The following is a 53,837-nucleotide window of genomic DNA, read 5'->3' on the forward strand; positions in this document are numbered from 1 at the left end:
CCTGCATCGACACCAAGGCTGATGTGAAGCTCGATTGCGCGCCGACCGGATCGCTTGAAAACGCCGATGCCGCGGCCCACAAGGCCGGCAGCAAGGGCCCGAGGCTCGGCATCGGCATCGACCCGTGGATCGTGCCAAGCAGCTTCTGAGCCGACGGGCGACAACACGCGGTGATGAACCGAAAGGGCGGCAGCAATTACCGGCCGCCCATCGTGCTGCCTCAGCCCTGCTTTTTGTCACCCCGCGCAGATCACTTCTTGCGCTTCTGTCCCACCACCCTTTTGGGCTTGCCGGGTCTTGCCGGTGCGCCGGGAATGGCCGTTCCGGTGATCGATACCGGATCGCTGGCCGGGAATGTATCCTCGAGGCCTTCCTCGAGTTCCTCTTCGATATCCGTCCCAGTGCGCTGCTCGTCTTCGAAAGAGCGCACGGCCGGCGTCTTGACCGGCGACTTCGGCGCGGAGTTCGGCGGCATTTGCGTTCTCCCTCGGCTCGCTGTCGCAGAACGGGCGGGCGCGGCGAACATGCCTATGCTGCTGCGTCGCGCGCCGCCTCCGACAGAAAAGTAAAGACATAATCGGAAAAGGAACGCCAGCATTCGACGCGGAACGCGTCGGCCGCCGTGCGCAACAGCACGATTTCGACCTTGCCGAGAATGGTACGCGACGCCGCCCCGACCGGAAAGACGTCGAGCGACAGATCCTGCGGGCAGCCGGCATTGATCGTCGCCGCGGCAGCCGGACCGGTAACCGATATGGCGACGTTGCGGTGCGAGATGCCGACCGCCGAATGCAGTACGGAAATGCTGGCGCAGTCGGCGAGCGGATCTTTTCCGCTCTCGTCGATGACCAGCCATTCGTCCGGCCCGAGCCACAAGGCCGTGCGTCCGGCCTTTGCCGCCGAGGTTTTCGGCCTTTGCGGCAGGACGACGCCGAGCGCTTTCGAAAGTGCCGCAATCGAGGCTTCCGGCGCGCGCAGCGATATGCGCTCGGCCGGCGGCAGCACGGCAAGTGTAACGCCGGCGGCGGAAAGCGACTGGCCGGCGAGAGCTGGACGGCGTTCGACTGAGGGTCCGGCGGCGTCGGTTTTCAAAGCGGCTTTAGCCATTGAGGCGCTCCCCCTTCTCGTCGAAGAACACCATGCCGGTGACCTCCACCTCGATCATCCCGTCCGGCATCGGCACATAGAGCGTCTCGCCCGTGCGATCGCGGCCGCCGGCGACCAGCCCCAGCGCGATCGAGCGGCCGCAATTTTGCGACCAATAGCTCGAGGTGACATGGCCAATCATCTTCATCGGGATTGCCTGCTTCGGGTCCGCGACGATCTGCGCGCCCTCCTCCAGCACCACCTTGGGATCCCTGGTCTTCAGGCCCACAAGCTGCTTGCGGCCCTTGGCGACCAGGTCCGGCCGCGCCATGCCGCGAATGCCGACGAAATCGGTCTTCTTCTTGCCGACGGCCCAGTCGAGCCCGGCATCGTTCGGCGTCACCGTCCCGTCGGTATCCTGGCCGACGATGATGTAGCCCTTTTCGGCGCGCAGCACATGCATCGACTCGGTGCCGTAGGCACAGGCTCCGTGCTTCTGGCCCTCGGCCCATAGCGCTTCCCAGACCGCCTCGCCATAATCGGCCGGCACGTTGACCTCGAAGCCGCGCTCACCGCTGAACGACATGCGAAACAGCCTTGTCGGCACGCCGCAGATCCTGCCTTCGCGCACCGACATATGCGGCAGCGCCTCATCCGACATGTCGATGCCCTCGACCAGCGGCGCAATGATGTCGCGAGACTTCGGTCCCTGCACGGCAATCACCGCCCACTGCTCGGTGATCGAGGTCAGCCAGACGTTGAGATGCGGGAACTCGGTCTGGAGATAGTCTTCCATATGGTTCATGACCCGCGGCGCGCCGCCCGTCGTCGTCGTCACATGGAAACGGTCGGGTGCAAGCCTGCCGACGACACCGTCGTCATAGATGAAGCCGTCCTCGCGCAGCATGATGCCGTACCGGCAGCGGCCGGGCTCGAGCTTCTCCCATGGATTGGTGTAGAGCAGTTCCATGAATTTGGCCGCATCCGGCCCGACCACCTCGATCTTGCCCAGCGTCGAGGCGTCAAACAGGCCGGCCGTCTTGCGCACCGTTATGCATTCGCGGTCGACGGCGGCATGTATGTCCTCGCCCGGCTTCGGGAAATACCAGGCGCGCTTCCACTGGCCGACATCCTCGAATACAGCGCCCTGGCGCTCGGCCCAGGGATGGATCGCCGTCTTGCGGGTCGGGTCGAACAGGGGACCCCGCGCGTGGCCGACGATCGAGCCGAATGTCACCGGCGTATAGGGCGCGCGGAACGTCGTCAGCCCGACCTGCGGGATCGGCTTGCCCAACGTCTCGGCGGCAATCGCCAGGCCGTGCATGTTGGAGGTCTTGCCCTGGTCGGTCGCCATGCCATTGGTGGTGAAGCGCTTGACGTGCTCGATCGAGCGCATGCCCTCGTGCACTGCCTGGCGGATGTCCTTGGCGGTGACGTCGTTCTGGAAGTCGACAAACGCCTTGACCGTCGTCTCCGATCCGGCACCGGGTGCTGCACCCAGCATGCCGCGCGACCAGCTCTCGCCGGCGTTGACCTTCGGCTTGGAGCCCTTGGCCGGCCTGCTGCCGGCGTCCTTGGCCGCCTTGGCGCCCGCTGCATAGGCCTCGTCGATCGTCGCCGACAGCCCGTCGGTACCGTTGCAGGCGCCGACCGAGACGCAGTCCTGCGCATAAATTCCGGGCACGAAGCGCTTGGTCTCGTCATTGAAGGCGACCTTGCCGCGCGATTGCGAGAACAGATGCACCGATGGCGTCCAGCCGGCCGACATCAGAATCGCGTCAACCGGGATGGTGCGCTCGCCGCCGCCATTCTTCGGCTGCACGGTCATCGACGACACCCGCAATTTGCCGCCGGCGCGGATCACCGCGCGGCCGAAATTGACCTCGATGCCGAGCGCCCTCGCCTCGTCGATCGCCGGCCCGGTCGGGTTGTCGCGCAGGTCGACGATCGCCGCCACGTTGATGCCGGCCTTTTTCAGGTCGATCGCCGCCGCATAGGCGGAATCGTTCGCCGTATAGACGCCGATATTCCTGCCGACGGCGACGCCGTAATGGTTGAGATAGGTGCGCGCCGCCGACGCCAGCATGATGCCCGGCCGGTCGTTGTCGGCAAACACCATGTGGCGCTCGATGGCGCCGGTCGCCAGTACCACGCGTTTAGCGCGAACCTGCCACAGCCGCTCGCGCGGCAGGTCGCGGCCGGGGTTCTGCAGATGGTCGCTGACGCGCTCGACCAGCCCGACGAAATTCTGCGCGTAATAGCCGAAGGCCGTGGTACGCGGCAGCACGCGGACATTGTCCATCGCGCTCAACTTGGCGAGAGCCGATTGCGCCCAGGAAAAACCGTCCTGGCCTTCGATCTTCGCGCCGCTCTCGAAGCGCAGGCTGCCGCCGAATTCCGCCTGCTCGTCGGCAAGGATGACGCGCGCGCCGGTCTCGGCCGCGGCCAATGCCGCGGCGATGCCCGCGGCACCGCCGCCAAGCACCAGCACCTCGCAATGGGCGAAGCGCGCCGAATAGTGGTCGGGATCCGGCTGGTCAGGAGCGACGCCAAGACCGGCGGCGGCGCGGATCTTGGGTTCGTAGAGGTTTTTCCACGCAGCCTTCGGCCACATGAAGGTCTTGTAGTAGAAGCCGGCCGAAAGCATCGGCGAGGCAATACTGCTGACGGCACCGACGTCGAAAGCGAGCGACGGCCAGCGGTTCTGCGACTGTGCGGTCAATCCGTCATAGAGCTCCTGCACCGTGGCACGCACGTTCGGCGTCTTGCGTGCCGCGTCGCGCTTGATCTCGACCAGCGCGTTCGGCTCTTCGGCGCCGGCCGACAGCAAGCCGCGCGGCCGGTGGTACTTGAACGAGCGGCCGACGAGATGGACGCCGTTTGCAAGCAGCGCCGAGGCCAACGTATCGCCCTCGATGCCGGTATAGGGGCGGCCGTCGAAGCTGAAGCCAGCTATCTTTGCCTGTTTGAGCCGCCCGGCGCCGGCAATGCGGAACGTGGCGCTCATTTGGCGGCTCCCGGCAGCTTTACGGGCTTCGGCTCGCCGGCCTTGTAGGTCATCAGGAACCTGTCGCTGACGGTGTCGCGCACGGCGTTGAAGAACCGCGCGCAGCCATGCATGTGCCGCCAGCGCTCATAGATGATCCCCTTGGGGTTTGAGCGGATGAAGAAGAACTTTTCAAAATCGTCGTCGCTCTCGCTGGCGATGTTTGGGGAACGCGCGATATGCGCCTCGCCGGCGTTGCGGAATTCGAGCTCCGGACGCTCTTCCTCGCAATAGGGGCAGCGGATGAGAAGCATGGTTGGTCCTACAGTTCGCCGTGGCCGACGCGAGCGCCGGCAGGTTGGTCGCAAAGCCTCTGGCCCATCGTCACGAAGGGCGCGACCAGCCGGATGCGCTCCTCGATGCTGGCTACCGGGCGGAAAAGGTCGCGATACGCCATATTGCCGACCGAAAGCGTCATCGGTTCGGTCGTCACGATGACGTAGCGCCGCTCGAATTTTTCGCCCTCCTCGAGATCGGCTGGCCGGTTCTCCATAAAGGTGACCACTCTCTGACCGGCGCTCCAGGTGCAGGCGAGTACACCCTCGTCGACGGAAAACGGCCAATCTGCTTCATTGCCGGCGCGGCTGATGGGCTGCAGGCGCACCTCCTCTGGCGTGGGGATATGGAACAGGCCTTGCTCGCCGGCGAGCATCAGCGGCATGGCGACGGCCATCTCGGTCATCATCAGTGCGCCACCGCTGCCGCCGCCGCCTCGTCGATGAGGCGGCCGGTGCGGAAGCGCTCGATGGTGAAGGGCGCGTTGATCGGGTGCGGATCGTCTCTGGCGATCGTATGGGCAAAGACATGGCCCGAACCCGGCGTCGCCTTGAAGCCGCCTGTGCCCCAGCCGCAATTGACATAGAGGCCGGGCACCGGCGTCTTGGCTAGGATCGGCGAACGGTCCGGCGTCACGTCGACGATGCCGCCCCATGAGCGCAGCATCTTCATGCGCGTGAAGATCGGGAACATCTCGCAGATGGCGTCCAGCGTATGCTGCAAAATGTGCAGCCCGCCGGTCTGCGAATAGGAGACATATTGGTCGGTGCCGGCGCCGATGACCAGTTCGCCCTTGTCGGACTGCGAGATATAGGCATGCACGGTGTTCGACATCACCACGCAAGGCACCACCGGCTTGACCGGCTCCGACACCAGCGCCTGCAGCGGATAGCTTTCCAGCGGCATGCGCACGCCAGCCATGTTCATGATCACCGATGAGTGCCCGGCGGCAACCACGCCGACCTTCCTGGCACCGATGAAGCCGCGCGTCGTCTCGACACCGGTGACCGCGCCGTTCGGCGCCCGTTTGACGCCGGTGACCTCGCAATTCTGGATGATGTGGACGCCGCGCGCCGAGGCGCCGCGCGCATAGCCCCAGGCGACGGCATCGTGCCGCGCCGTGCCGCCGCGGCGCTGCAGGGAGGCGCCCATCACCGGATAGCGCGCATTGCGCGAAATGTTGAGCGGCGGGCAGAATTCCTTGGCCTGCTCCGGCGTCAGCCATTCATTGTCGATGCCGTTCAGCCGGTTGGCATGGACGTGCCGCTTCAGGACCTGGATGTCATGGATGTTATGGGCGAGCATCATGACGCCGCGCGGCGAATACATGACGTTGTAGTTGAGCTCCTGGCTGAGCCCGTCCCACAGCTTCAGCGCATGGTCGTAGATGCCGGCGCTTTCGTCATAGAGATAATTGGAACGGATGATGGTGGTGTTGCGGCCGGTATTGCCGCCGCCGAGCCAGCCTTTTTCCAATACCGCGACGTTGGTGACGCCGTGCACGGTGGCGAGATAATAGGCGGTGGCCAGGCCGTGGCCACCGGCGCCGACGATGATGACGTCGTACTCCTTCTTCGGCTCCGGTGAGGACCATTGTTCCTCCCAGCCCTTGTGACCGCGCATGGCCTCGCGGGCGATGGCGAATACCGAGTATTTCTTCAACGTCGCAGGCCTCGCAAATGGCGGCCGGGCGGATCGGTCGACCCCGGCGCGCGAGCTGTATCACTAGCGAAACGGCGCTGCCAGCCTTGCACTGTTTGCGACGGCGCTTGCCGTTTTGCGCCGTGGTGAAAAAGCCGCATGCGGGCTGGTTGATGCAATTGCCATCCATCACTATCCGTCGCCTGGCGATCGGAGGATTATGGCGGTGGCTAACGTCTGGTGGAATCTGACATTGCGCTTCATGCTGGAACTCGCCGCTTTGCTCGGCCTCGGCATGGCGGGCTGGAGCCTCTCAGCGGGCATGTGGCGCTGGACCCTTGCCGCGGCATTGCCGTTCGTTGCCGCCGCGCTCTGGGGTACGTTCGCGGTGCCGAACGATCCGAGCCGGTCGGGGCGGGCGCCGGTTCCGGTGCCGGGCGGTTTGCGGCTGGTACTCGAGCTCGTCATCCTGTTCGGCGGCGCTGCGGGATTCCACCTGGCCGGTTACACGACAGCCGGCATTGCCGTCGCCCTGCTGATCGCCGTCAGCTACGCATTTTCGCTCGATCGGCTCGGCTGGCTGCTCAAGCAATAGTCGCCTTGCACCGTTTGCGACGGCGCTTGCCGTTTTGCGCCGTGCTTTCACTGATCGCTGTTCTGAGCTTCGCCTTTTGACGGGTCAGCCGGAGCACGCTTCAGGATGGACGGCCCGATTGCATAGATCGGCCGCAAATAACCCTCACGGCAATCGGCGGCGATTTTACGAATTTCCGCATCGTCTGACTGCTCCACCATGGCCACGAAGCGCTCGATGATCACCTGGCGCGGCCTGATAGCCACTGCCGCAGCAAAGCGCCTCAACACGGCATCCGGATGCGCGAGCAACCGTGGCAGGTCCTTGGTGCTCGGCATGTTATATTGACCATAAGCATTGACCAGTGTCTTGAAAGCCGAGTCCGGACGCAGGGTAGCGGCATTTTCCACCGCAAGCCTTAGCTGCCAGCGCTCCGCAAGGCAGATGAACTGGACGACCCCCCACCGCACACCGGCATGTTCGTCATCCAGCCGCAGCATGAGGCGACCGAGAACGGCTCCATCGGCCGGCGTCGTGCATCCCAGAAGCGCCTCGATCGCGTCGAACCGGATACCCGAAGATTCACTGTCGAGCAGATCGGCGATCTCCGCGACGACGCAATTCATCTTGTAACTCATTTTGGAATTGGCTTCGGCCACCAAGTACGCGGCAGCGGCCTGTGTATGAAGGTTGCCGGACGTCAGCAGCGGCCGGAGGTTTTCAAGGGGAAAGCCTTTGCCAAATTCCGATTGAAGGGCGATCGTCAACTCGCTGTCGCCCTCGAAGCCGGGGGCCAACAACTTGATCATTATGTCTTGGGGGGTCATTGGAATGGGTGGCGCGTCCACCCGCGAGTTTTGGATGACGATCCGTAACTTGGTGGCCAACGGACGTCAAGGAGCGCTGTTGAAAACAGCGCAAGTATCGGGTGGTCCGCACCGCCCCGATTTGCGACCAAGCATCCAATTGCCGGCCAGAACCGGCGCGAAAAAAGGATGCAGAAAATGTTCACACTCACCAACAAAGTCGCCATCGTCACCGGCGCCAGTTCCGGCATCGGCCGCGCCACGGCAAAGCTCTTTGCCGAGGAAGGCGCCAGGCTCGTCGTCGCCGCCCGCCGCCAGGCGGAACTCGATGCGCTGGTTGCCGAAATCGAAGACGCCGACGGCACGGCTATCGCTCTTGCCGGCGATGTCCGTGACGAGGCCTACGCGAAAGTCCTGGTCGACCTGGCGGTCGAGAAATTCGGCGGGCTCGACATCGCCTTCAACAATGCCGGCTCCGTCGGCAGGATGGGGCCGGTTTCTGAGCTGTCGCTGGAGGGCTGGCGCGAGACACTCGATACCAATCTGACCAGCGCCTTTCTCGGCGCGAAATACCAGGTGCCGGCGATGGTCGAACGCGGCGGCGGCTCGCTGATCTTCACCTCAACCTTCGTCGGCTACACGGTCGGCATGCCCGGCATGACCAGCTATGCCGCGAGCAAGGCCGGACTGATCGGATTGACGCAGGTGCTGGCCGCCGAATTTGGCGCCAAGGGCGTCCGGGTCAACGCGCTGCTGCCGGGCGGCACCGACACGCCTTTGGCGACATTCAACACACCTGAATCGCGGGCGTTCGTCGAAAACCTGCATGCCTTGAAGCGCGTCGCCGAGCCAGAGGAGATCGCCCGCTCGGCGCTTTACCTGGCTTCCGATGCATCGAGCTTCACCACCGGCACGGCACTGTTCGCCGACGGCGGTGTCTCGATCACCCGCACGTGAAGCGTTTCGCGGTTGGCGTCGGCCCGCCAGCCGCAATGTCGGCCGCCAGCCGCAATGCCGGAAAAACCGGTCTTGCTTTTCCCGGCGATTTGACGATTCCGTCTTCTCCTCGAAAACGGGTTGGAAACATGCTGCTGATCAGGACCTATATCGCTGCAAGCGCAATCGAAGGCGTCGGCGTGTTCGCCGCCGAGCCGATCCGGAAAGGGGCGCAGATCTGGCGGCTCGATCCGGACTTCGACCGGCTGATCCCGATGGAAAGATACGAGACGGCGCCGCCGCACCTCAAGGAATTGCTCGACAGATATGCCTATCCCAGTCCGGACCGGCCGGGCTTCATGGTGTATGAGGTCGACAATGGCCGCTTCATGAACCACGCCGACAAGCCGAACACCGACTTTTCGCAATATGGCGGGGCCACCGCGACCCGCGACATCGCCGCCGGCGAGGAAATAACCTGCGACTACGGCGAGTTCTTCGAGGGTTTCGAGCAGCTCCACCTGGCCACGGCGTAGCGGCGCCTATCTGGCCCAAGGCGAATTTTGTTCTTGCTTTGTGCCGGCAGCTATGCTATTAATTTCTCTACGGTGTGATTCACACCAGCGACCCGCCGCCGAGGCGGGTTTTTTCGTTTCGGGATTCGGCGGCCTCAGGCTTCGGTCTTTTCGGCGGTGAGTTTCACCCCTAAGGCCTTCACCACGCCAAGCAATGTCGAGAGGCGCGGGTCGCCATCGGGGCTCAGTGCCTTGTACAGGGCCTCCCGGGTGACGCCGGCATCTTTCGCCACCTTGGACATGCCACGCGCGCGGGCAACTATGCCGAGAGCATTCGCGATATAGCCGGTATCGCCCGTGGCAAAGGCGTCGGCAAGAAGTTCGGCCTGGGCCTCCGCGCGGCCGAGATGTTCGGCAGGATCAAAAGGCAAGGTCTCGTGGGGCATTTCAGATCTCCTTGGCCATTTCAATGGCCTTCCTGATATCGCGCTTCTGCGAGGACTTGTCGCCGCCGCAGAGCAGGATAACGAGCGCGCTGCCGCGCTTGACGAAGTACAGTCGGTAACCGGGACCGTAGTCTATCCGAAGCTCGCCGATGCCATCGAAGAACTTCACGTCTCCCATCAGTCCGGACTGGATACGTGCCACGCGGATCGCAATCCGCTCGGCCGCCCGCATATCGTTTAGACCCTTGAGCCAGTCCCGGAACTCGGCGGTTTGTTCAACGATGGTCACTCGTGAACTATAGTTCACAGATTGAAAAAATCAAGCCGCCATGTGGGACTGTCGTGCCCGCCCGGACGGCACCGCCTCTCAATCGGCTGTGGACAGAGCCCCTTGATTCTGCTATCAGCCGCCCCAATTCGTGGTGTAACGCGCCGCGGAGGCTTGCGGCTATGGCCGCTTGCCTGTTGATTTCAAACCCGAAAGACAGGATTGCACGTGCAGGTACTCGTCCGCGACAACAATGTTGATCAGGCGCTTCGCGCGCTCAAGAAAAAGATGCAGCGCGAAGGCATCTTCCGCGAAATGAAGATGCGCGGACATTACGAAAAGCCCTCCGAGAAGCGCGCCCGTGAAAAGGCGGAAGCCGTGCGCCGTGCCCGCAAGCTGGCCCGCAAGCGCGCCCAGCGCGAAGGCCTGCTGCCGATGACGCCCCGTCCGGTCGCGGCCGGTGCTGCCGGTGCCGGTGCTCCGCGTCCGCCGCGGTTCTGACGTCAATTTTTCGTCCTTTTCCAAGGATATCCAAGGTGGCGCGATGCGGAATCGCCGCCACCTTTTTGTTGTGAGTTCGACCCGGTCCGAGAGGACCGGTTGGGAGAGATGCCGGTTCGGAGGGGGAACGGACCAGACGGCGCAGTAAGGACAGGGCAGACATGGACGCAATCACCGTAGAGCGCAGAACCGCGTGGCGCGGCCTCGCCCTGACGGCAGCCCTGCTTTCCGGGATGGCGCTTGCCAGCTGCCAGAGCGTTCCGACCGGCGAGTTCAACAACATCGACAAGGCGCAAGGCTCGAGCGAGAACATCTCCTCGCTGTCGGCGGTGATCCAGCGCAACCCCCAGGATCCGGAAGCCTACAATGTGCGCGGCTCGGCCTATGGCCGCGGCGGCCAGTACCAGGCGGCGCTGAAGGACTTCAACACCGCCATCCAGCTCAATCCGAATTTTTACCAGGCCTATTCGAACCGTGCGCTCATCCAGCGCTTCCTCGGCGATCAGGCGAGCGCGCTCGCCGACTACAATCGCTCGATCCAGATCAATTCCAACTATGACGCCGCCTATATCGGCCGCGGCAATCTCTACCGCAGGGCGGGCCGGGTCCAGGAAGCCTTCAACGATTTCCAGAAAGCCATCCAGCTCGACACGACCGATGCGCGCGCCTATCACAATCGCGGCCTGATCTACCAGAGTCAGGGCCAGCACGCCTTTGCCATCGAGGATTTCTCGACCGCCATTTCGTTGGCGCCGGACGCCTCCGAGCCTTACAACGGGCGCGGCCTCTCCTACCTTGCCATGAACGACGAGGACAATGCCTTCGCCGACTTCAACATGGCGATCAAGCTCGACGGCAAGAATGCTGAGGCCTGGTCCAACCAGGCGTTGATCTACGAGCGGCGCGGCGACAAGGTCAGGGCCGCGAAATCCTACCGCGAGGCCGTGCACCTCAATCCGACCTACCAGCCGGCCAAGGACGGCCTGGCCCGCACCAGTGCCGGCTGAGCGGCCGGTTAATCGGGCCTCCGTTTCCGCACTCCGACAACCCTGCGTTTAGCTTCGCCTTGCTGGCGCCAAGTTTTCGGCGGAACGCTCGGCGTGCTCAGCCGTTTGTACAAGGCAATTTCGAAAGGACCCTGCCATGATCAAGAAACTCGCTTGTGCCGCTGTTCTCGCCACGACCGTCGTTGCCGCTCCCGCCAGCGCCAGCAAACTCCAGCTCGGCGTGCTCGACTGCACCATCGACGGCGGCACGGCCTATCTCGTCACTTCCAACAAGGGTGTTTCCTGTGTCTTTCGTCCGCATCGTGGCGGCCCCTCTGAAGTCTATACCGGTGTGATTTCCAAGCTCGGCGTCGATGTCGGCCGGACGCATCAGGGCCAGCTGGTATGGGCGGTTCTGGCGGCGACCCGCAACCACGATGAAGGCGACCTTGCCGGCAGCTACTATGGCGTGAACGCCGAGGCCAGCGTGGTCACCGGTGGCGGCGCCAATCTCCTGGTCGGCGGCCTCGACAGCGCCTTTTCGCTGCAGCCGCTCAGTGTCCAGGCACAGACCGGCGTCAACCTGGCGGTCGCCGTCACCTCGCTCGACCTGATCCACTCGTTCAAATAACGGCGCAGCATGGCTCCCGAGCGGCGGGGAGCGTAGGTGTCGGCCTGCGAATGGCTGCCGAAGGCTCATAGATTCCGGCAGGGCCACTCCCCAGAGGACGGGCCGCCCTGATGTTCAAAGTTGCGGCGCTCGAAGATCACGGCATGGCAACTGTGTTCATGCCGTTACCGTGACCGAAGATTGCGGCGATCCAATATTGCTTGTCTTCGGTCTGACCAGAATCTCAACGCCTCGTGATCGTCCCCCATCGCACAATTTTGAAATCCGCCACGTCAACGGCGATCAAGACCGCTTGATCTCAACTACGGTTGAGGTTCTAGAAGTCCTCCCATACTGCGGCATGTACTCATTTGGACGTGAAGAACGCTCCAATACTTCAGACCAGCAAAGCCTGGGGGACCGGATGACCAAGACAAGCACAAACAGGGTCGACTGGCGCGCGCTGTGGGCGAGCGGCGACCTGGCGCGCTTCTGCTTCATCAGCCTCGGCATCCTGCTGCACGCCACCAACGAAACCATGGTGGCAACGGTCATGCCGGCCATGGTCGGCGAACTCGCCGGCGTGCAACTGGTCGGCTGGTCGCTGGCGATCTACGAGCTCGGCGCCATCGTTGCCGGTGCGGCCGCCGGACGGCTGGTGAGCTATGTCGCGCTGCGTACCAACATGATGGTCGCCGCAATGCTCTATGCCGCCGGCGCGCTGGTCTGCGCCACCGCGCCTTCGATGCCGCTGTTCCTCTGCGGCCGCCTGATCGAGGGGCTCGGTGGCGGCGCGCTGGTGTCGCTGGCCTTCGTCTCGGTCGAGCGGCTGTTTGCCCGCGCGATCTGGCCGCAGCTTTTCGGCGTCATGTCGGCGATCTGGGGCGTCGCCGCCTTCAGCGGCCCCGTGCTCGGCGCGGTCATGACCGAATTGCTGTCCTGGCGCTGGGCCTTCGGCGTCTTCACCCTCGGCGGCACGGCGATGGCGCTGGCAAGCTTCATCGTGCTCGACACACCGGAAGCAACAAGGCCGCAGGCGACGGGCGGCTCGGCGCCGCCCTTTCCCTTTGCGGCGCTTGGCTGCCTCGCCGTCAGCGTCGTGCTGATTGCCACCGCCGGCGTCGACATCGCCCTGCTGCGCTCGTCGCTGCTGCTCACCCTCGGCCTGATCGGCCTGGCGCTGTTTATCTATATCGACGCACTGAAGCCGCGCTCGCGCCTGTTCCCGTCGCGGCTGTTCTCGTGGCGCTCGCCGGTCGGCGCGGGCATGACCATGGTCGCGGCGTTTTCGGTGGCGACCTGCTCCTTTACCGTCTACGGTCCGCTGCTTCTGACCAGCCTGCACGGCATTCCGATCCTGACCACCGGCTACATCATCGCCGCCGAATCGATCGCCTGGTCGATCCTGTCGATCCTCGTCGCCAATGCGCCGCCGGAACGCGAGCGGCTGATCATCGTCGGCGGGGCGCTGATGATCGCCACGGGCGTCGCCGGTTTCGCCTATACGGTGCCGGCCGGCTCTATCCCGTTGATCCTGCTTTGTGCCTTGCTGCAAGGCGGCGGTTTCGGCATCGCCTGGCCGTTCGTCACGCGTGTCATCGTGGCATCGGCCAAGGAAGGCGAGCAGACGATCGCCTCGGCCGCTGTGCCGACCATGCAGCGCATCGGTTATGCCGTGGGGGCGGCACTGACCGGCATCGTCGCCAACGCCAGCGGCTTTTCCGAAGGCCTGAACCGTGAGGCCGCGGCAAGTGTCGCCGCCTGGCTGTTCCTGGCGTTTATCCCGCTCGGAATCCTGGGATGCCTTGCCGCCTTGCGGATTTCGGGGGCGACCGACACGAAGCCGGCGAAGCTGTCAATCTCCGTGGGGGAGATTGACTAGACAACGACCGTCTTCATCCGGTCGGCGATCAGCGCCGCGAGCCGCGTCGCCACCTCGTCCTTGCTCATCTCCGGCCATTCCTCGACGCCGGCCTTCGAGACGATCCGCACCTTGTTGCGGTCGCCGCCCATCACGCCCGGGGAACCATCTTCATGCGAGACATCATTGGCAACGATAAGATCGGCACCCTTTTTTGCAAGCTTGGCCTCGGCGTTCCTGACCAGGTCCTGCGTCTCCGCGGCGAAACCGACCACCAGCATCGGCCGCTTTTTGTGATGCCCGACACCGGCGAGAATATCGGGATTTTCCACCATCTGCAGCGCCGGTGGCCCCTCGCCCGCCACCTTCTTGATCTTCTCCCCGGCCGAATTTTGAGTGCGCCAGTCGGCGACAGCCGCGACGAACACTGCCGCGTCGGCCGGCAGCAGCTGCTCGACGGCGTCCTTCATCTCGACGGCCGTTTCGACGTGCAGCGTGGCGACGCCGGCCGGATCGGCAATGCCGACCGGGCCGGAGACGAGACGCACGTCGGCACCGAGCCTGGCCAGCGCCACCGCGATGGCGTGGCCCTGCTTGCCCGACGACCGGTTAGCGATGTAGCGGACCGGGTCGATCGGTTCATGCGTCGGCCCGGAGGTGACGATGATCTTCCTGCCCGCCAGCGGCTTTGGCCGGCTGTCGAGCAGCGCCTCGATCGCGGCGACGATCTCCAGCGGCTCGGCCATCCGGCCCTCGCCCACCTCGTTGCTCTCGGCCATCTCGCCCTTCGCCGGGCCGACGAATGCGACGCCGTCCTTGCTCAGCGTCGCACGGTTGCGGCGGACCGCCGGATGCGCCCACATTTTCGGGTTCATCGCCGGCGCCACCAAAACGCGCTTGTCGGTGGCGATGAGCACGGTCGAGGCAAGGTCGTTGGCATGGCCATTGGCGAGCTTTGCCATCAGGTCGGCGGTGGCCGGCGCCACGACCAAAAGGTCGGCCTCGCGCGACAGCCTGATATGGCCGATGTCGTGCTCGTCCTGCCGGTCGAACAATTCGGTGAAGACGTGGTCGGCCGACAGCGCCCCGGCCGACAGCGTAGTGACGAACTCCTGCGCCGCCGCGGTCATCACCACCCGCACTGCCGCGCCGCGCTCGCGCAGCCGGCGGATCAGGTCGAGCGCCTTGTAGGCGGCGATGCCGCCGCCGATGATCAGCAGGATGCGCTTGCCGGAGAGGATGCCTCGCGGGCTGGAGACGGCGACCACCGGCGCTGCTGGACTCTGCGAACTCGTCAGTTCGCGCAGTGTTTTCTCGATCTGGTCGATGCGACCGGCCGAACCGAACTGACCTTCGACCGCTGCGCGGATCATCACCCGCGCCTGGTCTTCCATCGACCGGCCATTCTCCGCCGCCAGTCGGCGCAGCAGGTCCTTGACCTCGTCATCAAGGTTGCGGATCGTGATGCTGGCCATCTGATTGCACCTTGCCCGGAATTGCTGAGTGCAATGATAGCAATGCAATCACTTTGCAACAAGCGCTAGAAAATACGCCAGGCGATATACACCAGCGTCAATGCAATCACCCACAGCGCCAGCCGGCCGGAGCGGGTGTAGCGCGCCTCGGCCTTGCCGATCGCGCGTGCGGTCCTTTCGTCGAAGCGCAGGCCGTGTTCGGCCATCAGGTCGATCTCACGCGACAGCCGCTCGGTGCGGGCGGCGAGGTCCGGTGCCTGGCGGGCCAGCGCCAGCAGCGCGTTGGCACCGTCGCGCGCATCGGCCAGCAGGGCGCGCGGGCCGAGGTTGCGGGCAATCCAGCCGCTCACCACCGGCTCCGACGTCTTCCACATGTTGAAGGCCGGGTCGAGCGTGCGGGCGACGCCTTCGACGACGACCATGGTCTTCTGCAGCAGCACCAGCTCGGACCGCGTCGCCATGTCGAAGAGGTCGGTCACTTCGAACAGCAGCGTCAGCAGCTTGGCCATCGAGATGGTCTCGGCAGGCTGGCCGTGGATCGGTTCGCCGATCGCCCGGATCGCCTGGGCGAAGGCCGCGACATTGTGCTGGCGCGGCACGTAGCCGGCCTCGAAATGCACCTCGGCGACGCGCTGGTAATCGCGCGTGATGAACCCGTAGAGGATTTCGGCGAGGAAGCGGCGCTCCTTTTTGCCGAGCCGGCCGGCAATGCCGAGATCGACGGCGACGATGGTGCCATCGGCTTCTATAAACAGGTTGCCCGGGTGCATGTCGGCGTGGAAGAAACCGTCACGCAGCGTATGGCGCAGAAACGACTGAACGAGGTTGGCGGCAATCGCCTTCAGGTCGTGGCCGGCGGCGGTCAGGCCGGCAATATCGTTCATCTTGATGCCGTCGACCCACTCCATGGTCAGCACGTCACGACCGGTGCGCTCCCAGTCGACCGACGGCACACGGAAGCCGGGATCGTCCTTGGTATTCTCGCCGAGCTCCGAAAAAGCCGCTGCCTCCAGCCTCAAATCCATTTCGATCTTGGTAGTCTGGGCCAGCGTCTCCGTCACCTCGACCGGCCGCAGCCGGCGCGACGACGGGATGTACTTTTCCTGCAGCCGGGCGGCGAGGAAATAGCTTTCGAGATCGCGAAAGAAGCGTCGGCGCACGCCCGGCCGGATGACCTTCACCGCCACTCGCCTAACGACGCCGTCCTGCAGCGTTTCGGCGGTATGGACCTGGGCGATCGAGGCGGCGGCGACGGCCTCGCCAAAACTGACATAGAGCTCGTCGACCCTGCGTCCGAGCGAGGCCTCTATCGCGGCGACAGCCTCGGCCTTGGGAAACGTCTGCATCTTGTCCTGCAGCATGGCAAGATCAAGCGCGATATCGTTGCCGACGACATCCGGCCGTGTCGCCAGGAACTGGCCGAGCTTGACGTAGGACGGGCCGAGCCGCACGACCGCCTTGGCCAGCCTGTCGCCGCGCTCATAGGCAAGCGCCCGACGGCGGGTGAACAGCCGGGCCATGCGCCAGCCGAATTTCGGCAAGCCGAAGAGCTCGTCACCGGGCAAAGCCGCGATGACACCCTCGCGCACAAGCACCCAGCCGGCCCGCACGAGCCTGAAACCAGCGCCGATGCTGCTCATGGCTGGCTTTGCCCTGCCGGTTTCCTGAACTGGCGCAAGGCACGTCGGAAAATGCGGGCCAGCCTCAAAGCTTCCAGCCCGAATGAAGCGCGGCGATGCCGCCGGAATAATTGCGGAATGAGGCGCGCTCGAAGCCTGCGCGCGAAATCATCGCCGTGAAATTCTGCTGATTGGGAAACTTGCGGATCGATTCGACCAGATAGGAATAGGGCTCGTCATCGCCGGTCACCACCTTGCCGATCCGCGGAATGGCGTTGAACGACCATGCTTCATAGACCTTGTCGAGCAGCGGCATCTCGACCTCGGAGAATTCAAGGCAGAGAAAGCGCCCGCCAGGCTTCAGCACGCGATAGGCTTCGGCAAGCGCCACATCGATGCGCGGCACGTTGCGGATGCCGAAAGCGATGGTGTAGGCGTCGAAAGTAGCGTCGGCAAAAGGCAGTTCCTCGGCATTGGCTTCGACGAAATCGGTATTTGCCGACAGGCCTTTTTTCTCGGCCCGGTCGCGGCCGACGGCGAGCATCGAGCCGTTGATATCGAGAACCGTTGCATGAGCGTGCCTGCCGCTCGCCTCGACGATGCGGAAGGCGACATCGCCGGTGCCGCCGGCAACGTCGAGAACGCTCCAGCCCGGCCGCTTCGGTGGATTGAGCCAGGCGACCATGGCGTCCTTCCACAATCGATGCAAGCCGGCCGACATCAGGTCGTTCATCAGGTCGTAGCGGTTCGCCACCTTGTGGAAAACATCATTGACCAGGGACTGCTTGTCGCCTGGCCCTACCCGCTTGAAACCATAGGAGGTTTCCATGCCGCCCGCAGCAGTGGTTCTTTCAACCGACATCGTTTTGATCCGCCATAAAATCGGCGGGACCATAGCCGATCGATGGTGCGGGCGCTATTGTTTAAGGCGCGGTGTTCGGCCGCGCTTCGAAGCAGGTTCCGGAAAAGTGTCACACGGTTTTCCGACAGGAACTTGCGTCATAAGAAAAAGCCTGACGGGATAATTGAATGCCTTTGAAAGCAGAACTGCACTGCCACATCGAAGGGGCAGCGGCGCCTGAACTCGTCCTCCGCCAGGCTGAGAAATACGGCAAGGATGCCTCGCCCTACATCCAGGACGGCTCCTTCGTCTGGCACGACTTCACCTCTTTCCTCGCCGCCTACGACTTCTCGTCGGACCTGTTCCGCACCGAAGAAGACTATGCGCGGCTGGCCGATCATTACCTGACCAGCCTCGCCCGCGACGGCGCCATCTATTCCGAGGTTTTCACCTCGCCCGACCATGCCAGCAAGGCCGGGCTGTCGCCGAAGGCCTATACCGACGCGCTCGGCGAAGGCATGGCCCGCGCCAAGGCGAAGACCGGCATCGAAGGCCGCATGATCGTCACCGGCGTACGCAATTTCGGTGTCGAATCGATCGAGCGGGCGGCGCGTTTCGCCGCGCGCTGCGGGCATCCGCTGGTCACCGGTTTCGGCGTCGCCGGCGACGAGCGGATAGGCGACCTGGAAGATTATGTCAGGGCCTTCGAGATCGCCCGCGAGGCCGGCCTCGGCATCACCGTCCATGCCGGCGAATTGATGGGCTGGGAGAGCGTCGAGGCGGCACTCGACCACATCCGCCCGTCTCGCATCGGCCATGGCGTGCGCGCCATCGAGAACCCCGAGCTTGTGCGGCGCATCGCCGACGAAGGCGTCGTGCTCGAATGCTGCCCTGGCTCCAACATCGCCCTGAAACTCTTCGACAGCTTCGCCGACCATCCCTTCCCCGCCTTGCGGGCAGCGGGCTGCAAGGTGACGCTCAACTCCGATGACCCGCCCTATTTCTGGACCTCGCTGAAACGCGAATACGACATCGCTGCCGAGCATTTTGCGATGGACGACAAGGCGCTCACCGCCGTCACCAGGACGGCCATCGAGGCAGCCTTCGTCGACAGGAAGACCAGGGCGGTGCTGCTGGGCAGGCTCGGCGCCAAGGGCAGGTGAATGGTGAATGGTTCACCCGGCGCTTCGGTCCGTCAGCCGCGAGTTTTTCCGCGCAACCAAGGACTCGCAAACCAGTTCACTATTCACTATTCACCATTCACCATTCACTTGCGCAGTTGGAGAACACCATGAAGGGCGTCACCGTCGTCGACCATCCGCTTGTCCAGCACAAGCTGACCATCATGCGCAAGAAGGAAACCTCGACGGCCGGCTTCCGGCGGCTGCTGCGCGAGATCTCGCTGCTGCTCGGCTACGAGGTCACCCGCAACTTGGAACTGACGACGACGACCATCGAGACGCCGATCGAAACGATGGAGGCGCCGACGCTGGAGGGCAAGAAACTGGTCTTCGCCTCGGTGCTGCGCGCCGGCAACGGCTTGCTCGAAGGCCTGCTCGATCTGGTGCCGGCGGCGCGTGTCGCCCATATCGGCCTCTATCGCGACCATGAGACGCTGGAAGCGGTCGAGTATTTCTTCAAGGCGCCAGGCGACCTCGCCGACCGGCTGGTGATCGTCGTCGATCCGATGCTGGCGACCGCCAATTCGGCGATCGCTGCGATCGACAAGCTGAAAGGCCGCGGTGCCACCAACATCCGCTTCCTCTGCCTGCTGGCGGCACCAGAGGGCCTCGAGCGGTTTACCCAGGCGCATCCCGATGTTCCGGTCTTCACCGCTTCCATCGACCGCCAACTCAACGAAAAGGGCTACATCATGCCGGGTCTCGGCGATGCCGGCGACCGCATGTACGGCACCAAATAGATCCGTTTACCGATTGTTTACGCAAACGGCTGGTTTCCGCACTCGTTAAAGCGGCAATCACCATGTCGGACTAAGGATCGGCAACCACAAAGGCCGGTCCATGCTGCGCAAGCTCCTCATCCTTGGCGTGTTTGCCGGAACGTCGGCATCGCTGCCGATCGTGTATCAGTCCAATTCACAGGTAATCGAGCGGCTGTTGAAATCCGCCATCGGAGCCAGGCCGGCCGACACACAAACCAACCTGAATCTCGTCGCCGTCCCGGACAGGCCGGCAACGCCGCAGCCGCTCGGCCGCAAGGTCGTCGTCACCGCGGACGCGCGCGGGCATTTCATGTCGGTCTTCAAGTTGAACGGTCGCCAGGTCGACGGCATGATCGACACCGGTGCGACGCTCGTCGCCATCAACACCTCGACCGCGCGCAGGATCGGCATCTCGCTCAATTCGACGGACTTCAGCCATCAGGTCAACACCGCCAATGGTGCGATCAAGGCCGCCGTGGTGACGATTGATCGCCTGCAGATCGGCAAGATCACCGTCGAGGGCGTCGAGGCCGTCGTGCTCGACGACAGGGCGCTGCACACCAACCTGATCGGCATGAGCTTTCTGCAGCGGCTCGAAAAATACCAGGTCGAAGACGGCACGCTGCTGCTGGTTCAGTGATTACCCGCGCGGCAGGATCCGCCGGATGACGGTTTTCTCCGTGGCCGGTTTGGAAGTGCCGATGGTATACGCCGAAAGCACGGCGGCCGCGGCCGCTTCGGCATCCCCGGTATTGCGGGCATGGACCAGCGCCAGCGCTTCGCCGGCCCGCACTTCAGCACCGACCGGCAACAGCCTGGTGATGCCGACGGCATGATTGATCCTGTCGTCGGGCCGCGTCCGCCCGCCGCCAAGCCCGACCACGGCAAGCCCGATCTCGCGGGTCGCGATGCCGGTGACAAAGCCGTTCGCGCTCGCCTTGACCGCGAATTCCGTTGCCGCTTTCGGCAGATATTTTTCCGGATTGTCGACAAAGTCGACGGGACCACCCAGTGCCGCCACCATGCGCGCGAAGATGGAAGCGGCGCGGCCGCCGGCCAGCGTCTCGGCGGCGCGGCGCAGGCCGTCCTGGTTGGACGACACCAGGCCTGCCGATTGCAGCATCTCGGCGGCCAGCGCCAGCGTCACGTCCTCCAGCCGCCGGTCTCGAAAGCGGCCGGTGAGAAAATCGACTGCGTTGCGCACCTCGACCGCATTGCCGGCGGCGGACGCCAGCGGCTCGTTCATGCCGGTGACCAGCGCCGAGGCCTTAAGGCCGGCGCCATTGGCGACGTCGACCAGGCTGTTGGCCAGTGCGGTTGCGTCGCGCGATTTCTCCATGAAGGCGCCGTTGCCGACCTTGACGTCGAGCACCAGCGAACCAAGGCCGGCCGCCAGCTTCTTCGACAGGATCGAGGCGGTGATCAGCGGCACCGATTCCACCGTTCCCGTCACATCGCGGATGGCGTAGAGCCTGGCGTCGGCGGGTGCGAGATCGGCGGTCTGGCCGATGATGGCGCAGCCGGTTTCGAGCACGGTCTTGCGGAAGCGCGCAACATCCGGCTGGCTGATATAGCCGGGGATGGCATCCATCTTGTCCAGCGTGCCGCCGGTATGGCCCAGACCCCTGCCGGAAATCATCGGCACATAGGCGCCGCAGGCAGCGACGATCGGCGCCAGCATCAAGGAGACATTGTCGCCGACGCCGCCCGTCGAATGCTTGTCGGTGACCGGGCCGGGCAGATCCGACCAGTCGAGCACATCGCCGGAATCGCGCATCGCCATAGTCAGCGCCACCGCCTCGTCGCGGCTCATGCCGTTGAAGAACACCGCCATGGCAAAGGCGCCGACCTGCGCGTCGGTGACTGTGCCGGCGGTCAGACCCTCGATGAAGAACGCTGTCTCCTCAGCTGAGAGCTTCTGGCCGTCGCGCTTGCGGCGGATGATTTCCTGGGGAAGCATCAGGCGTCGACCCTGTGCTCCGGAAGCCCGTCCTGAAAGACACGCTGCAGAATGGTCGCCAGCCGCGCGCCGCCGACCGGTGCCATGTCCTTGGTCTCCTGGTGCGACAGCTCGGCTCCGGTCATGCCGGCGGCAAGGTTGGTCACGACCGAACACGCGGCGACGCGCAGCCCGAGGAAGCGGGCGAGAATGACCTCCGGCACCGTCGACATGCCGACGGCGTTGGCGCCCATGACGCGCGCCATGCGGATCTCGGCGGGCGTCTCGAAGCATGGGCCGGAGAACCACATATAGACGCCCTTGTGTAGCTTGGTACCGGTGGCCTTCGCCGCCTGCTCGATGGCGGAGCGGAGACCGGCGTCATAGGCTTCGGTCAGGCCGACGAAACGGCGGTCGCTCGGTTCGCCGATCAGCGGGTTGGAGCCCGAGAAATTGATGTGGTCGGTGATCAGCATCACCGAGCCCGGGCCCATCCCGGGATCGACCGAACCGGCGGCGTTGGTGAGGATCAGCCTGGAGATGCCGAGGCCGGCGAGCACCTCGAGTGCCGGCCGCATCGCCGCCGCGTTGCCGTGCTCGTAATAATGCGCCCGGCCGGACAGCATCAGCACCGGCGTGCCGGCAAAGAGCCCCGCCACCACCTCGCCGGCATGGCCGCTGACGCCGCTTCGGGGAAACCCCGGCAAGTCGGCGTAGGAGATGCGCACCGCATCCTCGACCTGGTCGACAAGCCCGCCAAGCCCCGACCCCAGCACCAAGGCGGTGGTCGGCGCCAGCCCGTCCAGCCTTTCGACGAGGTGATCGAGCGCTTCCTTCATTTCAGCACATCGCCTTCAAACCCGTATGGCAGCAACTCGCCCATGGTCACGGTCTCAACCACGCCGCTATCATCGCAGAGATAGAACTTCGTCTTCGGCCGGCAGAATTCCGCCAGCCGCTGCCGGCAGCCGCCGCAGGGCGAGCATTTTGCCACGCGTTCGGCGATCACGGCGATTTCCGTGATCTTGCCGCCGCCGCCCATGATGTAGTTGGCAAGTGCGGTGGTTTCGGCGCACCAGCCCTCCGGATAGGACGCGATCTCGACATTGGCGCCGGCAAAGACACGGCCGTCCTCGGTGCGCAACGCCGCGCCGACCGGAAATTTCGAATAGGGCGCATAGGCCTTGGCCATGGCGGCTTTCGCCGCTTCGAACAGATCATGAGCCATGATAGATCAGCGTTCCTTGACATAAGGCACGCCGCCGGCGCGCGGCGGGATTGCCTTGCCGATGAAGCCGGCAAGCAGGATGACGGTCAGCACATAGGGCAACGCCTGCATGAATTGCACCGGCACCTTGCCGATCAGCGGCAGCGGCGTGCCTTGCAGGCGGATCGACGCGGCGTCGAGGAAGCCGAACAGCAGGCAGGCGAACATGGCGTTGACCGGTTTCCATTTGGCGAAGATCAGCGCGGCCAGCGCGATATAGCCCTTGCCGGCGGTCATGTCCTTCACGAAGCCGCCATTCTGCACCATCGACAGATAGGCTCCGGCAATGCCGGTGAGCACGCCGGTGCAGATCAGCGCCCGATAGCGCAGCCAGGCGACTGATATGCCGGCGGTGTCGACCGCGGCCGGGTTCTCGCCGACGGCGCGCAGGCGCAAGCCGAAGCGGGTGCGAAACAGCACCCACCAGGTGAACGGCACGGCCAGGAAGGCGAGATAGACCAACACGGAATGGCCGGAGATGAGTTCCGAATAGATCGGCCCGAGAATCGGAACGCTCCTGAGCGCCTCCGCGCCCGGCCAGATGATTGCCTCGAAGCGCTCGCCGGCAGCCAGCGCCGGCGTGCGCCCGCCTTGCTGGAACCAGGCCTGGCCGAGCATGATCGTCGATCCGGCGGCAATGAAATTGATCGCGACGCCGGAGACGATCTGGTTGCCGCGATGGGTGATCGAGGCAAAGCCGTGGATCAGCGCGAAGGCGACCGAGATGAGGATGGCCATGCCGAGGCCGAGATAGGCCGAGTGGAAGACCGAGGCGGCGGCCGCACCGGCGAAGGCTCCGACAAGCATCTTGCCCTCGAGCCCGATGTCGAAGACGCCGGCCCGCTCCGAATAGAGGCCGGCGAGGCAGGCGAGCAGCAAGGGGACCGAAAGGCGGATGGTCGAGTCCAGGACCTGCACGATAGCGTTGAAGAAATCCATCTCAGGCGCCCTTCCCCTTGACCGCTTCCATACCGACTGATCTCGGGCTGAGCGAGGCGAACAGCGCCTGGACATAGGGCCGGAACATATGCTCGAGCGCGCCAGCGAACAGGATCACGAGGCCCTGGATGATGACGATCATGTCGCGGCTGATCGCCGGCATCTCGAAGGCGAGCTCGGCGCCGCCCTGGTAGAGCATGCCGAACAGGACCGCCGCCAGCACGATCCCGACCGGGTGCAGGCGTCCCATCAGGGCCACCGCGATGCCGACGAAACCGGCGCCCGAAACGAATTCGAGCGCGACATTGTGCTGGTCGCCCATCGTCGGGTTGAGCGCCATCATGCCGGCCAGCGCGCCCGAGATCATCATCGCAATGATGATGATGCGGATCTCCGAAATGCCGGCATAACGCGCCGCTTTCGGGCTGTGGCCATAGGTGCGCATCTCGTAGCCGAGCTTCGTGCGCCAGATCAGCACCCACACCAGAAAGGCCATGGCTAGCGCCAGCAGGGAACTGACGTTGAATGGCGCCGAACGGATTTTAGCGCCGAACAATTCGATGACCCAGTTGAGCTTCGGCAATTGCGCGCCTTCGAGGAAGGTGCGCGTCTGCGGCGCCATCGAGCCGGGCGGCTTCAGCATCCCCACCAGCGCATAGACCATGACGCTGGCGGCGATGAAGTTGAACATGATGGTGGTGATGACGATATGCGAGCCGCGCTTGGCCTGCAGATAGGCCGGGATCAGCGCCCACAGCGCGCCCATCGCCGCGGCGGCGATAATGGCGATCGGGAAGGTCAGCCACCAAGGGAGCAGGCTGTCGAAGGCCAGGCAAACGATGCCTATGCCGAGACCGGCGATGTAGCCCTGGCCCTCGCCACCGATGTTGAACAGGCCGCAATGCGCCGCAACCGCCACCGAAAGCCCACTGAAGATGAAGGTGGTGGCATAGAAAAGGGTGAACGCGATGCCTTGGCCGCGGCCGAAGGCACCCTCGACCAGGATGACGGCTGCACGCAGCGGGTTCTCGCCGACCAATATGACGACGAAGCCGGCGACGACGAATGCGACGAACAGATTGATCAGCGGGATCAGCACGTAATCGGCCCAGGCCGGCAGCTTGGCATAGGGGGTGCTCACTCGGCGGCCTCCCGGTGCTCGACGCCGGCCATCAGCAGGCCGAGCTCGCCCTCGGTCGCGTCGGGGCCGCGTTCGCCGACGACGCGGCCGGCAAACATCACCAGGATGCGGTCGGACAGCGAGCGGATCTCGTCGAGCTCGACCGAAACCACCAGCACCGCCTTGCCCTGGTCGCGCATGGCTATGAGGCGCTTGTGGATGAATTCGATGGCGCCGACATCGACGCCGCGTGTCGGCTGGCCGACGATCAACACGCCGGGATCTTGTTCCATTTCCCGCGCCAGCACGATCTTCTGCTGGTTGCCGCCGGAGAAATTGGCGGTCTTGAGGCGGCAGTCCGCCGGGCGGATGTCATATTTGACGATCTTGTCCCTGGCATCGTTACGGATGGCATCGATGTCGAGGAACGGCCCCTTCAGATAGCGCGCGTCGTCCTGATAACCGAGGATCGAATTCTCGTTCTCCTCGAAGGCCAGCACGAGCCCGACATGATGGCGGTCCTCCGGCACATGGGCAAGGCCGCGCTCGCGCAACTCGCCAGGGTAGGCGGCGCCGGTGAGGTCGATCGGCTTGCCGTCGAGCATGACCGAGCCCGAAACGGCATGCCTGATGCCGGAAATCGCCTCGAGCAATTCGGACTGCCCGTTGCCGGCGACGCCGGCAATGCCGACGATCTCGCCGGCATGGACGTCGAAGGAGACGTCGTCGACCATGGTGACGCCGCGGGAATCCTTGACCGTCAGGTTCTTGACCGCGAGCTTGACGCCGCCGGCCTTCGCCTCGCCCTTTTCGACGCGCAGCAGCACGCGCCGGCCGACCATCAGCTCGGCCAGCTCCTCGACCGTGGTCTTCCTGGTTTCGCGTGTCGCCACCATGGTGCCTTGGCGCATCACCGAGACCGTGTCGGTGATCGCCATGATCTCGCGCAGCTTGTGGGTGATCAGCACGATCGTCTTGCCCTGCTCCTTCAGCTGCCTGAGGATGCGGAACAGATGGTCGGCCTCGGCCGGCGTCAGCACGCCTGTCGGCTCGTCGAGGATCAGGATCTCGGCGCCGCGATAGAGCGCCTTGAGGATTTCGACGCGTTGCTGCAGGCCGACCGGCAACTCCTCGATGATGGCGTCGGGATCGACTTCGAGCCCGTATTCGCGCTCGAGCCGCTCCAGCTCGGAACGCGCCTTGGCAATGCTCTTCTTCAGCAGCGCATCGCTTTCGGCGCCGAGAATGACGTTTTCCAGCACCGAGAAATTGTCGACCAGCATGAAATGCTGATGCACCATGCCGATGCCGAGCGCGATCGCATCGTTCGGCGTCTTGATCGATGCCGGCTGGCCGCCGACACGGATCTCGCCGGAATCGGCCTGGTAGAAACCATAGAGGATCGACATCAGCGTCGACTTGCCGGCGCCGTTTTCGCCGACGATGCCATGGATAGTGCCGCGCATAATCTCCAGATTGATGTCGCGGTTGGCGCGCACGGCGCCAAAGCTCTTGTCGATGCCGATCAGCTCGATTGCGGCTTGCGCCATGCAGCCTGTTCCCACTGTTATTTTTTTACCGCTTGGTCAAACGCCTAGCATGACGCCCGGTCTGTGCCAATTGGGTCCCTACCAATTGGCCGGAGCAGGGTTCACTCTCGACAAATCCCGCCATGCTTGTCAATTTCCAACGTGGCCGCACCCTGCACAATCGCCTGATCGAGGATTTCAAATGACCATGCCCGAGGACCGGCTGACGACGCTGGAAATCCGCGCCGCCGAGCAGGAGAAGATCATCGAGGAACTGTCCGGCCAGATCGCCGAGCAGTGGAAGGTGATCGAGCGCATGCAGCGCAAGCTGGACGCGCTGGCCGAGCGCTTCCTGGCGCTGGAGGAACAGGCCGCGCCCGACGTGCCGGTGACCAAGCCGCCGCACTGGTGAGGCGAGCAACGGTTATAGGCTGGGCCTTCGCGACATCAGCAACATGGGTGCGCAATCTTGTTCGAACGTTTCGACCGTCATCCAGCCGAGCGCCGCATAGAAATCGCGCGCCTGCCAGGTATAAAGATAGAATTCGACAACGCCGGCCGATGCTGCGCGCGCTTCGGTCGCCCTAACCAGTGCCGTGCCGATCCCTTGGTGCTGGTGCTTCGGAGCGACAGCCAGCCCGGCTAGCCATGGTCAGTTCATGCGCCAGCTCCAGTTCACGGCGGACCAGCAAACACGTACCGACTGGGACATCACCGATCCGGGCAACCAGGGAAGTCTCGAATCCGTCACCAGCCAGCAGCTTGCGAAGGCCGGCGGTGTCATCTTCGAGCGTCCTTGCGGTGCCATCAAAAAAGGCGGCAAGGCGCAATTGCGCGACTGCCTCAACATCGCGCTCGCGCATCGGTTCGACTGTCGGCTGCATCTGCGTCCCGGGGGGGTTGATGGTTCACCGGCGTTTGCCAAAACAAAACCGCCGGGACCACGCCCGGCGGTTCGCAATCAGCGCCGGCGGATCAATACGGGCAGGCATTGTCCGACATGTAGTCGTGCACCTTGATGGTGCCGGCGATGATGTCGGCCTTGGCTTTTTCGACCGCCGCTTTCATCGCATCGTCGACAAGCGCCTTGTTGTTGTCGTCCATGGCGTAGTCGACGCCGCCTTCCTTGAGGCCGAGATCGTTGACGCCCGCCGTGAACTTGTCGTTCTTGGCATCCATGAAGGTGTTGTAGACGGCAACGTCGACGCGCTTGACCATCGAGGTCAGAACCTTGCCGGGCTGCAGGCCGTTCTGGTTGGAATCAACGCCGATGCCGAGCTTGCCGGCGTCGGCCGCTGCCTGCAGCACACCGACACCGGTGCCGCCCGCCGCTGCGTAGATTACGTCGGCGCCCTGGTCGATTTGCGTCTTGGCGATCTCGCCGCCCTTGGCCGGATCGTTCCAGGCTGCCGGCGTATCGCCGGTCATGTTCTGGATGACGTCGGTAGCCCCGGCCGCCTTGGCGCCGCCGACATAGCCGCAGCCGAACCTGCGGATCAGCGGAATATCCATGCCGCCGACGAAGCCGACCTTCTTGGTCTTGGAAGCCATCGCCGCCATCACGCCGACGAGGTACGAGCCTTCCTGCTCCTTATAGACCAGGGAGCGGACATTGGGCTTGTCGACGACCATGTCGATGATGGCGAATTTGGTGTCGGGGAACTCGGTTGCGATCTTGTCAAGCGCGTCAGCCCACGAGAAGCCCGCCATGACGATCGGGTTGCGGCCGTCCTCGGCGAAACGGCGCAGCGCCTGCTCGCGCTGGGTGGCGTTGCTGACCTCGAATTCCACATAGGGGATGCCGGTCTCGGTCTTGAACTTTTCAGCGCCGTGGAAGGATGCCTCGTTGAACGACTTGTCAAACTTGCCGCCGAGATCATAGAGGATCGCGGGTTGAATGTCCGCGGCGAAGGCCGGAAGAACCATTGCAGCTGCGGCCATGAGGCCGAGAACGATACGTTTCATGTGATCCACACCCCTGTCGGTTATTTGTCCATTATGCACCGCATGCCGGCCCGGTTCTCCGGCAGGCATACGGTGTCGGGCAGGAGTGTCTTCCTCCCGCTTCGAGTCAATCTGGCACGGCCCGAAACAAAATTCACGTGGAATTTTGACCCTTTGGAAAAGCATGGCGCCGCATCGCGGCGCCACAGCATATTCCTTGCGTCAGGGGCATAAAATCAGGCGGAGACGGCGGCCGGCATGGCGCAGGTGACGCCGGTTCCCTGCAGGCCGCAATAGCCGTAAGGGTTCTTCGCCAGATATTGCTGGTGGTCTTCCTCGGCGAAGTAGAATTCCGGCGCCGGCGCGATCTCGGTGGTGATCTTGCCGCGTCCGGCACCGCGCAGCGAAGCCTCGTAGGCATCGCGCGAGGCGAGCGCCGCCTGGTACTGCGCGTCGTTGAACGTATAGATCGCCGAACGGTAGGTGGTGCCGACATCATTGCCCTGGCGCATGCCTTGCGTCGGGTCGTGGCTTTCCCAGAACAGCTTCAAGAGCTCGGCATAGGACACGATCTTGGGATCGTAGACGACGAGCACGACTTCGGCATGGCCTGTCAGGCCCGTGCAGGTTTCCTGATAGGTCGGGTTGGGCGTGACGCCGCCGGCATAGCCGGCCGCCGTGACCCATACGCCCTCGACTTGCCAGAACAGGCGCTCGGCGCCCCAGAAGCAGCCCAGCCCGAACATCGCCGTTTCCATCCCTTCGGGATGAGGACCCTTGAGCGGCCTGTTCGAGACAAAGTGCTTCGATGCGGTCGGGATCGGCCGGTCGCGGCCGGGCAACGCCTCGGAGGGTTTCGGCAGGTTGAGCTTCTTGTTCAGCATGTCGCTGAGAAACATGTGTGGCTTCCTTTTCTTCTTGGTTGAGCCTTCCTGGTGCGGGAACACCGGGTCAGGCTGGAAATGTCAGGTTGCGGCGAACCGCCCGCTGGGGCGCTGCCGCCTGTAACCGATGGCATAAAGAATGAACGCCAGCACCGCGAACACGGCAAAGCCGGGCTGGCTGAGCACCCAGGCGATGGCACCGTCCCACAGCAGCGGGTTGACCTTGTCGCGGACGAAGCTTTCGAAGGCGCTGCGCGTATCCGGCGAAACCGCGAGCCAGCTGGTGTTGAGCGGAGTCATCACCAGCGCCGAAGCCGCCACCGAGCGGGTCGCATCGAGCACGGCCATGATGACCGAAACCGAAAGCGCGATCATTGCGGCAAGACGGAAGATAAAGCGGAACATCCGGACCCTTCCTCCCCAGGAGTTTATCAGAATGTCGTGTGGACTGTTAAATAGGATCTGCGTGCTTTATCCGCAATCGCGACACGTGAAGTTGAACCCGCGACCGCCGGTTCGCCGGAACCGGTGGCGCGCCGGACGGCAAGCACACCTCCGCCGATCGTTTCGATAGGCTCCCAACGGGTGCTCCGATAACATGGGCTGAGCATCCCTATCCGGCAAAGCGAATAGACTGCCGTTATGTCTTGGCATTCGGCACCGGATCGACTAGATGAGCCCCGCGCCTGTTGCTTTGACGGCTCGGGTGCGGGGAAAGGGTATCCGCTGGTTGACGGCGCCCACGGCCGGAATTCCGGCCGGAATCCCAAAGGAGATGCATCTCCCCAACCCGCGCGGCGAAACCGGCCGCGTCGAAAATGCTAAAAGGACGGAGAGGTGGCCGAGTGGTTGAAGGCGCACGCCTGGAAAGTGTGTTTACGGGAAACCGTAACGCGGGTTCGAATCCCGCTCTCTCCGCCAATTATTCAAAATATACCAACAAAATCAAATGCTTAACAAAAAGCGGTTGTTTAAACCCGCAATCCTACCAACATGGGAATATTTTCCTATTTGACCCGTCCGTCAGGCGGCGAGCGAAGCGACTTGCCCGGAAGGAACTCCGGCGTCCACTCTCGGCCAACCCGTGTCCGCCAAGCCGACTTGAGAGGGCGCACCTCCAGTTTTTGATATGGCTAATGCCCAAGGGTTAAAAGCCATACACGGGGCTGGGTACGATTACGATCAATCAAACAGCGCCGCCGCCCCGAAAAGCACACCCCGACTTCCTATCAGCCACATAAGCGACTCCTTGCTTGGCGACCTGTCAGGACTCGGCGGCGATATCGACGTGGCCAGATGGAACACCTCCATATTCCCAAACTGGCTCGCGATAGCGCCTAGTTCTGATGCACGTTGACTCCGCGCGGCCAAGCTCGCCCCTCGCGACTCCTTCCCGCGCCCAACCCGTGAGACTCACCGGCGCAAGCGGACTCACGACCCCACCACACCCAGCGCAGTCTGACCAGAGAGACTAAAGCGCAAATAGCCAACGTATTCACGAGTAACTGGTATGGCTTTAACAAAGTGTGATGAATGTACCGGGTGACCACACCAGGGACAAATCAGGGACACATGGGATTTTCGCGAAAATAAATCCCGTGCACCCCATGACCCGGCCGTATTATATTGTTCATGCGGAAAGATGTTCCGTGTCATATTTGAGTTGGAGCTAGCAATGACTACATTTATCAGGCGCGCCGAAGTAGAGCGGCGAACCGGGCTAAAGTCTTCGTCGATCTACGAGCGGATGGCCGCTGGCGATTTTCCGAGGCCGATTCGGATCGGCCCGAAGGCAGTGGCTTGGGACGAAACTGAGATTGCGGATTGGCAGGCGGAGCGCCTCGCGAAGCGCGATGCTTCGGCAGCGGCGTAAGGAGGAAACAAAATGGCCGACGAAACTTCTCACACTTTTCTTCAAAAGGTCGCCCCTGCTCCGCAGGCCCCGGCGCCCACCACTCCTTCGAGAGACAAATACTTCGAGTCTTTCGTCGACTTCGCCGCGGACAAGGATCTCCGTGAGGCCGCGCACAACAGGAACGAAATCGCGTCGTTCGCGAAAGAACCGTGGCGCACCGAGATACACGAAGCCCATCAGCGCGATCTGGAACTCCATCGCGAAACACAGGCAATGCAACGGCGTATCAAGGCCGCAGGCGCGCCGCACATCCTCGTAGCCCTCGCCGGCGAAAATACTGAGGTGAGAGATTACTTGATCGGGCTGATGGCGGCTCGCGGCCTCGAGGGGAAATGACGCCGTGGGCAAAAAGCAAACCGAGCACCTCGTCCAGTGCATACTTCGAGGTCTTCGGCTTCCGCCGGGGGCCGGAGAAAACGTCGGGCAGCAAGTGGCGGCGCATCTTGCGGGATCGGAAACCGTCCCCGCCGTGCTTCGGGCGCTCTCCCTGCTGTCGGAGGGGTGGCGGACCGCCGAAGCCGAGTTCCGCCGGCAGGTGATGGCGCACACGGACGAATGGCTCGCGGAGCTGGCCGCTATGCCAGAAGTCGAGCGGCTGGGTGCGGCGTTGGCGACGATGAGGGCGCTCGGCCACGAGATGCCTCCCCGCTTGGTCGAGTTGCTTGGCGAGTTGACCGACATGGCCGAGCGGGAATTAGAGCGGCGGGGCCAACTCGTCGCCGGCGCCGAAGTACATTGAGATGCGTGGGACGCGACATCTCCCTGCGCTCGCGGCCCTCTCTTTTTCAGTGATGGTGATTTTGTGGATCGTGCTGTCGAGATGAAAGGAGCCGAAAGGGTGGCAACGATAATCAATCTGAATGAAGTGCGGGCAAAGCGGCGGAGGCCGCCCGATCCGCGGGTCGATGAGGCGTTCGTGGCAGCGTGGGAGTCCATCTTCGAGGCGCTGGAGCTGGTCGAGACCATTCAAACGCCGAGGACGGCGCGAGCGAGAGAACTGCTCCTGCGGGGATTGGCCGTGATGCTTGAAAGGGAAAACAGGAGGCTGGGCCAGTGCATGAGATGATGAAGGCGGCGGAGGCGATGGAGTGGGAAGTGGTGGGGCCGCTCACGGAGGAGGATATGGGGGCGCTGACGGCGAAGGCCGAGGCGGAGTGGAGGGCGTTTGAGCGGGGGCAAGAAAAGACGACGGGGGGCGGTAACGGGCCGCTTGTGAAGATGTTTGCGGAGCGGCTGGCGATAAAGCAGCAGGCGTCCGCCGCCGCCCCAGCCAAGACAGCGGACGCCTCGGCGGACCTTAGCCGGGTGAGAAATCCCAGCGGAATTGTGCCTTCGCTGGACAATGCGGTGATGGCGATACGGAAGCTCGGGGTCGTGTTTCGGTTTGATGAGTTCCGACAAAAGGTGGTCTGCGAGGGCTTGGAAGGGCGGGTCGGCGTGACGATGGATGACATTGTGCTGCATGTCCGGAAGGCCGTGATCCAGACGCTTGGCTTCGATCCCGAGCCAGCGCACACACGGGATGCGATCCGCCTTCTGGCACAAGAGAACTCCTTCAACCCGGTGCTCGACTTCATCGACGCTCAGCAATGGGATGGAGGGCTAAGAATAGACGAATGGCTCATTCGCTATGTTGGCGCCGAAGACAACGAGTTGAACCGGGCATTTGGGCGAGCGGTCCTCGTCGCGGGCGTTCGGAGAGCGCGCCGACCCGGCAGTAAATTTGATTGTGTTTTGGTGCTTGAAGGTCCGCAGGGGCGCGGTAAGTCGAGCGTACTGAAAATCATGGCAGGCGGCGAAGATTTCTTTTCCGATGAGATCGCTATCGGCGTTAGCTACAAAGAACAGCAGGAATTAATTTCTGGAAAGTGGATTGTCGAACTTCCCGAACTGGCCGGACTAAACCGGGCGGAGGTTAGTCGGGTTAAGCAGTTCATCACAAAGACGCACGATCGGGCGCGAGGGGCGTTCCAGCGCTCAGTGGAGGAGATGCCTCGGCGCTGCATTTTCGTCGGCACCACTAATGACTCTCAGTACCTCCGCGATGCGACGGGGAACCGGAGGTTTTGGCCGGTGACGGTGGGCAAGATTGATCTGAAGGGGCTGGCGGAAGATATGCCCCAGCTTTGGGCCGAGGCTGCGATGGCGGAACGCGAGGCCCCCGATCCGATTTCGATCCCCGAGAGGCTGTGGGCGGCGGCTGCGGAACGGCAGGCCGAGCGCGTGGCGGGCGATCCGTGGGAGGACGTGCTGCTGAGCGCCTTGCCCGCGTATGCGAAAGTTGCGGAAGGCGAGCTTCGGATATCCACTCAGACGGTCTTCGAGAAGATCATGAACATGGAAATGCGATTCGCGCGTATGGCGGACTACCGGCGCCTGGGCGATTGCATGCGGCAGCTTGGCTGGAGTGGACCGAAGGTCCTCCGGCTCGATGGCGCTAACGTGAAGGGCTACTGGAAAGCGCCTCAGAAGTTGAGCGGGTGATATGGCGCTACCGGTGTAACCGGTCGCTACCGGTAGCGCCTATAGACTTTCCCGGCGGAACATCCCAACCCAACAATGGTCAATGGACCGGTAGAACCGGTAGAACCGGTAGAAGCCGTTCAGAAACAACGATTTAATGCGCTACCACCCCGCTACCGCATCTACCGCTTTAATGGGCAGGTCGGCCCAAAACGAGGACGAAATGACTGACACTGAAATCAGCCCGGCGCTGCGAAAGCTGCTGGACATCATGACATCGCCGGAGGTGCCGCTTGCGCGCTCCATCGACGCCGCTAAGGCCATCATTGAGTACGAGGCCCCGCCCGAGGTGTTCGACCTCACTTACCAGTTCCTCATGGGGGTAGCGGAGGACCCAAAGCAGGGCGTGGGCTTGCAATTGAAAGCGCTGGAATTGCTTCGCAAGGTCGAGGCGCGGCGCGTGTCGCCCGGAACGACCAAGGGCGCAGACCCGATGGAAGGGCTGGGGAAGCGGTTGGAAGATGCGCGGCTGAGGGCGGAGGCGAAGCGGAAGGCGACGATTTAGGCCATGAAGCGCGTGGAGTCTGTCAAGCTCCTCCGATGGGCTCCAGCCAGCGTCTCGACTGTCTTGTGGCTATCTCTAAAAAGTCAGAAGATCGCCCCAGCTTAATTGTGGGAGGGGCGGTTGATAAGCGAATCAAATGTCAAGAAGTGGGTCTTCAATTTTGTGCTGCATTCCCTGTGGGCTGCGGCGTTCTTATATCTTTGGAACAACGGAAACCTGCACCCTGAGAGTTGGAGCGGGATTGGGGTGTCGCTAACGGCTCTTGAAATGTCCATTGTCATCCTAGGCTTAGCAGGTTTCGGCTTTGTCTCGGTGATCGCAGAGAAGGTTGCAATTGCAGCGGCCAAGCCTGCCGCTGATGGAGCGGCGCGCGAAATTGCGACAAAGATTGCGGCTCAAGTGGCGGAAGAACGTGTTAGGATTGAACTGCCCTCAATGGTGCGTCGTATCCTTGAGGAGCAGGAGAAAACAGAACAGGTTCTCGGCAGCGCCGCATCGACTCACGATCAAACGCTGCAAAACGCGATCAATTCGCTTGGCAAAGAATGACCATGTACAGATCTCCTAACGAAGATGAAATCATCAGAGACGTGCTCTCTCGTGCGCCGACGAACATCAAAGAGATGATCTCTCGGCTGGGGCTTGTGTATGTCGAGAGGCCGATGGAAGACGGGCTTTCGGGAGCCATCGACTTTGACGGACTACAGTACGTCATATCGGTGAACGAAGCAGAAGCGGAGCAGCGTAAGCGTTTCACAGCCGCTCACGAGCTAGCCCATTATCTGCTTCACCGTGATCTGATGAAGGAAAGGCGCCACCTCGACAGATTGTTCGATGAGGCTGCCAATCGGAACCCGACCGAGCCGCTTACATACCAACACGAAATGCAAGCGAACCAGTTTGCCGCTCGCCTCCTCATGCCAAAAGCCACCATCGAAAGCGAGATCGCGAAAGAAAACGATACGATCGAGGGATTGGCCCAGACGTTCGGAGTATCGCGTCAGGCGATGGAGTACCGGCTAGCAAACCTCGGATTGGCGAACAAAATTAGAGATCTGGCGGAGGCTTAATTTATTCATCCCGCCACTACCCGCCGCCCCCACCGTATCTCGACCAGTCGTCACCTCGGCATCGAGACGATCTCCAGCCGCACTGGCCCTCCCCGATCGCAACTCGTGCAAAAGAGCGCCCGCTCCACGGAGCTAAACAGCGCCCCCTTCCCATACCGCCGAATGAGTGCCTCGGGCTTCACCTGCGCATGATGGGAGCAGTTCTTGCACCACGCGCGAAGCGTGTGCCAGCTGCGCAAGTCACCAAGTGCCACGTCCAAGCCGGCGTGAATGCTGCCGTCCACGATGGTCTCGGGCGGCACGGTGGGCTCGCCCGGAGTGAGCAGCTTTTCCATCGTGTGATTGGCGTTGCGGTGGATAAGCAGCATCCCGGGCCGACGCCTGATTGCCGCCTGCCATCCCGCTTGTGACACGACGAAATCCGGTGAGCGCGAGATCGTTTCGACGAGCGCGGCCTCGTCCCGATCCCAGACCTCAATCCGAAAATTGTCCTCGGGAGTTTTCGCCATAGCTTCGCCAACCGAGCGCATGCCACGCTGGTCCCATTCCTTGATCCGCTGATGCACCTTGAATAGGGAACAAATTCCTAGCTGGTCAATGGCAGCTTGACATTTTGTTCTCATTTTGTTCACTGTAGCGCATGAGTGACGAAATCACGCTGCCCCGCCCCGAGATTTCCACCTCGCCCGGAGTCCAGCACCACATTTGCGAACACGCTCGCTGCACCAAGGATGCCGGATGGGGCTTCGCCAAGCCGAAGCAAACGCCGCACTGGTTTTGCTTCGAACACCGCGCCGAGGGCGAGCAGTTTCTCTAGGAGAACGCGGTCGTTGCCTTCAATTCGTTCAGGAGCTTGACAGCGCCGCCGATCAAATCGCGGATGCGTCTCGGGCCGATTTGCAAGTGATGCTTCGCCGCGCAGCGCTGTTGCTGCGGAACGTTGGCGGGCTGAGCCTGGAGCGCGCACCGAGGACATCCTCGCCGGGCTGGCGGCGGAGATGGGCAAAGGGAAGCTCGAACTGGTCGAGAGGATCGTGGATTGGATTGGCTCGACGAATGCGTATTTTGCCGGTGTCGTGTGCGCTAGTTGAGGAAAGCTGGTCGATGGCTACACGTGAACTAACCCCAGCCAAGCGATTTTTTCGAAACAAGAACGATCAATGTGATCGGTGAGGCTGGTATGGACATAAAAAACCAAAGCCAAAATCTGCGGCCGCGAAAGTATGCCACTATTGCCACAACCAGCGCAGAGACCACAGCACATCCGAAAAACAGGGTGTAGAAAGTCACTGTCTTCGGCTGATGTTCGTAGGCGAGGAATAGCCTATTAGCGCAATTGATCAATCCGAACACTACCACGAAGGCTAAGGTCAGGCCTGCAACTTTCATTTGTCTACTTCTTTTGCCTTTTTAGCGCGGCATGATTCTTGCCGCTAAGGAGCTATTCGGTCGTCCAGCCTTCTTAAGAGAACGGACGCCAATGACAGGTGGTCAAGGCATACGTCTATAGTGTCCGTCGAATTATCGTGTGCTCGCGGATTGCGGATGGCGGACATGGACCCGGCAAACATATGACGGAACCCTAGCTGCTCGTCCTTTTCGCTTATCGTGGCCAAGTCGGTCAGCATGATTTTCGCGTTCTTCTCATTGAAAGCGGCCATCATCAGGTTGAAGCCCGAGTCCTCAATGCCGGTAAGGTCCTTCACTTGATTGTCTACGTATTTTAACGCCTCGAAGGTCGCTTGGGCGAAGTGTCCATCATCGAAGAGTTTCTGAGAGACGCCGGCGATGTCAGGATGAATGTTACGTTCGTCGAAAGGGTGGACGCCCCGACTTTCGATAACAGCCGGACTACCAACATTTTTCGAAGATCGCGCGATCCGTTCGAAGGCCGCTAAGGCGATACTCATGGAAAGAGATTCGCCTTGATGCTTTTGAATATGGCGTCATAGGTCTCCTGCGAACCTTCGGTGGGCAGATTGATTTCGATCCGGACAGTGAGTGCTACGTCGCTCTTTGGGGGTCCAGACGAATGAGCAAGCGGCCCCGCGATTTCTTCCGCCCTTTCGTTGGCAACTCGATACGGGGCCGGAGCAGGCTTGGCCTTTTTCGTTGCCGCCGGCTTGCCGGGATTTGCCGCCCTAGGCCTTTGATTCACGGTCTCGTCTGTCCGGTAGCCAGCTAGCTCGCGGAGCGCCATAAACACCGCTGCCTGTCTACCCCCGATAGCTTCGCTCGTTTTATCGGAGCTTCGGAAGTAGCCGATCAATTGATCCTTGGTCATCGTCCAAGCATCATCAGCGCGAAGTTCAAAAAGGTCCGCGTAAGCCTTTTTTACAAGAGCGGCAAAGGCAGCTTGGAACTCAGTCTCGTCATGTCTGGTAAGGACTTCGTGGCCCTCATTGGTGCGCTTACCCTCTACGTCTATGAGACCGAGGAACTGCAAGACGTTGATGACATAGCTTTCATTTTTTGACGCAAGGCCCAATCTCTTTACCGTATCGGATGTGATCGTCGCTGGAAAGTTCTTGCGCAGAAAACCGATCATCTGCGTGATGTTTCCAGCACCAGATATATATGGATGCGATGCCATTTAGAGCCCCTCAATCTAAAGGACCTCAAACTCTACCGACTCTTGTCCGAGGTCAACGATCCTCCATTCGCATTCACCGATTTTCTGTGCGCCGAGAAGTTCAGCTTAAGGGGGCAGCGTGCTTGATGCGCTGTACAGTGCCAACACTCACGCCGTGCTTCGCCGCGATTGCCCTAACGCTGCCGTGGTCGCGGGCGATTGCCTCCTCAGTCGAGGTTGAGATGCGGGGGCGACCCAACTTTTTACCCTTCGCCTGCGCTTGCGCGAGGCCCGACTTGACGCGCTCGCTGATCATCGCGCGCTCGAACTCCGCAAACACGCCCATCATCTGAAACATGGCCTTGCCTGCCGGGGTGGTCGTGTCGATGCCTTGCTGGTGGAGGAAGAGATCGACGCGGAGCGCGTGGAGGTCGGAGAGGAACGCGACAAGGCCCTGAAGCGAGCGGCCCAATCGGTCAACGCTCCACGCCATCACGACGTCGAAGCGCCGGCGGGCAGCGTCTTTGCAGAGCGCGTCAAAGGCTGGGCGCTTGGCGCTGGCTCCGCTGACGCCATGATCGCGGTAGACTTGTACAATTTCCCACCCCGTGCGACTCGCGACTTCTCGAAGCTCGCGCTCTTGTCGGTCGGTGGTTTGCTGGTCGGTGGATACGCGGAGGTAGAGTGCGGCACGCATAAGGTTCGCCCCTTCGATGATGTGGGCCTAGCGTTCAACTAGACGGCGCGCTTTCGCGAGCCGCCCAGCGGAACGTTGGCGATGGGCCGTTAGATGGTCAGTTCAAACTCAGTCGCGGCCTTCGCGGCAAGCGATGCCTCATGGGCAGTCCGGGCTTGGGCGTCGAGACGGTCGCGTTTCGTGGCGGGAAGCCCGGTGAAAAGTCCCATGAGGAACTTGTTCCGGTCTTTCGCGTCGGTCTGCTCATATCGGGCCTTATTGTCGGGGCTGAGTGCGTTGCGGACCATCTGGCGGATAAACCGAACGTGTGGTTCTTCGGCCGGGCCAGCCGTTCGCCCGATGGCACCCTCGATCAGCCGTTTGCGCTTGGCGTCGAAAGCGGCGCTGGCCGCCTCCTGGCTCTTCGCGCCCGCGTATGCGTCCTGAAGGGACTGGAGGGCGAAGCCCATGAGGTACTCGACCGAGGCGTCTGGAAGGGCTTGGCCGTCCAACGTCCATTTGCCTTTTTCAACGGCCAAAGTGGCCTCGCCCAAATTGCCGAACTCGCGATGTGAAAACGTGCGCGTGACTTGCATAGGTGTATCTCCGTTCAATGGTGCGGCTGAACCGCGTTAAGTAGCTGAATTTACTCGAAAAACGTCGCTCTGCCATGCACGGCAGTCAAGCGCTAATGTGCAAAAAACAAATGGTTTTTGAACGTAAAATAGAGAGGCTGAGAAGCCCGGATTTCCGGGCTTTCGGGACCCGCATTTCGTAGGGGTTTTTTGAACACGCATCGTGCGGGCTGCGGATCGGATCGGGAGGCCTGGGCATGGCTCAACGTGGCGCGTTGCCGATCATGGCGGATGGCGGGCGGGTTGGCCGGCGGGGGCGTGGACGGGCCGTGTACGCGCGTTCAACGCATTGGCGCACCGAATGACCGGGGCAACGTCGGCGCGCGTTGTGGGCCATGTGCGGGGCGCATATCGATATGGCTTTTGAGGACCCCACCCCCCTCATTTCCAATGGTCGCAGAGGGGCTTTCGCTGATGGCACCCCCGGCCATCCCCCCAACCACGTCCCTCGCAAATTTTGCGAAGATTTTCAGGACGCCGGTTTTGCTGCTGGCCGGTCCTTTGAGCCATCAACTAGCTCGCGCACACATGCAATGAGCTCGGCGAGATCGGCGCTGCCGGTGTCGGTTTCCATTCGTGATTTCAACAGTTCTAGAGAATGAACCTTTTTTGCAAATTCAAACCGTTGGCCGCTTACCTCCGAGCAAACCCGTTTGATAAGCTTTGCCGCATCGACTTTGGCAAGCCATAGCGGCTCTGCTGGATCACCATTGAAAACTTTGTGGGCCTTGAAGTCTTTGTCTCCGCCCAACTCCAGTAGGCGTTCCTCGATCTGTTTGCGTATTTCGGCTAGATCTAAGTCAGGAACGTGCGCGACCAACAAATCGGCTATTGCCGAAGGGTCGAGCAGGTAGCACTCGAAATGCCGACGAGGAAGCAGATGGATATTTCCTGCCGATCGCCGCAACAGATCGTCTTTCTCACGGTCTGAGAGCTCTTCAAGATCGAAGCCGAAGGTTACTGACTTAACGAGGGGCGTAGCCGCGCGGCTAAGGCGCTCATAAATTTCAAGCACCAACTCCAACCGAGTACCTGTCTTACTAAAGTCTCCTGTGGCGATCACTGGTACGAACATGGTCGAGCGAGGCATAGGGGCGACTGCTTGCGTATAGATGTACGGAAAGCAGAGTTCCTCGGTGGGTCCCTCTACCCAAATGATCCGCTCCACCGCAAACACATCGGTCATTGAAATACCAAGTTGGCCCGTGACCTGACGCAAATCCTCTAAGTTGTTGAGGTCGACAGGCGTCACCGAAGACTCAAAACCAACCTTACGGATAAAATGCACTGTCGAAGGTGAGCTTGCACTCAGAACTTCGGGGGAGTGAGTTGAGATAATGTACTGATGCTGCGGGTAGTTAGTTTGCAGGATACGCAGAAGCGTTTTTGCCGCTGCGGGGTGTAGGAAACTGCTGATCTCATCCACAACGATAACCGCCTCGCGCAGCGTCATCGCCACCGTTAGGATCGCGATGGCCTGGGCAACGCCAGTACCAGAATTATTCAGGCCGACACTTAGCTCTGGGTGTTCCTGTTGGTCGATTGGCCAAACAAGTATCTCCAAGTCCCCTTGCTGCGTATAGCGCACACTCAAGTTCCGGATCGTAGAGAATATTTCTCGTACGTGCGCTACCAGCCTTCTGAAAACGTCTGTACGCTCTCCTTGCAGTTGGTTTAGCACTGCCGGCAAATTGTTCGCAGAGCCATTAAGACGATCTGGGTATTCGATTCCGCCACGCCCCAAACTGAAGCGCTGGGCGTCAAACATGAAAACATTATCTCTCCAGATAGTGTTTACTAGAACATGAGAATTATCTGGCCCGATATTTCCCTGCATGTATACAATTTTTCCATCCTGAATAGTGAAAAGGGCAGATGGGCTCTGCGGAGTTCTTGTAATGTCGCTAAATGGAAAAAAGGCGACATGCTCCCCGTTAACACTTTTCTTTATGACCAATACTACATTTGGTGATAATATCGTGTCATTGACCAATCTCTGAATAGCAGATGGTTCTGTAGCGCCAAAATTTATATATATGTGGTTGGCTGGTGCTCTCAGCCAAGCGGTTTCGATATCGCTGCCGCTCAAGGATACCGATATAGTCTGTCGGGACACCCCTAGCCGCTCCGGTAAATATGCATCTAGGCTCTTGTGAGGAAAGTTCTCAAGATTGTACAATGATCGGAGAATTGCACTTTTTCCTGCATTGTTCTCTCCAACAATGATATTGATTCCGGGCTGTAATTCTACCATCCCGGTGTCGGCAAAGCTGCTATAGTTGGCAAGCTGAAATCGATCGATCCTCATGTGTGCTCCCTCGCTGAGCTGCAATCAATCATTATGCCATACGCGGCACAAGCCGCGCGGCCTCAGCTTTTCCGTCTTCCTGGATTTGGCGGGGCAATCGGAGTTGCAAACTCGCGCATCAACTATCCCAAACTCATGCGCTGACTCGGACCTTTGTTGGCGCGGTGCTGCAATATCCTGCCCACGCATTCATTAGCCGCCGGCGCTTCTCCAGCATGTCGCCCCGCTGATAAGCCGCCTCCGTCTTGTCAGACAGGACGTGCGCCAGTGCCGCCTCTGCGATTTCGCGCGGGAAGTTTGAACTCTCGGCCGCCCAGTCACGAAACGTCGAGCGGAAGCCATGGACGGTCAGGCCCTCCATTCCCTCCATACCTCGGAGGAGTTCGAGCATCGCCATATTGCTGAGTGGCCTGCCGGTGCGGGCGCCGGGGAAAAGGTAGGGACTGTCCGCCTCTCGCGGAACGCTCTTCAAAATCTCGATCGCGCGATCCGAAAGCGGGACGCGGTGCGGACGGCTTGCCTTCATGCGGACAGCCGGGATCGTCCAGAGCTTGTTGGCGAAATCAACTTCGCTCTCCATCACCCCGATAGCCTCACCTGTGCGCACAGCGGTCAAGATAGTGAACTCAAGCGCACGAGCCGAGTTGGTTCCCATTGACCGGAGCTGAGACATGAAAGCGGGAAGGTCCGCGTACGGCATAGCCGCGTGGTGCTCGACCTTGGCGACCTTCGACCGCGCCGGGAGCAGCTTATCGAGATGGCCGCGCCACCGGGCCGGGTTGTCACCGCTCCGATAGTGTCGGGCCTTCGCCCAATCGAGTACCAATTCGACGCGACCTCGGACACGAGTGGCTGTTTCGGTTTTCGTGGTCCAGATCGGCTCTAGGATTTGCATGACGTGCGCGGTGTCTACCTTCGCCACCGGCAGATCTCCAATCACCGGCCATGCATAGGTCGCGAGCGTATTGCGCCACTGCTCCGCATGTTTCGCGTTCTTCCACCCAGCGGAGTGCGCTGCTATGTAGCGCTCCGAGGCCTGCTTGAACGTCACGCGCTTGGCATCCTCTGCCCGACGAGTGGCCTTGTTCTCCTTCCGCTCCTCTATTGGGTCTATTCCATCGGTGACCTTCTGCCGTGCCTCCCTCGCCTTATCTCGGGCCTCTTTCAGGGAACGGGTGTTAATGTCACCGAGCCCCATGTATCGGGCTTTGCCGGCGAGCATGAAGCGGAAGAGCCACGACTTGGTGACGTCGCCGTCTTGCGCACCCTTCGCAGTGCTCTTCGCCACTTGCAGGTAAAGCCCACCGCCGTCACCGTATGTGCCAGGCTTTAATTTCTTCGCCACCTCGACGGCGCTTAGTTTGTTGATCGATCTGGCCATACGCCCGCCCAACACTATTTGTTTTGTGGTGGGCAAAATGTACCTACAATCCAACCCACAAACAAGCCCCGGATTTAGTCGGAACGGGGCAGAACTCACCGGACCGATTTAGGCTGCCATCGCAATGTTCTTATTGAGCTTTCGGAACTCAGCGGAACTAGGCGTGACTTAGGCGGACGGACGCTCTCTCCGCCAGTTAAATCTCACCGGCTCGCCGAGTCTGAAGGGACGCTGGACGGCGACTGCCGCTGCGATGCAGTATCTTGAGGCAGGCAGGCAGAGGGGCGCGAAGGCTGCTGAGCGGCTTTCATCTTCGCCGCACCCTTACCTCAGATCAGCCTACAACCAATCGGCCCGCGCTTCACCAGAAGCGCGGGCTTGGTCGACTCGGCACCGTCGCCGCCCCGTCTAGCGCGGGACCGCTTGTATTCCCGAGACCGAGCGCTCTGTTTCGGCGGAGAAAACCACGAAGGCAAAGATCAGCACGGCGGCAGCGACAATCATTGAGCCGGTGGCGACGATCGGCTCGAGCGCCGGATTTCCCTGCAGCATCAGGTAAAGCGCCGGCAGCATCACGACCAGGCCGAGATTGTAGACTCCGTAGTGGATCATCGCGCTCCTGCGGGCAGCCTTCGCCGGGTTCAGCGCATAATAGCCGCCGAATATTGCACTGGTGACCCACCCCAGCAGGTTGATGTGCGCGTGAGCCGGAAACGCGCCGTGATCGCCTGAAATTGCCATCTGCAGGCCAGCTGCAATTCCCAGAATAAGAAAGATGATGGCTGTCTTGAAAAAGAGTTCCGAAACCTTAGGCATATCATTCTCCCAAACCCGTTTTGCCGCCGCATCATGCTGTGGTTCCGGCGATCTTGCCAAGGGACCGTCGGGCCTGCGGAGCCATTTGTCGCCGGCCTGACAGCCCGTTGGCAGCCGGCCGCCGGGCCTGGCCGGTTGCGAGTCCAGCCAGCAAAAAATATGCACTCACGCTAATTTAATTGCAACATTACCGGCCAGGCTTGCATGTCGTTCTCGCCAGGGAAGTGTCCTGCACGATGGTGGTGCCATACGCGCCAAAGATCTGCCCGTCAGTGTTGCAGCAAGGCCTCGCCGAACTTCTCCCACAGCTGTGCGCAATCTGTTGCTCTGAGGCTGGGGGTTCCGACTGGGCCATATCTGATGACGGCGGCGTGAACATCATAGCCAACGATAGGTGCATTGGCGACAAAGTGGATAGCCTCGCCCAATCGGCGGGGCCCAATTGGCGCATCGGTTTTGTTGGTGATATCGAAGACACCACGAATATCCGCTTCCTGATTCCTGGCTGCCAACGCAGCCGCCATTACCCTTTCTTGCATCATCGAAATCTCTCCTATCGGTCTAAGTCTAAGAACCGCGGCTTGTGCCGATCCGGCAGCTGACAACCGGCAAATCGAAGTGCCTTTTGCAGCATCTCGATTGGCTCTTGCTGCGAGCCACTCCGCCCGCTCCCGCGGCAAGCCGATAAGGCACTGCCAGCAAAATCCGCAGGCACATCCACGGTCGCATCAAACACGGCCCACGTGCCAGTCGGCTCCTGAACGGGCAAAAACCTCATAACAGCGCCTGCTAATATACCATGCCGACTGTGAGGACGAGACTTTTTCCTGCATCAACTAAACGAATGAGAGCTGGTGTCGAAGTGCCGGGCGACGCTCGTCGAAAACAAATCGTCGGCGACATCGCCTGGATCGAAGGTGGGCCTGAGCAGTGATCCGGCCGCATTCGAGGCTCGCCGACCGGGACAAGCACAAGACGCAGCGCCGGCACGCCTCGTCAGATGTTACTTTCTGCCCTGCGGATAGATCGTCTCGCCGCGCTTCAGCATCTCCACGAACGCCGCGATCTTCTTCTTGCGTCCGGCTTCGGTTTTCATGTTGTGGATGCGGAAGGCGAGTGCGAAGCGGTTTTGGCCGCTGAGCTTTGCCAGCATCTCTTTCGCCGTGGGCTCGGCGTCTATTGCCGCCTGGAGGTCGTCGGGGATCTTCATCCCCTTGCCGCTCTTGTAGGCGCGCGCCCAGCGGCCGTCGGCCTTGGCCGCATCGACCTGCCTCAGCCCGTGCTCGGTCATCCGGCCCTCCTCGATCAGCCGGGCGACATTGTCGACATTGATCTGGCTCCAGGTGCTCTTCTTGCCGCGCGGGGTGTAGCGCTGCAGGTAGCTTTTGCCGTCCAAGGCCTTGCGCACGGCATCGATCCAGCCCCAGCACAACGCCACGTCGATGGCTTGCTTCGGAGTGATCGACGGCAGTCCCGAATCGAGCTTATGGATCTTGATCCAGACTTCGTCCTCGCTGTCGTGATGCTCGCCAAGCCAGGCATGGAAGCTTTCGGCATCCCTGAACTCGCGCACCTTGGCGGGGTCGACCTTGACGGGCGCCATCAGCCGGTCCGCCCACGACGCAGGCGCGTAACGACGCCAAACCGCTTGCCGGCCGCGCGCGCGCTCATCTCAGCTCCGAGTCCGCAATCCGCAGGCCTGGTGATTCTCGCCGGCACGCATTCAGCCCGCACGATTGGGCGTTCCGAGGACATGGGATTTCGGCGGCAGCATGACGTCGTCGAATGTCTGCGTGAACATCGCCGCCGCAAAGAAAGCGACGGCGCGCAGGGTTTCGGTGCCGGTGTTGACGAGGTCGTGCCGGACCGGCGTCGGAAGTACCAGGACGCTGCCGGGCCCGACCGGGTGGGTGCTGCCGCCCTCAATGTGTAGCTCGCCGGTGCCGGCGATGATGTATTGCGTCTCTTCGGTGGCGTCTCTGTGCCAGCCGAGCCGCTTGCCGGGCTCGATCTCGTAGACAATGACCGAGGACTGGGTGGTGCCGTGCCCGCCGTAAACCGCGAAAGCGCCGGCCCATTTGACCGACAGATCGTCCTCTGCCCAAACCAGCGAACGTTCGAGCCTGTCGGATGCGACGACTGCTGTCATGGCTTCGTTCCTCTCAGCGAATTGCGAACACGAATCTAGATGATTTTTCTGGTCTGCGTCAGCAAAACTGGCTGCTGACCGTTCCCCGTCCATTGCGCGTGACGATTTGCCGGGCCGCGATCCGATCTATTCTACTCTCGGGCCGGATCACTGAGCCGATCCCCCAATGCAACCAAGCCTTTACCTTTTAGTCAGTTTTGAGTTGCCCCTGCGTTGCGTTCGTGGTCCGGTACAACCAGGGCGCTCAATGCGGCATTCGGCAACGGTCGCCTCACCGACCGTCAGGGCAACACACCGTCGAGCCAATACAGGAGATAGCAATGGGCATTTTCGACAGTATCAAAGGTGCGATTTTCGGAAACGCGGTTGCGGGCGAAGCGCCGCCGGCGCAACCGTCTCCCGCGCCTGCTTCGAGCACGGCCACCCAGCCGACGGCGCCTACCCGATCCGCCCCGGCTGCAACCCCGGCTCCGGCCGCGCCGGCCGCGCCGTCCTCTGCCCCTGACATCGCTGCCATTCTCGACAAGGCGGTGGCCGCGAGGGGGCAGAAACTCAACTGGAAGAATTCGATCGTCGACCTGATGAAGGCTCTGAATATCGACAGCAGCCTCGGCGCCCGCAAGGAGCTTGCCCACGAGCTGAACTACACCGGCGATATGAACGACACTGTAACGATGAATCTGTGGCTGCACGACGCACTGATGAAAAAGCTGGCCGAGAACGGCGGCAAGCTTCCGAGCGACCTGGCCGCCTAGAGTCACAAGACAAGCAATTCCAGGAAAACGTGGTGAACGGTTTTCCGTCCGGAATTGCGTCAAACGAAAAAGACAGACCGGTTCTGCCCGCACCGTGGTTCTTGCTGCGCCGGCTTCGGCCGCAACCGAGCAGACCACACTGCCAAGCATCAGACTGCCATTAGATAAAACTGAGACCGATCCCGGCCGCCGGGATTGGGTCCATGGGAAGTCGCATGGCACAAAGCGCTGCCGCCTCGCGCCCGGATTGCCTCCCGCAAAAACCGACGATTTCGGTCGCTGCCCACGCGCTGGTAGGACCACCATTTTGCTGGCGAAACGCGACGTTCGGCGTATCATTCTCTCGGGAGAGGGTTCATGGTGGGAGGAAGCCAATGAACGTGGTGAAGCGGGTGACGGTCGCCGACTTGACAGCCCAAGAGCTTGTTTCATCTGCGCTTTCACGGTTTGGTGCCGGCGACACCATATCGACGAGGGCGATGCTGGACATCGTTCGCAGGACGGCTCCGGCCTGCGGCAACAGTGACGACGATCTGGTCGAGCTTATCGTCATGACGGCGGTTGGTAGGACCATGGGCGTCGTGTTCGACCATCGCTCCCATTAAAACAATCTGGAACGAACATCAGGCTGCGCCCAGGAGCAGTGGCGGGCGGTGGCAGCGCCGCCAAAGAGGCCGGCCTGTTTGTGCGTGAAGGTCGGCCTGGCACCAAGCCCTTGCTTTGAGCAAAACCGCTGCTCATGCCGGGTCATGCCCGAAGCCGGTAGTTGGGCGACACGCTCGAAGGAACTCGCTGAAATCTTGCCCGTTATGCTCTCGTTGAGATGAGGAGAGCTGCCATGGCCGACGACAAAACCAAGACCGACAGTCGCGACCGCTCACGAGTGGCGGGCGGCGAAGACTACGAGGTACGTCACTTCGCCGAGGAAGCGGGCATTACCCCTGAGCAGGCGCGCACGCTGATCAAGCGCCACGGCACCGACCGCAAGGTGCTGAACGAAATCGCCGAGAGCATAAGAGCGTCGTAATGGCTGACAAGAAAACCGCAATGGCCGACCGCAAGACGCGCGATCTGGACGAAAAGGAGGCTCTGCGCCTGGCCGAAACCACCGACGTTTCGCCGAAGCAGGCGAAGGATCTGATGCGCAAGCACGGCAAGGACAGCCCGAAGGTCGAGAAGGAAGCCAAGAACTTCAAGGCCGAGGGCTGAGCCGCCCAGCCGGTTGGACGCGCGGCATGGGGCCGCGATCCTGCGGCTTATCGGTTTTCTAACAAATTCGGCCTATCCCTTCCGCTATCGCGGCTCAGGGATGCCATATGCGCGGGATATCTGGTGGGGCGAGGCCGTCGATAGACGACATACGGCATGTGAGGCTGATGTTTTGCCTGGTGGCGGCGGTCGTGATGGCGGCGGCGCTCCTCGCCTTTGCCCACTCCCTCCTGCAGGATCCCGATAGCTGGTGGCACATCAAGGTCGGCATGGATATGCTGGCACGCCGCACATTCCCCACCGTCGACATCTATTCCTATACTTTTGCCGGCCAGCCATGGATCGCCAAGGAATGGCTTAGCCAGGTCCTCCTTGCAATTGCCTTTCAAGCCGGCGGCTGGAACGGCGTGGTGCTGCTGGCGACTGCAGTAATCGCGCTTACGGCCTTCTTGACGTCGTGGTATCTCAGCGCGTGGTTGAAGCCGACGCTGGCGATAGGACTGACGCTGGTTCTCGCGCTCTTGATCGGGCCAATCTATGTCGCCCGGCCGCACATCTTTACCTTGCCCATCATCGTCGTCTGGACCGCCGGTCTTTTCCAGGCCGCACGCAACGAGAAAGCACCGCCCTTATGGCTGCTGGCGCTGCTTTGCCTCTGGGCCAATCTCCATGCCACCTTCACCTTCGGTTTCGTCATCGCCGCCTTCGCCGGCCTCGATCTCGTCATGCGCACACGCTTGTCGAACCCCCGGCTGCTGGCCAAGTGGATCCTTTTCGGGCTGCTTTGCCCACTGGTCAGCCTGCTCAATCCCTATGGCGTCAAGGCCATACTCGCCACATTCACCGTGGCCTATGGCAATGAGGCGGTGCCTTACATTGCGGAGTGGCAGCCCTTCGACGCCGCGCGGCACACCCTCCAGGAGGTGGCCCTGCTGGTGGCGCTTTTCGGGCTGCTCGTGTCGAGATTGCGCATTGGCTGGGCCAAGGCGCTGTTCCTTGTCTTCACGTTGCACGTCTATCTCACCCACATACGGTTCATGTACCTGTTCTTTCTTCTCGTGCCGGTGGTCCTTGCCGTCGAGGTCGCGCAACAATATCCAGCGCTTTCAGCCGAGAAATGGGCGGCGGAAAAGCGTGACGGACTTGAACAATTTTTCGCACGGCAATTTTCCAGGATTTGTGCTGGACTTGCCGTTTTGCTGGTTTTGGCGGCTGCCGCCTTGACGAGCTATCCGGTCGCGCCGAGCCAGAAGACCTCGGCGAGGGACGCACTGGCCTTTGCCCAAACCCATAATCTGTCGGGCAATCTGCTGAACTCCTACGATTTCGGCGGCACGCTGATTTTCCATGGCATCAGGACGTTTATCGACGGCCGCGCGGATCAGCTCTTCCTGAATGGCTTTACGGAAACGGATGAGCAGACGGGGCACAGCCGGGGCAAGCCGATCCTGAAAGCCCAACTCGACAAATATACGATAGGCTGGGCGTTGTTGACCGCCGACGACAGCCGCATTCCGTTCTTCGACGAACTGGGCTGGAAGCGGGCCTATGCGGACGATTACGCGGTGATCTACACCCGCGCGGACTGAGCCCCGGCAGCTTCGCGCGCCGGTGCGCACCTCCCTCCTGAAGCTTCGGCCAGCGCCGAGGCGGCGAAATCCTTATGGGATTTTGATTTCTTTGCTCCGCGTCCCGTCTCGAACCTTTATGGCACTTTGATCCATATTCACAGGAGCGGTGTATCCAGCCGCCCATATGATGCGGCGACGGGTTGGGCAGTTTTGTCCAAATTAAAAGAACAAACACGATATAGGAAAATGCATTATGGACATATTTGTTGTCGCGATTGGAATCGCGTTCTTTGCTCTATGCTTCGGCTACATCAAAGCCTGCGACAAGCTGTAAGTTTAGGGGATCGTAACATGCTTTTCGACTATATCCTCGGCGGCGCCGTGACCTTGTTTCTTCTCGCCTACCTGACATACGCCCTCGTTCGCCCGGAACGCTTCTGATCTCCGCTGGCAAGGAGCCAACCCCATGACAATCAACGGATGGCTGCAGATCCTCGTCTATTGCGGGATCGTCGTTCTGCTGGCCAAGCCGCTCGGCGGCTACATGCATCGCGTTTTCAGCGGCGAGCGCACATTCCTGTCGTCAATTCTGGCCCCGCTCGAGCGCGGGCTCTACCGCATATCAGGGACCAGCGAGCGCGAGGAGCAGCACTGGACCTCCTATGCGGCCGCCCTGCTGTTCTTTAACCTGGCCGGCTTCCTGGTGCTCTATTTCCTGCAACGGCTGCAAGGCGGCCTGCCCTACAATCCGGCCGGCATGACCGCCGTCGAACCTGAGCTGGCCTTCAACACCGCCGCCAGCTTCATGACCAACACCAACTGGCAGAACTACGGCGGCGAAAGCACGATGTCCTATCTCGTGCAGATGGCCGGCTTGACCGTGCAGAATTTTCTGTCGGCGGCGACTGGCGTCGCCATTGCGGTCGCATTGATCCGCGGCTTTGCCAGAGCCTCAGGCAAATCGATCGGCAATTTCTGGGTCGATATGACCCGCGGCACGCTCTACCTGCTTTTGCCCTTTTGCATCGTGTTGACTCTCGTCTATGTCTATCTCGGCATGCCGCAGACGCTCGCTGCCTACGTCAACGCGACGACGCTCGAAGGCGCGCAACAGACTATCGCGGTCGGGCCGGTCGCTTCCCAGGTTGCCATCAAGATGCTCGGCACCAATGGCGGCGGTTTCTTTAACGCCAATGCAGCGCATCCCTTCGAAAATCCCGATGCAATCTCCAACCTGATCCAGATGGTGACGATCTTTGCCCTCGGCGCGGCGCTGACCAATGTCTTCGGCCGCATGGTAGGCAACCAGCGCCAGGGCTGGGCAATTCTGTCGGCGATGGGCGTGCTGTTCATCGCTGGCGTTGCCGTCTGCTACTGGGCGGAAGCCGCCGGCAATCCGCTTGTTCATGCGCTGGGTGTCGACGGCGGCAACATGGAGGGCAAGGAGAGCCGCTTCGGCATCGCCCTGTCGGCACTGTTTGCCGTCATCACCACGGCCGCATCCTGCGGCGCGGTCAACGCCATGCATGACAGCTTCACCGCACTCGGCGGCATGATCCCCATCATCAACATGCAGCTCGGCGAGGTCATTGTCGGCGGCGTCGGCGCCGGCTTCTACGGTATCCTGATGTTCATCGTCATTGCCGTTTTCGTCGCCGGGCTGATGGTCGGACGCACGCCCGAATATCTCGGCAAGAAGATCGAGGCCAAGGAGGTCAAGATGGCTATGCTGGCCGTGCTCTGCCTGCCGCTTGCAATGCTGATCTTCACTGCTATCGCGGTGGTGCTGCCGACCGGCGTTGCTTCCATCGCCAATGCCGGCCCGCATGGCTTCTCCGAGGTTCTCTATGCCTACACCTCGGCCGCGGCGAACAATGGCTCCGCCTTTGGCGGCCTCAGCGGCAACACGCCCTGGTACAACGTAACGCTCGGCATCGGCATGCTGATGGGCCGGTTCCTGGTCATTATTCCGGCGTTGGCGATTGCTGGCTCGCTGGTTGCGAAGAAGACCGTCCCTGCCTCCGCCGGCACCTTCCCGACCGATGGTCCGCTGTTCGTCGGGCTGCTGGCCGGTGTCATCCTGATCGTCGGCGGCCTGACCTTCTTCCCGGCCCTGGCGGTCGGACCGATCGTCGAGCACCTGGCGATGATTCACGGTCAGACATTCTGAAACGGCGATGCCCTGGTTCAAGATCATACCTCGAAAGGTCCGGCATCGCCCCGAGCCGGAGGGGGAGAAAACGCCCCCTCCTTTCCCGACGCTGTCCACATTCCTCGCTATTGCGGCAGCCTTGATCATGATCTGGCTGCTGGCTTACGGGCCGCCGCACCTTCGTTCGGCACACGATCGACCGGTCAACAACATCGACACTGGAGCTACCAAATGAGCCCGTCGAAATCCGTGAGCATCATGGATACCCGCATTCTGTGGCCCGCTATCGGCGGTTCCTTCAGAAAACTGAACCCGCGCACCTTGATGCGAAACCCGGTGATGTTCGTCGTCGCCGTCGTCTCGGCGCTCACCACCGTGCTGTTCGTCAAGGATCTCGTTACCAGCGGCGGCGATCTTGGCTTCACGCTGCAGATCATCATCTGGCTGTGGTTCACCGTGCTCTTCGCCAATTTCGCCGAAGCGGTGGCCGAAGGCCGCGGCAAGGCGCAAGCTGACTCGCTGCGTCGGGCGCGAACCGAGACGCAGGCAAAGCTGTTGAACGGTGGCGACCGCAGCAAGTTCAAACTGGTGCCCGGCACCAGCCTGAAGGTCGGCGACACCGTGCTTGTCGAAGCCGGCGACATCATCCCCTCGGACGGCGAGGTGGTCGAAGGCGTGGCGTCGGTCAACGAGGCGGCCATCACCGGCGAATCCGCACCGGTCATCCGCGAATCCGGAGGCGATCGTTCGGCGGTGACCGGCGGCACGCAGGTCTTGTCCGACTGGATCCGCGTGCGCATCACTGCGGCTGCCGGTCATACGTTCCTCGACCGCATGATCTCGCTGGTCGAGGGCGCCGAGCGCCAGAAGACACCCAACGAGATCGCGCTCAACATCCTGCTCGTCGGCATGACGCTGATCTTCGTGCTGGCGACGGCGACGATCCCGAGCTTCGCCTCGTATTCGGGCGGCTATATCCCGGTGACCGTGCTGGTCGCCCTGTTCGTTACCCTGATCCCGACCACAATTGGCGCCCTGCTGTCGGCTATCGGCATTGCCGGCATGGACCGCCTGGTGCGCTTCAACGTGCTCGCCATGTCGGGCCGCGCCGTCGAGGCGGCCGGCGATGTCGACACGCTGCTGCTCGACAAGACCGGAACCATCACGCTGGGCAACCGTCAGGCGACGGCATTTCGTCCGGTCAAGGGCGTCACCGAACAGGAACTGGCCGACGCGGCTCAGCTTGCCTCGCTTGCCGACGAAACGCCGGAAGGCCGCTCGATCGTCGTCCTGGCGAAGGAAAAATACGCTATCCGCGCCCGCGACATGGCAAGCCTGCACGCGACTTTCGTGCCCTTCACCGCGCAAACCCGCATGAGCGGTGTCGATCTGGAAGGCTCCTCGGTCCGCAAGGGCGCAGTCGATGCGGTACTTGCCCACGTCAACCTCTCGACCGTTGCCACAGGCAGTATGCGCCCCGGCAGCGACACCGTCCGCGACCTTCAGGCGATCGCCGACGAGATCGCCAAATCGGGTGGCACTCCACTCGCGGTCGAGCGCGACGGGCGCCTGCTCGGCGTCGTCCATCTGAAGGACATCGTCAAGGGCGGCATCGCAGAACGCTTTGCCGAATTGCGCCGCATGGGCATCCGCACGGTGATGATCACCGGCGATAATCCGATGACCGCGGCGGCGATCGCGGCGGAAGCCGGCGTCGACGACTTCCTTGCCCAGGCGACGCCCGAGGACAAGTTGAAGCTGATCCGCGACGAGCAGGCCAAAGGCAAACTGGTCGCGATGTGCGGCGATGGCACCAACGATGCGCCGGCCCTTGCGCAGGCCGATGTCGGCGTTGCCATGAACACCGGCACGGTCGCGGCGCGCGAGGCCGGCAACATGGTCGATCTCGACAGCGATCCGACCAAGCTGATCGAGATCGTCGAAATCGGCAAGGCGCTGCTGATGACGCGTGGCTCGCTGACCACCTTCTCCATCGCCAACGACGTGGCCAAGTATTTTGCCATCATCCCGGCAATATTCGCCGCCTTCTACATCGCCCCGGGCCAGACCGCCGGGCCGCTGCAAGCGCTCAATGTCATGCATCTGGCGACGCCGCAGAGCGCTATCCTCTCGGCCATCATCTTCAACGCGCTGATCATCATTGCGCTGATCCCGCTGTCGCTGAGGGGCGTCAAATACCGCGCGGTCGGCGCCGGTGCGCTGCTCAGCCGCAATCTCATTGTCTATGGCCTTGGCGGCGTCGTAGTGCCCTTCGTCGGCATCAAGATGATCGACATGGCCATCACCGCTCTCGGTCTCGCCTAAGGAACCACGTCGATGCTCAATCAAATCAGGCCCGCGATCGTCATGATCGTCTTCTTCACCATTCTGACGGGTTTGGTCTATCCGATCGGCATGACCGGCATTGCCCAGGCGCTGTTTTCGCGCCAGGCCAATGGCAGCCTGATCGAGAAGGACGGCAAGCTCGTCGGTTCCGAGCTGATCGGCCAAGCTTTCGAAAGCGACCGCTACTTCCATGGCCGCCCGTC

64 protein-coding genes and 1 tRNA gene (2 of these 65 cut by a window edge) are annotated in these 53,837 nt (G+C 61.9%); 32 read left to right on the plus strand and 33 right to left on the minus strand.

All coding sequences use genetic code 11. The features are described from left to right. Positions 1–149 carry the 3' portion of a DUF680 domain-containing protein gene (locus NKH30_RS06400; RefSeq protein WP_352539382.1) on the plus strand. Its footprint begins 91 nt before the window's first position, so the window shows 149 of its 240 coding nt (coding positions 92–240); its start codon lies beyond the left edge, outside the window; its stop codon occupies positions 147–149. A 101-nt stretch (positions 150–250) separates the two neighbouring features. Here the strand turns inward: NKH30_RS06400 and NKH30_RS06405 are convergent, their stop codons facing one another. Genes NKH30_RS06405 through NKH30_RS06430 form a run of 6 tightly spaced genes read right to left on the minus strand, consistent with a single transcriptional unit; the run spans position 251 to position 6,070 of the window. Next, complete coding sequence (locus NKH30_RS06405; RefSeq protein WP_352539383.1) at positions 251–475, minus strand: hypothetical protein; 225 nt, start codon at positions 473–475, stop codon at positions 251–253. A 53-nt stretch (positions 476–528) separates the two neighbouring features. Beyond that, on the minus strand, positions 529–1,107 hold the full coding sequence (locus NKH30_RS06410; protein WP_352539384.1) for a sarcosine oxidase subunit gamma: 579 nt from the start codon (positions 1,105–1,107) through the stop codon (positions 529–531). Continuing rightward, a complete protein-coding gene (locus NKH30_RS06415; RefSeq protein ID WP_352539385.1) occupies positions 1,100–4,093 on the minus strand; it encodes a sarcosine oxidase subunit alpha in 2,994 nt (997 codons plus the stop codon). Before NKH30_RS06415 ends, NKH30_RS06410 begins: the two co-directional genes overlap by 8 nt. Further along, on the minus strand, positions 4,090–4,386 hold the full coding sequence (locus NKH30_RS06420) for a sarcosine oxidase subunit delta (RefSeq protein WP_023675338.1): 297 nt from the start codon (positions 4,384–4,386) through the stop codon (positions 4,090–4,092). Before NKH30_RS06420 ends, NKH30_RS06415 begins: the two co-directional genes overlap by 4 nt. Positions 4,387–4,394: 8 nt before the next feature. Further along, positions 4,395–4,817 carry a hypothetical protein gene (locus NKH30_RS06425; RefSeq protein ID WP_352488693.1) on the minus strand — a complete coding sequence of 141 codons (423 nt, stop codon included), beginning with the start codon at positions 4,815–4,817 and terminating at the stop codon, positions 4,395–4,397. After that, positions 4,817–6,070, minus strand: a complete 1,254-nt coding sequence (locus tag NKH30_RS06430; RefSeq protein WP_352448264.1) for a sarcosine oxidase subunit beta — start codon at positions 6,068–6,070, stop codon at positions 4,817–4,819. The genes NKH30_RS06425 and NKH30_RS06430 overlap by 1 nt, the downstream gene beginning before the upstream one ends. A 199-nt stretch (positions 6,071–6,269) precedes the next feature. Here NKH30_RS06430 and NKH30_RS06435 point away from each other — a divergent pair, with 199 nt between their 5' ends. Further along, the gene (locus NKH30_RS06435; RefSeq protein WP_352539386.1) at positions 6,270–6,644 is read left to right on the plus strand and encodes a DUF2568 domain-containing protein; all 375 of its coding nucleotides are present in this window, start codon (positions 6,270–6,272) and stop codon (positions 6,642–6,644) included. 47 nt (positions 6,645–6,691) lie between these two features. Here the strand turns inward: NKH30_RS06435 and NKH30_RS06440 are convergent, their stop codons facing one another. Beyond that, positions 6,692–7,432: a hypothetical protein gene (locus NKH30_RS06440; RefSeq protein WP_352539387.1), complete on the minus strand. Its 741-nt coding sequence runs from the start codon at positions 7,430–7,432 to the stop codon at positions 6,692–6,694. Positions 7,433–7,627: 195 nt separating this feature from the next. On the opposite strand from NKH30_RS06440, the gene NKH30_RS06445 reads away from it, so the two are divergent. Together NKH30_RS06445 and NKH30_RS06450 are read left to right on the plus strand one after the other, a co-directional pair. Then, a complete protein-coding gene (locus NKH30_RS06445) occupies positions 7,628–8,386 on the plus strand; it encodes an SDR family oxidoreductase (RefSeq protein WP_352767724.1) in 759 nt (252 codons plus the stop codon). Between the two features lie 128 nt (positions 8,387–8,514). Beyond that, on the plus strand, positions 8,515–8,901 hold the full coding sequence (locus NKH30_RS06450; RefSeq protein WP_352454023.1) for an SET domain-containing protein: 387 nt from the start codon (positions 8,515–8,517) through the stop codon (positions 8,899–8,901). A 134-nt stretch (positions 8,902–9,035) separates the two neighbouring features. On the opposite strand, the gene NKH30_RS06455 is transcribed toward NKH30_RS06450, so the two are convergent. Continuing rightward, positions 9,036–9,326 (minus strand): addiction module antidote protein, encoded by a 291-nt coding sequence (locus NKH30_RS06455; protein WP_352448268.1) that lies wholly within the window; start codon positions 9,324–9,326, stop codon positions 9,036–9,038. Between the two features lies 1 nt (position 9,327). Beyond that, the gene (locus tag NKH30_RS06460; RefSeq protein WP_352448269.1) at positions 9,328–9,615 is read right to left on the minus strand and encodes a type II toxin-antitoxin system RelE/ParE family toxin; all 288 of its coding nucleotides are present in this window, start codon (positions 9,613–9,615) and stop codon (positions 9,328–9,330) included. A 207-nt stretch (positions 9,616–9,822) separates the two neighbouring features. On the opposite strand from NKH30_RS06460, the gene rpsU reads away from it, so the two are divergent. From rpsU to NKH30_RS06480, 4 genes are all read left to right on the plus strand, one after another. Further along, positions 9,823–10,095 (plus strand): 30S ribosomal protein S21, encoded by a 273-nt coding sequence (rpsU, locus tag NKH30_RS06465; RefSeq protein WP_023675331.1) that lies wholly within the window; start codon positions 9,823–9,825, stop codon positions 10,093–10,095. A gap of 161 nt (positions 10,096–10,256) precedes the next feature. After that, a complete protein-coding gene (locus tag NKH30_RS06470; protein WP_352469482.1) occupies positions 10,257–11,102 on the plus strand; it encodes a tetratricopeptide repeat protein in 846 nt (281 codons plus the stop codon). A 136-nt stretch (positions 11,103–11,238) separates the two neighbouring features. Further along, a complete protein-coding gene (locus NKH30_RS06475; RefSeq protein ID WP_352469481.1) occupies positions 11,239–11,712 on the plus strand; it encodes a DUF992 domain-containing protein in 474 nt (157 codons plus the stop codon). A gap of 403 nt (positions 11,713–12,115) precedes the next feature. After that, on the plus strand, positions 12,116–13,573 hold the full coding sequence (locus tag NKH30_RS06480; RefSeq protein ID WP_352539389.1) for an MFS transporter: 1,458 nt from the start codon (positions 12,116–12,118) through the stop codon (positions 13,571–13,573). On the opposite strand, the gene coaBC is transcribed toward NKH30_RS06480, so the two are convergent. The 3 genes from coaBC to ubiE form a co-directional block, all read right to left on the minus strand. Beyond that, positions 13,570–15,027: a bifunctional phosphopantothenoylcysteine decarboxylase/phosphopantothenate--cysteine ligase CoaBC gene (gene coaBC / locus NKH30_RS06485; RefSeq protein ID WP_352539390.1), complete on the minus strand. Its 1,458-nt coding sequence runs from the start codon at positions 15,025–15,027 to the stop codon at positions 13,570–13,572. The genes NKH30_RS06480 and coaBC overlap by 4 nt on opposite strands. Before the next feature lie 65 nt (positions 15,028–15,092). Next, complete coding sequence (gene ubiB / locus NKH30_RS06490; protein WP_352539391.1) at positions 15,093–16,667, minus strand: 2-polyprenylphenol 6-hydroxylase; 1,575 nt, start codon at positions 16,665–16,667, stop codon at positions 15,093–15,095. Between the two features lie 64 nt (positions 16,668–16,731). Further along, a complete protein-coding gene (ubiE, locus tag NKH30_RS06495; protein WP_352539392.1) occupies positions 16,732–17,508 on the minus strand; it encodes a bifunctional demethylmenaquinone methyltransferase/2-methoxy-6-polyprenyl-1,4-benzoquinol methylase UbiE in 777 nt (258 codons plus the stop codon). Between the two features lie 167 nt (positions 17,509–17,675). Between ubiE and NKH30_RS06500 the strand changes: the two genes are divergently transcribed. The 3 genes from NKH30_RS06500 to NKH30_RS06510 all read left to right on the plus strand — a co-directional run bounded on the left by NKH30_RS06500 (position 17,676) and on the right by NKH30_RS06510 (position 20,069). Then, complete coding sequence (locus NKH30_RS06500) at positions 17,676–18,650, plus strand: adenosine deaminase (protein WP_352994587.1); 975 nt, start codon at positions 17,676–17,678, stop codon at positions 18,648–18,650. A 128-nt stretch (positions 18,651–18,778) separates the two neighbouring features. Next, positions 18,779–19,408, plus strand: coding sequence for a uracil phosphoribosyltransferase (gene upp / locus NKH30_RS06505; RefSeq protein WP_023675320.1), 630 nt, complete (start codon positions 18,779–18,781; stop codon positions 19,406–19,408). A 100-nt stretch (positions 19,409–19,508) separates the two neighbouring features. After that, entirely contained in the window at positions 19,509–20,069 is a 561-nt protein-coding gene (locus tag NKH30_RS06510; protein ID WP_352994590.1) for a TIGR02281 family clan AA aspartic protease, read from the plus strand. Here the strand turns inward: NKH30_RS06510 and deoA are convergent, their stop codons facing one another. The 6 genes from deoA to NKH30_RS06540 are packed head-to-tail and all read right to left on the minus strand — an operon-like array spanning position 20,070 to position 26,244. Further along, positions 20,070–21,389 (minus strand): thymidine phosphorylase, encoded by a 1,320-nt coding sequence (gene deoA, locus NKH30_RS06515; RefSeq protein ID WP_352994593.1) that lies wholly within the window; start codon positions 21,387–21,389, stop codon positions 20,070–20,072. Then, a complete protein-coding gene (locus NKH30_RS06520; protein ID WP_352539395.1) occupies positions 21,389–22,207 on the minus strand; it encodes a purine-nucleoside phosphorylase in 819 nt (272 codons plus the stop codon). Before NKH30_RS06520 ends, deoA begins: the two co-directional genes overlap by 1 nt. Beyond that, positions 22,204–22,596, minus strand: coding sequence for a cytidine deaminase (gene cdd / locus NKH30_RS06525; protein ID WP_352994596.1), 393 nt, complete (start codon positions 22,594–22,596; stop codon positions 22,204–22,206). The genes NKH30_RS06520 and cdd overlap by 4 nt, the downstream gene beginning before the upstream one ends. A gap of 6 nt (positions 22,597–22,602) precedes the next feature. Next, entirely contained in the window at positions 22,603–23,574 is a 972-nt protein-coding gene (locus tag NKH30_RS06530; RefSeq protein WP_352469471.1) for an ABC transporter permease, read from the minus strand. Position 23,575: 1 nt separating this feature from the next. Next, positions 23,576–24,715, minus strand: a complete 1,140-nt coding sequence (locus NKH30_RS06535; RefSeq protein ID WP_352994599.1) for an ABC transporter permease — start codon at positions 24,713–24,715, stop codon at positions 23,576–23,578. Further along, positions 24,712–26,244, minus strand: a complete 1,533-nt coding sequence (locus NKH30_RS06540) for an ABC transporter ATP-binding protein (RefSeq protein ID WP_352994602.1) — start codon at positions 26,242–26,244, stop codon at positions 24,712–24,714. Before NKH30_RS06540 ends, NKH30_RS06535 begins: the two co-directional genes overlap by 4 nt. A 181-nt stretch (positions 26,245–26,425) precedes the next feature. On the opposite strand from NKH30_RS06540, the gene NKH30_RS06545 reads away from it, so the two are divergent. Then, positions 26,426–26,635 (plus strand): SlyX family protein, encoded by a 210-nt coding sequence (locus NKH30_RS06545; protein WP_352469468.1) that lies wholly within the window; start codon positions 26,426–26,428, stop codon positions 26,633–26,635. Positions 26,636–26,647: 12 nt separating this feature from the next. Here NKH30_RS06545 and NKH30_RS06550 read toward each other — a convergent pair whose 3' ends face one another. Then, positions 26,648–26,860 carry a GNAT family N-acetyltransferase gene (locus tag NKH30_RS06550; protein WP_352994744.1) on the minus strand — a complete coding sequence of 71 codons (213 nt, stop codon included), beginning with the start codon at positions 26,858–26,860 and terminating at the stop codon, positions 26,648–26,650. Between the two features lie 22 nt (positions 26,861–26,882). On the opposite strand from NKH30_RS06550, the gene NKH30_RS06555 reads away from it, so the two are divergent. Continuing rightward, positions 26,883–27,242, plus strand: a complete 360-nt coding sequence (locus NKH30_RS06555; protein ID WP_352994605.1) for a hypothetical protein — start codon at positions 26,883–26,885, stop codon at positions 27,240–27,242. Here NKH30_RS06555 and NKH30_RS06560 read toward each other — a convergent pair. The 3 genes from NKH30_RS06560 to NKH30_RS06570 form a co-directional block, all read right to left on the minus strand. Beyond that, on the minus strand, positions 27,199–28,188 hold the full coding sequence (locus tag NKH30_RS06560) for a BMP family lipoprotein (RefSeq protein ID WP_352469466.1): 990 nt from the start codon (positions 28,186–28,188) through the stop codon (positions 27,199–27,201). The genes NKH30_RS06555 and NKH30_RS06560 overlap by 44 nt on opposite strands. Positions 28,189–28,403: 215 nt before the next feature. After that, positions 28,404–29,066: a peptide-methionine (S)-S-oxide reductase MsrA gene (msrA, locus tag NKH30_RS06565; RefSeq protein ID WP_352994607.1), complete on the minus strand. Its 663-nt coding sequence runs from the start codon at positions 29,064–29,066 to the stop codon at positions 28,404–28,406. A 66-nt stretch (positions 29,067–29,132) separates the two neighbouring features. Beyond that, positions 29,133–29,456, minus strand: a complete 324-nt coding sequence (locus NKH30_RS06570) for a hypothetical protein (protein ID WP_352469464.1) — start codon at positions 29,454–29,456, stop codon at positions 29,133–29,135. Between the two features lie 426 nt (positions 29,457–29,882). On the opposite strand from NKH30_RS06570, the gene NKH30_RS06575 reads away from it, so the two are divergent. From NKH30_RS06575 to NKH30_RS06615, 9 genes are all read left to right on the plus strand, one after another. Next, positions 29,883–29,972: transfer RNA gene (locus NKH30_RS06575), tRNA-Ser, on the plus strand. 754 nt (positions 29,973–30,726) lie between these two features. Continuing rightward, on the plus strand, positions 30,727–30,924 hold the full coding sequence (locus NKH30_RS06580) for a helix-turn-helix transcriptional regulator (RefSeq protein WP_352994610.1): 198 nt from the start codon (positions 30,727–30,729) through the stop codon (positions 30,922–30,924). A 12-nt stretch (positions 30,925–30,936) separates the two neighbouring features. After that, complete coding sequence (locus tag NKH30_RS06585) at positions 30,937–31,302, plus strand: hypothetical protein (protein ID WP_352994613.1); 366 nt, start codon at positions 30,937–30,939, stop codon at positions 31,300–31,302. 4 nt (positions 31,303–31,306) lie between these two features. Further along, complete coding sequence (locus NKH30_RS06590; protein WP_352994616.1) at positions 31,307–31,705, plus strand: hypothetical protein; 399 nt, start codon at positions 31,307–31,309, stop codon at positions 31,703–31,705. Positions 31,706–31,804: 99 nt separating this feature from the next. Further along, complete coding sequence (locus tag NKH30_RS06595; RefSeq protein WP_352994619.1) at positions 31,805–32,032, plus strand: hypothetical protein; 228 nt, start codon at positions 31,805–31,807, stop codon at positions 32,030–32,032. Then, the gene (locus tag NKH30_RS06600) at positions 32,029–33,450 is read left to right on the plus strand and encodes a virulence-associated E family protein (protein WP_352994746.1); all 1,422 of its coding nucleotides are present in this window, start codon (positions 32,029–32,031) and stop codon (positions 33,448–33,450) included. The genes NKH30_RS06595 and NKH30_RS06600 overlap by 4 nt, the downstream gene beginning before the upstream one ends. A gap of 202 nt (positions 33,451–33,652) precedes the next feature. Beyond that, positions 33,653–33,994 carry a hypothetical protein gene (locus tag NKH30_RS06605; RefSeq protein ID WP_352994621.1) on the plus strand — a complete coding sequence of 114 codons (342 nt, stop codon included), beginning with the start codon at positions 33,653–33,655 and terminating at the stop codon, positions 33,992–33,994. 120 nt (positions 33,995–34,114) lie between these two features. Continuing rightward, positions 34,115–34,543, plus strand: coding sequence for a hypothetical protein (locus NKH30_RS06610; protein WP_352994624.1), 429 nt, complete (start codon positions 34,115–34,117; stop codon positions 34,541–34,543). Positions 34,544–34,545: 2 nt separating this feature from the next. After that, positions 34,546–35,064: an ImmA/IrrE family metallo-endopeptidase gene (locus NKH30_RS06615; RefSeq protein ID WP_352994627.1), complete on the plus strand. Its 519-nt coding sequence runs from the start codon at positions 34,546–34,548 to the stop codon at positions 35,062–35,064. Between the two features lie 50 nt (positions 35,065–35,114). Here NKH30_RS06615 and NKH30_RS06620 read toward each other — a convergent pair whose 3' ends face one another. Continuing rightward, positions 35,115–35,573: a hypothetical protein gene (locus NKH30_RS06620; protein ID WP_352994630.1), complete on the minus strand. Its 459-nt coding sequence runs from the start codon at positions 35,571–35,573 to the stop codon at positions 35,115–35,117. A 131-nt stretch (positions 35,574–35,704) separates the two neighbouring features. Here NKH30_RS06620 and NKH30_RS06625 point away from each other — a divergent pair, with 131 nt between their 5' ends. Beyond that, entirely contained in the window at positions 35,705–35,881 is a 177-nt protein-coding gene (locus tag NKH30_RS06625; RefSeq protein ID WP_352994632.1) for a hypothetical protein, read from the plus strand. A 616-nt stretch (positions 35,882–36,497) separates the two neighbouring features. On the opposite strand, the gene NKH30_RS06630 is transcribed toward NKH30_RS06625, so the two are convergent. The 10 genes from NKH30_RS06630 to NKH30_RS06675 all read right to left on the minus strand — a co-directional run bounded on the left by NKH30_RS06630 (position 36,498) and on the right by NKH30_RS06675 (position 45,601). Continuing rightward, complete coding sequence (locus tag NKH30_RS06630) at positions 36,498–36,974, minus strand: TIGR02391 family protein (protein ID WP_352994634.1); 477 nt, start codon at positions 36,972–36,974, stop codon at positions 36,498–36,500. Then, positions 36,971–37,657: a DUF5343 domain-containing protein gene (locus NKH30_RS06635; RefSeq protein ID WP_352994637.1), complete on the minus strand. Its 687-nt coding sequence runs from the start codon at positions 37,655–37,657 to the stop codon at positions 36,971–36,973. The genes NKH30_RS06630 and NKH30_RS06635 overlap by 4 nt, the downstream gene beginning before the upstream one ends. A gap of 100 nt (positions 37,658–37,757) precedes the next feature. Continuing rightward, on the minus strand, positions 37,758–38,333 hold the full coding sequence (locus NKH30_RS06640) for a recombinase family protein (RefSeq protein WP_352994640.1): 576 nt from the start codon (positions 38,331–38,333) through the stop codon (positions 37,758–37,760). An 89-nt stretch (positions 38,334–38,422) separates the two neighbouring features. Then, complete coding sequence (locus tag NKH30_RS06645) at positions 38,423–38,908, minus strand: hypothetical protein (RefSeq protein ID WP_352994643.1); 486 nt, start codon at positions 38,906–38,908, stop codon at positions 38,423–38,425. Between the two features lie 508 nt (positions 38,909–39,416). Next, positions 39,417–41,255: an AAA family ATPase gene (locus tag NKH30_RS06650; protein WP_352994646.1), complete on the minus strand. Its 1,839-nt coding sequence runs from the start codon at positions 41,253–41,255 to the stop codon at positions 39,417–39,419. 133 nt (positions 41,256–41,388) lie between these two features. Beyond that, positions 41,389–42,636: a tyrosine-type recombinase/integrase gene (locus NKH30_RS06655; RefSeq protein WP_352994649.1), complete on the minus strand. Its 1,248-nt coding sequence runs from the start codon at positions 42,634–42,636 to the stop codon at positions 41,389–41,391. Positions 42,637–43,044: 408 nt separating this feature from the next. Further along, a complete protein-coding gene (locus NKH30_RS06660) occupies positions 43,045–43,452 on the minus strand; it encodes a hypothetical protein (RefSeq protein WP_352501933.1) in 408 nt (135 codons plus the stop codon). Between the two features lie 269 nt (positions 43,453–43,721). Then, positions 43,722–43,994 carry a hypothetical protein gene (locus NKH30_RS06665; RefSeq protein ID WP_352469463.1) on the minus strand — a complete coding sequence of 91 codons (273 nt, stop codon included), beginning with the start codon at positions 43,992–43,994 and terminating at the stop codon, positions 43,722–43,724. Between the two features lie 461 nt (positions 43,995–44,455). Continuing rightward, positions 44,456–45,055: a YdeI/OmpD-associated family protein gene (locus NKH30_RS06670; RefSeq protein WP_352818264.1), complete on the minus strand. Its 600-nt coding sequence runs from the start codon at positions 45,053–45,055 to the stop codon at positions 44,456–44,458. Positions 45,056–45,175: 120 nt separating this feature from the next. Next, positions 45,176–45,601 carry a cupin domain-containing protein gene (locus tag NKH30_RS06675; protein WP_352994653.1) on the minus strand — a complete coding sequence of 142 codons (426 nt, stop codon included), beginning with the start codon at positions 45,599–45,601 and terminating at the stop codon, positions 45,176–45,178. A gap of 320 nt (positions 45,602–45,921) precedes the next feature. On the opposite strand from NKH30_RS06675, the gene NKH30_RS06680 reads away from it, so the two are divergent. From NKH30_RS06680 to kdpC, 9 genes are all read left to right on the plus strand, one after another. Continuing rightward, positions 45,922–46,356 (plus strand): DUF3597 domain-containing protein, encoded by a 435-nt coding sequence (locus NKH30_RS06680; protein ID WP_352539401.1) that lies wholly within the window; start codon positions 45,922–45,924, stop codon positions 46,354–46,356. A 374-nt stretch (positions 46,357–46,730) separates the two neighbouring features. Next, the gene (locus tag NKH30_RS06685; RefSeq protein WP_352469460.1) at positions 46,731–46,961 is read left to right on the plus strand and encodes a hypothetical protein; all 231 of its coding nucleotides are present in this window, start codon (positions 46,731–46,733) and stop codon (positions 46,959–46,961) included. Positions 46,962–47,194: 233 nt separating this feature from the next. Next, positions 47,195–47,383, plus strand: coding sequence for a DUF3606 domain-containing protein (locus NKH30_RS06690; RefSeq protein ID WP_352502669.1), 189 nt, complete (start codon positions 47,195–47,197; stop codon positions 47,381–47,383). Continuing rightward, on the plus strand, positions 47,383–47,565 hold the full coding sequence (locus tag NKH30_RS06695; RefSeq protein WP_352469832.1) for a hypothetical protein: 183 nt from the start codon (positions 47,383–47,385) through the stop codon (positions 47,563–47,565). Before NKH30_RS06690 ends, NKH30_RS06695 begins: the two co-directional genes overlap by 1 nt. A 107-nt stretch (positions 47,566–47,672) precedes the next feature. Further along, on the plus strand, positions 47,673–49,154 hold the full coding sequence (locus NKH30_RS06700; RefSeq protein WP_352994655.1) for a hypothetical protein: 1,482 nt from the start codon (positions 47,673–47,675) through the stop codon (positions 49,152–49,154). Positions 49,155–49,487: 333 nt separating this feature from the next. Beyond that, entirely contained in the window at positions 49,488–49,577 is a 90-nt protein-coding gene (locus NKH30_RS06705; RefSeq protein WP_023675300.1) for a K(+)-transporting ATPase subunit F, read from the plus strand. A gap of 25 nt (positions 49,578–49,602) precedes the next feature. Continuing rightward, positions 49,603–51,306, plus strand: coding sequence for a potassium-transporting ATPase subunit KdpA (kdpA, locus tag NKH30_RS06710; RefSeq protein ID WP_352539403.1), 1,704 nt, complete (start codon positions 49,603–49,605; stop codon positions 51,304–51,306). A gap of 213 nt (positions 51,307–51,519) precedes the next feature. After that, entirely contained in the window at positions 51,520–53,613 is a 2,094-nt protein-coding gene (gene kdpB / locus NKH30_RS06715) for a potassium-transporting ATPase subunit KdpB (protein ID WP_352539404.1), read from the plus strand. A 12-nt stretch (positions 53,614–53,625) separates the two neighbouring features. Beyond that, a protein-coding gene (gene kdpC / locus NKH30_RS06720; protein WP_352502664.1) for a potassium-transporting ATPase subunit KdpC crosses the window boundary here: on the plus strand, positions 53,626–53,837 show its 5' portion. The gene runs 358 nt beyond the window's last position; 212 of the gene's 570 nt are visible here — the first part of the coding sequence; it begins with the start codon at positions 53,626–53,628; the stop codon falls past the right edge of the window.

The organism is Mesorhizobium sp. M1273, from assembly GCF_040318195.1.
Lineage (GTDB): Bacteria > Pseudomonadota > Alphaproteobacteria > Rhizobiales > Rhizobiaceae > Mesorhizobium.

Excerpts from the sequence above, each read along its gene's own strand:
- NKH30_RS06600 (WP_352994746.1), top strand. The coding sequence starts at position 32,029 with ATGATGAAGGCGGCGGAGGCGATGGAGTGGGAAGTGGTGGGGCCGCTC.
- ubiB (WP_352539391.1), bottom strand. The coding sequence starts at position 16,667 with ATGAGCAGCATCGGCGCTGGTTTCAGGCTCGTGCGGGCCGGCTGGGTG.
- NKH30_RS06475 (WP_352469481.1), top strand. The coding sequence starts at position 11,239 with ATGATCAAGAAACTCGCTTGTGCCGCTGTTCTCGCCACGACCGTCGTT.
- NKH30_RS06560 (WP_352469466.1), bottom strand. The coding sequence starts at position 28,188 with ATGAAACGTATCGTTCTCGGCCTCATGGCCGCAGCTGCAATGGTTCTT.
- kdpB (WP_352539404.1), top strand. The coding sequence starts at position 51,520 with ATGAGCCCGTCGAAATCCGTGAGCATCATGGATACCCGCATTCTGTGG.
- NKH30_RS06520 (WP_352539395.1), bottom strand. The coding sequence starts at position 22,207 with ATGAAGGAAGCGCTCGATCACCTCGTCGAAAGGCTGGACGGGCTGGCG.
- NKH30_RS06545 (WP_352469468.1), top strand. The coding sequence starts at position 26,426 with ATGACCATGCCCGAGGACCGGCTGACGACGCTGGAAATCCGCGCCGCC.
- NKH30_RS06585 (WP_352994613.1), top strand. The coding sequence starts at position 30,937 with ATGGCCGACGAAACTTCTCACACTTTTCTTCAAAAGGTCGCCCCTGCT.
- NKH30_RS06615 (WP_352994627.1), top strand. The coding sequence starts at position 34,546 with ATGTACAGATCTCCTAACGAAGATGAAATCATCAGAGACGTGCTCTCT.
- NKH30_RS06425 (WP_352488693.1), bottom strand. The coding sequence starts at position 4,817 with ATGATGACCGAGATGGCCGTCGCCATGCCGCTGATGCTCGCCGGCGAG.
- NKH30_RS06405 (WP_352539383.1), bottom strand. The coding sequence starts at position 475 with ATGCCGCCGAACTCCGCGCCGAAGTCGCCGGTCAAGACGCCGGCCGTG.
- cdd (WP_352994596.1), bottom strand. The coding sequence starts at position 22,596 with ATGGCTCATGATCTGTTCGAAGCGGCGAAAGCCGCCATGGCCAAGGCC.
- NKH30_RS06620 (WP_352994630.1), bottom strand. The coding sequence starts at position 35,573 with ATGGCGAAAACTCCCGAGGACAATTTTCGGATTGAGGTCTGGGATCGG.
- NKH30_RS06685 (WP_352469460.1), top strand. The coding sequence starts at position 46,731 with ATGAACGTGGTGAAGCGGGTGACGGTCGCCGACTTGACAGCCCAAGAG.
- NKH30_RS06650 (WP_352994646.1), bottom strand. The coding sequence starts at position 41,255 with ATGAGGATCGATCGATTTCAGCTTGCCAACTATAGCAGCTTTGCCGAC.
- NKH30_RS06580 (WP_352994610.1), top strand. The coding sequence starts at position 30,727 with ATGACTACATTTATCAGGCGCGCCGAAGTAGAGCGGCGAACCGGGCTA.
- NKH30_RS06555 (WP_352994605.1), top strand. The coding sequence starts at position 26,883 with ATGCGCCAGCTCCAGTTCACGGCGGACCAGCAAACACGTACCGACTGG.
- kdpA (WP_352539403.1), top strand. The coding sequence starts at position 49,603 with ATGACAATCAACGGATGGCTGCAGATCCTCGTCTATTGCGGGATCGTC.
- NKH30_RS06455 (WP_352448268.1), bottom strand. The coding sequence starts at position 9,326 with ATGCCCCACGAGACCTTGCCTTTTGATCCTGCCGAACATCTCGGCCGC.
- NKH30_RS06480 (WP_352539389.1), top strand. The coding sequence starts at position 12,116 with ATGACCAAGACAAGCACAAACAGGGTCGACTGGCGCGCGCTGTGGGCG.
- coaBC (WP_352539390.1), bottom strand. The coding sequence starts at position 15,027 with ATGGCCAGCATCACGATCCGCAACCTTGATGACGAGGTCAAGGACCTG.
- NKH30_RS06470 (WP_352469482.1), top strand. The coding sequence starts at position 10,257 with ATGGACGCAATCACCGTAGAGCGCAGAACCGCGTGGCGCGGCCTCGCC.
- NKH30_RS06445 (WP_352767724.1), top strand. The coding sequence starts at position 7,628 with ATGTTCACACTCACCAACAAAGTCGCCATCGTCACCGGCGCCAGTTCC.
- NKH30_RS06410 (WP_352539384.1), bottom strand. The coding sequence starts at position 1,107 with ATGGCTAAAGCCGCTTTGAAAACCGACGCCGCCGGACCCTCAGTCGAA.
- NKH30_RS06635 (WP_352994637.1), bottom strand. The coding sequence starts at position 37,657 with ATGGCATCGCATCCATATATATCTGGTGCTGGAAACATCACGCAGATG.
- NKH30_RS06695 (WP_352469832.1), top strand. The coding sequence starts at position 47,383 with ATGGCTGACAAGAAAACCGCAATGGCCGACCGCAAGACGCGCGATCTG.
- NKH30_RS06655 (WP_352994649.1), bottom strand. The coding sequence starts at position 42,636 with ATGGCCAGATCGATCAACAAACTAAGCGCCGTCGAGGTGGCGAAGAAA.
- NKH30_RS06670 (WP_352818264.1), bottom strand. The coding sequence starts at position 45,055 with ATGGCGCCCGTCAAGGTCGACCCCGCCAAGGTGCGCGAGTTCAGGGAT.
- NKH30_RS06640 (WP_352994640.1), bottom strand. The coding sequence starts at position 38,333 with ATGCGTGCCGCACTCTACCTCCGCGTATCCACCGACCAGCAAACCACC.
- NKH30_RS06665 (WP_352469463.1), bottom strand. The coding sequence starts at position 43,994 with ATGATGCAAGAAAGGGTAATGGCGGCTGCGTTGGCAGCCAGGAATCAG.
- NKH30_RS06680 (WP_352539401.1), top strand. The coding sequence starts at position 45,922 with ATGGGCATTTTCGACAGTATCAAAGGTGCGATTTTCGGAAACGCGGTT.
- NKH30_RS06645 (WP_352994643.1), bottom strand. The coding sequence starts at position 38,908 with ATGCAAGTCACGCGCACGTTTTCACATCGCGAGTTCGGCAATTTGGGC.
- NKH30_RS06660 (WP_352501933.1), bottom strand. The coding sequence starts at position 43,452 with ATGCCTAAGGTTTCGGAACTCTTTTTCAAGACAGCCATCATCTTTCTT.
- NKH30_RS06420 (WP_023675338.1), bottom strand. The coding sequence starts at position 4,386 with ATGCTTCTCATCCGCTGCCCCTATTGCGAGGAAGAGCGTCCGGAGCTC.
- NKH30_RS06540 (WP_352994602.1), bottom strand. The coding sequence starts at position 26,244 with ATGGCGCAAGCCGCAATCGAGCTGATCGGCATCGACAAGAGCTTTGGC.
- NKH30_RS06450 (WP_352454023.1), top strand. The coding sequence starts at position 8,515 with ATGCTGCTGATCAGGACCTATATCGCTGCAAGCGCAATCGAAGGCGTC.
- NKH30_RS06690 (WP_352502669.1), top strand. The coding sequence starts at position 47,195 with ATGGCCGACGACAAAACCAAGACCGACAGTCGCGACCGCTCACGAGTG.
- NKH30_RS06605 (WP_352994621.1), top strand. The coding sequence starts at position 33,653 with ATGACTGACACTGAAATCAGCCCGGCGCTGCGAAAGCTGCTGGACATC.
- NKH30_RS06630 (WP_352994634.1), bottom strand. The coding sequence starts at position 36,974 with ATGAGTATCGCCTTAGCGGCCTTCGAACGGATCGCGCGATCTTCGAAA.
- NKH30_RS06625 (WP_352994632.1), top strand. The coding sequence starts at position 35,705 with ATGAGTGACGAAATCACGCTGCCCCGCCCCGAGATTTCCACCTCGCCC.
- deoA (WP_352994593.1), bottom strand. The coding sequence starts at position 21,389 with ATGCTTCCCCAGGAAATCATCCGCCGCAAGCGCGACGGCCAGAAGCTC.
- NKH30_RS06440 (WP_352539387.1), bottom strand. The coding sequence starts at position 7,432 with ATGATCAAGTTGTTGGCCCCCGGCTTCGAGGGCGACAGCGAGTTGACG.
- NKH30_RS06510 (WP_352994590.1), top strand. The coding sequence starts at position 19,509 with ATGCTGCGCAAGCTCCTCATCCTTGGCGTGTTTGCCGGAACGTCGGCA.
- NKH30_RS06500 (WP_352994587.1), top strand. The coding sequence starts at position 17,676 with ATGCCTTTGAAAGCAGAACTGCACTGCCACATCGAAGGGGCAGCGGCG.
- ubiE (WP_352539392.1), bottom strand. The coding sequence starts at position 17,508 with ATGTCGGTTGAAAGAACCACTGCTGCGGGCGGCATGGAAACCTCCTAT.
- NKH30_RS06705 (WP_023675300.1), top strand. The coding sequence starts at position 49,488 with ATGCTTTTCGACTATATCCTCGGCGGCGCCGTGACCTTGTTTCTTCTC.
- msrA (WP_352994607.1), bottom strand. The coding sequence starts at position 29,066 with ATGTTTCTCAGCGACATGCTGAACAAGAAGCTCAACCTGCCGAAACCC.
- NKH30_RS06700 (WP_352994655.1), top strand. The coding sequence starts at position 47,673 with ATGCGCGGGATATCTGGTGGGGCGAGGCCGTCGATAGACGACATACGG.
- NKH30_RS06530 (WP_352469471.1), bottom strand. The coding sequence starts at position 23,574 with ATGGATTTCTTCAACGCTATCGTGCAGGTCCTGGACTCGACCATCCGC.
- NKH30_RS06570 (WP_352469464.1), bottom strand. The coding sequence starts at position 29,456 with ATGTTCCGCTTTATCTTCCGTCTTGCCGCAATGATCGCGCTTTCGGTT.
- NKH30_RS06675 (WP_352994653.1), bottom strand. The coding sequence starts at position 45,601 with ATGACAGCAGTCGTCGCATCCGACAGGCTCGAACGTTCGCTGGTTTGG.
- upp (WP_023675320.1), top strand. The coding sequence starts at position 18,779 with ATGAAGGGCGTCACCGTCGTCGACCATCCGCTTGTCCAGCACAAGCTG.
- NKH30_RS06435 (WP_352539386.1), top strand. The coding sequence starts at position 6,270 with ATGGCGGTGGCTAACGTCTGGTGGAATCTGACATTGCGCTTCATGCTG.
- NKH30_RS06415 (WP_352539385.1), bottom strand. The coding sequence starts at position 4,093 with ATGAGCGCCACGTTCCGCATTGCCGGCGCCGGGCGGCTCAAACAGGCA.